Annotated in this window: 52 protein-coding genes, 3 tRNA genes and 1 other RNA gene (1 of these 56 running past the window's edge); 32 read left to right on the forward strand and 24 right to left on the reverse strand. The window is 67.5% G+C overall.

Annotated elements, in window-relative coordinates; all coding sequences use genetic code 11:
* The first annotated feature begins 159 nt into the window (after window positions 1–159).
* The 4 genes from Q9R02_RS00270 to Q9R02_RS00285 all read left to right on the forward strand — a co-directional run bounded on the left by Q9R02_RS00270 (window position 160) and on the right by Q9R02_RS00285 (window position 2,086).
* Window positions 160–579 (forward strand): DUF3052 domain-containing protein, encoded by a 420-nt coding sequence (locus Q9R02_RS00270; RefSeq protein ID WP_305994643.1) that lies wholly within the window; start codon window positions 160–162, stop codon window positions 577–579.
* Window positions 579–1,073 (forward strand): peroxiredoxin, encoded by a 495-nt coding sequence (locus tag Q9R02_RS00275; protein WP_305994644.1) that lies wholly within the window; start codon window positions 579–581, stop codon window positions 1,071–1,073. The genes Q9R02_RS00270 and Q9R02_RS00275 overlap by 1 nt, the downstream gene beginning before the upstream one ends.
* Window positions 1,070–1,975 carry an NAD-dependent protein deacetylase gene (locus Q9R02_RS00280; protein ID WP_305994645.1) on the forward strand — a complete coding sequence of 302 codons (906 nt, stop codon included), beginning with the start codon at window positions 1,070–1,072 and terminating at the stop codon, window positions 1,973–1,975. The genes Q9R02_RS00275 and Q9R02_RS00280 overlap by 4 nt, the downstream gene beginning before the upstream one ends.
* A gap of 38 nt (window positions 1,976–2,013) precedes the next feature.
* A tRNA-Val gene (locus Q9R02_RS00285) sits at window positions 2,014–2,086 on the forward strand.
* A 251-nt stretch (window positions 2,087–2,337) separates the two neighbouring features.
* Here Q9R02_RS00285 and Q9R02_RS00290 read toward each other — a convergent pair.
* Complete coding sequence (locus tag Q9R02_RS00290; protein WP_305994646.1) at window positions 2,338–3,072, reverse strand: hypothetical protein; 735 nt, start codon at window positions 3,070–3,072, stop codon at window positions 2,338–2,340.
* 1,153 nt (window positions 3,073–4,225) lie between these two features.
* On the opposite strand from Q9R02_RS00290, the gene Q9R02_RS00295 reads away from it, so the two are divergent.
* A complete protein-coding gene (locus Q9R02_RS00295) occupies window positions 4,226–5,365 on the forward strand; it encodes a VOC family protein (RefSeq protein WP_305994647.1) in 1,140 nt (379 codons plus the stop codon).
* Between the two features lie 624 nt (window positions 5,366–5,989).
* On the opposite strand, the gene Q9R02_RS00300 is transcribed toward Q9R02_RS00295, so the two are convergent.
* Window positions 5,990–7,534 (reverse strand): S53 family peptidase, encoded by a 1,545-nt coding sequence (locus Q9R02_RS00300; RefSeq protein ID WP_305994648.1) that lies wholly within the window; start codon window positions 7,532–7,534, stop codon window positions 5,990–5,992.
* 220 nt (window positions 7,535–7,754) lie between these two features.
* Here Q9R02_RS00300 and Q9R02_RS00305 point away from each other — a divergent pair, with 220 nt between their 5' ends.
* Together Q9R02_RS00305 and Q9R02_RS00310 are read left to right on the forward strand one after the other, a co-directional pair.
* On the forward strand, window positions 7,755–8,030 hold the full coding sequence (locus tag Q9R02_RS00305; RefSeq protein ID WP_305994649.1) for a hypothetical protein: 276 nt from the start codon (window positions 7,755–7,757) through the stop codon (window positions 8,028–8,030).
* A gap of 77 nt (window positions 8,031–8,107) precedes the next feature.
* On the forward strand, window positions 8,108–10,414 hold the full coding sequence (locus Q9R02_RS00310) for an FdhF/YdeP family oxidoreductase (protein ID WP_305994650.1): 2,307 nt from the start codon (window positions 8,108–8,110) through the stop codon (window positions 10,412–10,414).
* Between the two features lie 81 nt (window positions 10,415–10,495).
* On the opposite strand, the gene Q9R02_RS00315 is transcribed toward Q9R02_RS00310, so the two are convergent.
* Entirely contained in the window at window positions 10,496–11,152 is a 657-nt protein-coding gene (locus Q9R02_RS00315) for a GntR family transcriptional regulator (protein ID WP_305994651.1), read from the reverse strand.
* Window positions 11,153–11,262: 110 nt separating this feature from the next.
* Between Q9R02_RS00315 and glyA the strand changes: the two genes are divergently transcribed.
* The 9 genes from glyA (at window position 11,263) to Q9R02_RS00360 (ending at window position 21,752) form a co-directional block, all read left to right on the forward strand.
* Complete coding sequence (glyA, locus tag Q9R02_RS00320; RefSeq protein ID WP_305994652.1) at window positions 11,263–12,555, forward strand: serine hydroxymethyltransferase; 1,293 nt, start codon at window positions 11,263–11,265, stop codon at window positions 12,553–12,555.
* Window positions 12,555–13,772 (forward strand): sarcosine oxidase subunit beta family protein, encoded by a 1,218-nt coding sequence (locus Q9R02_RS00325; RefSeq protein WP_305994653.1) that lies wholly within the window; start codon window positions 12,555–12,557, stop codon window positions 13,770–13,772. Before glyA ends, Q9R02_RS00325 begins: the two co-directional genes overlap by 1 nt.
* A gap of 21 nt (window positions 13,773–13,793) precedes the next feature.
* Window positions 13,794–14,087, forward strand: coding sequence for a sarcosine oxidase subunit delta (locus Q9R02_RS00330; RefSeq protein WP_305994654.1), 294 nt, complete (start codon window positions 13,794–13,796; stop codon window positions 14,085–14,087).
* Window positions 14,084–17,080, forward strand: coding sequence for a 2Fe-2S iron-sulfur cluster-binding protein (locus Q9R02_RS00335; RefSeq protein WP_305994655.1), 2,997 nt, complete (start codon window positions 14,084–14,086; stop codon window positions 17,078–17,080). Before Q9R02_RS00330 ends, Q9R02_RS00335 begins: the two co-directional genes overlap by 4 nt.
* Window positions 17,073–17,732 (forward strand): sarcosine oxidase subunit gamma, encoded by a 660-nt coding sequence (locus Q9R02_RS00340; protein WP_305994656.1) that lies wholly within the window; start codon window positions 17,073–17,075, stop codon window positions 17,730–17,732. The genes Q9R02_RS00335 and Q9R02_RS00340 overlap by 8 nt, the downstream gene beginning before the upstream one ends.
* A 1-nt stretch (window position 17,733) precedes the next feature.
* On the forward strand, window positions 17,734–18,588 hold the full coding sequence (purU, locus tag Q9R02_RS00345; RefSeq protein WP_305994657.1) for a formyltetrahydrofolate deformylase: 855 nt from the start codon (window positions 17,734–17,736) through the stop codon (window positions 18,586–18,588).
* A 14-nt stretch (window positions 18,589–18,602) separates the two neighbouring features.
* Window positions 18,603–19,448 (forward strand): HAD family hydrolase, encoded by an 846-nt coding sequence (locus Q9R02_RS00350; protein WP_342006865.1) that lies wholly within the window; start codon window positions 18,603–18,605, stop codon window positions 19,446–19,448.
* A gap of 148 nt (window positions 19,449–19,596) precedes the next feature.
* Window positions 19,597–20,796, forward strand: a complete 1,200-nt coding sequence (locus tag Q9R02_RS00355) for a pyridoxal phosphate-dependent aminotransferase (protein WP_305994658.1) — start codon at window positions 19,597–19,599, stop codon at window positions 20,794–20,796.
* Window positions 20,793–21,752: a 2-hydroxyacid dehydrogenase gene (locus Q9R02_RS00360; protein ID WP_305994659.1), complete on the forward strand. Its 960-nt coding sequence runs from the start codon at window positions 20,793–20,795 to the stop codon at window positions 21,750–21,752. Before Q9R02_RS00355 ends, Q9R02_RS00360 begins: the two co-directional genes overlap by 4 nt.
* An 85-nt stretch (window positions 21,753–21,837) precedes the next feature.
* Here Q9R02_RS00360 and Q9R02_RS00365 read toward each other — a convergent pair whose 3' ends face one another.
* Both Q9R02_RS00365 and Q9R02_RS00370 read right to left on the reverse strand, forming a co-directional pair.
* Window positions 21,838–22,554 carry a CE1759 family FMN reductase gene (locus Q9R02_RS00365; protein WP_305994660.1) on the reverse strand — a complete coding sequence of 239 codons (717 nt, stop codon included), beginning with the start codon at window positions 22,552–22,554 and terminating at the stop codon, window positions 21,838–21,840.
* Window positions 22,555–22,609: 55 nt separating this feature from the next.
* A complete protein-coding gene (locus tag Q9R02_RS00370; RefSeq protein ID WP_305994661.1) occupies window positions 22,610–23,794 on the reverse strand; it encodes an LLM class flavin-dependent oxidoreductase in 1,185 nt (394 codons plus the stop codon).
* A gap of 205 nt (window positions 23,795–23,999) precedes the next feature.
* Between Q9R02_RS00370 and Q9R02_RS00375 the strand changes: the two genes are divergently transcribed.
* Window positions 24,000–24,260, forward strand: coding sequence for a GlsB/YeaQ/YmgE family stress response membrane protein (locus Q9R02_RS00375; protein WP_305994662.1), 261 nt, complete (start codon window positions 24,000–24,002; stop codon window positions 24,258–24,260).
* Between the two features lie 60 nt (window positions 24,261–24,320).
* Here the strand turns inward: Q9R02_RS00375 and Q9R02_RS00380 are convergent, their stop codons facing one another.
* Window positions 24,321–25,055, reverse strand: a complete 735-nt coding sequence (locus Q9R02_RS00380) for a FadR/GntR family transcriptional regulator (protein ID WP_305994663.1) — start codon at window positions 25,053–25,055, stop codon at window positions 24,321–24,323.
* 235 nt (window positions 25,056–25,290) lie between these two features.
* Between Q9R02_RS00380 and gnd the strand changes: the two genes are divergently transcribed.
* Window positions 25,291–26,727 carry an NADP-dependent phosphogluconate dehydrogenase gene (gene gnd / locus Q9R02_RS00385; RefSeq protein ID WP_305994664.1) on the forward strand — a complete coding sequence of 479 codons (1,437 nt, stop codon included), beginning with the start codon at window positions 25,291–25,293 and terminating at the stop codon, window positions 26,725–26,727.
* Between the two features lie 65 nt (window positions 26,728–26,792).
* On the opposite strand, the gene Q9R02_RS00390 is transcribed toward gnd, so the two are convergent.
* From Q9R02_RS00390 to msrA, 4 genes are all read right to left on the reverse strand, one after another.
* Window positions 26,793–28,403 carry a fibronectin type III domain-containing protein gene (locus Q9R02_RS00390; protein WP_305994665.1) on the reverse strand — a complete coding sequence of 537 codons (1,611 nt, stop codon included), beginning with the start codon at window positions 28,401–28,403 and terminating at the stop codon, window positions 26,793–26,795.
* Between the two features lie 96 nt (window positions 28,404–28,499).
* Entirely contained in the window at window positions 28,500–29,075 is a 576-nt protein-coding gene (gene epsC, locus Q9R02_RS00395; protein ID WP_305995300.1) for a serine O-acetyltransferase EpsC, read from the reverse strand.
* A 149-nt stretch (window positions 29,076–29,224) separates the two neighbouring features.
* The gene (cysK, locus tag Q9R02_RS00400) at window positions 29,225–30,160 is read right to left on the reverse strand and encodes a cysteine synthase A (protein WP_305994666.1); all 936 of its coding nucleotides are present in this window, start codon (window positions 30,158–30,160) and stop codon (window positions 29,225–29,227) included.
* 66 nt (window positions 30,161–30,226) lie between these two features.
* Window positions 30,227–30,751 carry a peptide-methionine (S)-S-oxide reductase MsrA gene (msrA, locus tag Q9R02_RS00405; protein ID WP_305994667.1) on the reverse strand — a complete coding sequence of 175 codons (525 nt, stop codon included), beginning with the start codon at window positions 30,749–30,751 and terminating at the stop codon, window positions 30,227–30,229.
* 99 nt (window positions 30,752–30,850) lie between these two features.
* Between msrA and Q9R02_RS00410 the strand changes: the two genes are divergently transcribed.
* Together Q9R02_RS00410 and Q9R02_RS00415 are read left to right on the forward strand one after the other, a co-directional pair.
* Complete coding sequence (locus Q9R02_RS00410) at window positions 30,851–31,831, forward strand: Nif3-like dinuclear metal center hexameric protein (RefSeq protein WP_305994668.1); 981 nt, start codon at window positions 30,851–30,853, stop codon at window positions 31,829–31,831.
* A gap of 51 nt (window positions 31,832–31,882) precedes the next feature.
* Entirely contained in the window at window positions 31,883–32,617 is a 735-nt protein-coding gene (locus Q9R02_RS00415) for a zinc ribbon domain-containing protein (RefSeq protein WP_305994669.1), read from the forward strand.
* A gap of 22 nt (window positions 32,618–32,639) precedes the next feature.
* Here Q9R02_RS00415 and Q9R02_RS00420 read toward each other — a convergent pair whose 3' ends face one another.
* Window positions 32,640–33,404 carry a YaaA family protein gene (locus Q9R02_RS00420; protein WP_305994670.1) on the reverse strand — a complete coding sequence of 255 codons (765 nt, stop codon included), beginning with the start codon at window positions 33,402–33,404 and terminating at the stop codon, window positions 32,640–32,642.
* Between the two features lie 56 nt (window positions 33,405–33,460).
* Here Q9R02_RS00420 and rnpB point away from each other — a divergent pair.
* From rnpB to Q9R02_RS00440, 4 genes are all read left to right on the forward strand, one after another.
* An RNA gene (rnpB, locus tag Q9R02_RS00425) (RNase P RNA component class A) lies at window positions 33,461–33,831 on the forward strand.
* A gap of 197 nt (window positions 33,832–34,028) precedes the next feature.
* Window positions 34,029–35,501 (forward strand): glyceraldehyde-3-phosphate dehydrogenase, encoded by a 1,473-nt coding sequence (locus tag Q9R02_RS00430; RefSeq protein WP_305994671.1) that lies wholly within the window; start codon window positions 34,029–34,031, stop codon window positions 35,499–35,501.
* Window positions 35,502–35,576: 75 nt separating this feature from the next.
* Window positions 35,577–35,768, forward strand: a complete 192-nt coding sequence (locus tag Q9R02_RS00435) for a hypothetical protein (RefSeq protein WP_305994672.1) — start codon at window positions 35,577–35,579, stop codon at window positions 35,766–35,768.
* A 160-nt stretch (window positions 35,769–35,928) separates the two neighbouring features.
* Window positions 35,929–36,732, forward strand: a complete 804-nt coding sequence (locus Q9R02_RS00440) for an HNH endonuclease family protein (protein WP_305994673.1) — start codon at window positions 35,929–35,931, stop codon at window positions 36,730–36,732.
* Window positions 36,733–36,754: 22 nt separating this feature from the next.
* Here the strand turns inward: Q9R02_RS00440 and Q9R02_RS00445 are convergent, their stop codons facing one another.
* From Q9R02_RS00445 to orn, 4 genes are all read right to left on the reverse strand, one after another.
* Entirely contained in the window at window positions 36,755–37,582 is an 828-nt protein-coding gene (locus tag Q9R02_RS00445; RefSeq protein WP_305994674.1) for an acyltransferase domain-containing protein, read from the reverse strand.
* Between the two features lie 4 nt (window positions 37,583–37,586).
* Entirely contained in the window at window positions 37,587–38,171 is a 585-nt protein-coding gene (gene def / locus Q9R02_RS00450; protein WP_305994675.1) for a peptide deformylase, read from the reverse strand.
* A 92-nt stretch (window positions 38,172–38,263) separates the two neighbouring features.
* Window positions 38,264–38,339, reverse strand: a tRNA-His gene (locus tag Q9R02_RS00455).
* Between the two features lie 129 nt (window positions 38,340–38,468).
* Complete coding sequence (gene orn, locus Q9R02_RS00460) at window positions 38,469–39,116, reverse strand: oligoribonuclease (protein WP_305994676.1); 648 nt, start codon at window positions 39,114–39,116, stop codon at window positions 38,469–38,471.
* A 173-nt stretch (window positions 39,117–39,289) separates the two neighbouring features.
* Between orn and mptB (Q9R02_RS00465) the strand changes: the two genes are divergently transcribed.
* Window positions 39,290–40,843 (forward strand): polyprenol phosphomannose-dependent alpha 1,6 mannosyltransferase MptB, encoded by a 1,554-nt coding sequence (gene mptB / locus Q9R02_RS00465; protein ID WP_305994677.1) that lies wholly within the window; start codon window positions 39,290–39,292, stop codon window positions 40,841–40,843.
* Window positions 40,844–40,923: 80 nt separating this feature from the next.
* On the opposite strand, the gene Q9R02_RS00470 is transcribed toward mptB (Q9R02_RS00465), so the two are convergent.
* Together Q9R02_RS00470 and Q9R02_RS00475 are read right to left on the reverse strand one after the other, a co-directional pair.
* A complete protein-coding gene (locus Q9R02_RS00470) occupies window positions 40,924–42,222 on the reverse strand; it encodes a glycosyltransferase 87 family protein (RefSeq protein WP_305994678.1) in 1,299 nt (432 codons plus the stop codon).
* Window positions 42,219–43,523: a glycosyltransferase 87 family protein gene (locus tag Q9R02_RS00475; RefSeq protein WP_305995301.1), complete on the reverse strand. Its 1,305-nt coding sequence runs from the start codon at window positions 43,521–43,523 to the stop codon at window positions 42,219–42,221. The genes Q9R02_RS00470 and Q9R02_RS00475 overlap by 4 nt, the downstream gene beginning before the upstream one ends.
* 245 nt (window positions 43,524–43,768) lie before the next feature.
* On the opposite strand from Q9R02_RS00475, the gene mptB (Q9R02_RS00480) reads away from it, so the two are divergent.
* Window positions 43,769–45,274, forward strand: a complete 1,506-nt coding sequence (mptB, locus tag Q9R02_RS00480; protein ID WP_305994679.1) for a polyprenol phosphomannose-dependent alpha 1,6 mannosyltransferase MptB — start codon at window positions 43,769–43,771, stop codon at window positions 45,272–45,274.
* 4 nt (window positions 45,275–45,278) lie between these two features.
* On the opposite strand, the gene Q9R02_RS00485 is transcribed toward mptB (Q9R02_RS00480), so the two are convergent.
* The 3 genes from Q9R02_RS00485 to Q9R02_RS00495 form a co-directional block, all read right to left on the reverse strand.
* Window positions 45,279–46,523 carry an MFS transporter gene (locus Q9R02_RS00485; RefSeq protein ID WP_305994680.1) on the reverse strand — a complete coding sequence of 415 codons (1,245 nt, stop codon included), beginning with the start codon at window positions 46,521–46,523 and terminating at the stop codon, window positions 45,279–45,281.
* A 38-nt stretch (window positions 46,524–46,561) separates the two neighbouring features.
* Window positions 46,562–47,482 carry an NADP-dependent oxidoreductase gene (locus Q9R02_RS00490; RefSeq protein ID WP_305994681.1) on the reverse strand — a complete coding sequence of 307 codons (921 nt, stop codon included), beginning with the start codon at window positions 47,480–47,482 and terminating at the stop codon, window positions 46,562–46,564.
* 126 nt (window positions 47,483–47,608) lie between these two features.
* Window positions 47,609–47,681: transfer RNA gene (locus Q9R02_RS00495), tRNA-Arg, on the reverse strand.
* 188 nt (window positions 47,682–47,869) lie between these two features.
* Between Q9R02_RS00495 and Q9R02_RS00500 the strand changes: the two genes are divergently transcribed.
* From Q9R02_RS00500 to ettA, 3 genes are all read left to right on the forward strand, one after another.
* Window positions 47,870–48,451 carry a single-stranded DNA-binding protein gene (locus Q9R02_RS00500; protein WP_305994682.1) on the forward strand — a complete coding sequence of 194 codons (582 nt, stop codon included), beginning with the start codon at window positions 47,870–47,872 and terminating at the stop codon, window positions 48,449–48,451.
* A 75-nt stretch (window positions 48,452–48,526) separates the two neighbouring features.
* Window positions 48,527–49,042, forward strand: a complete 516-nt coding sequence (locus Q9R02_RS00505) for a DUF6993 domain-containing protein (RefSeq protein ID WP_305994683.1) — start codon at window positions 48,527–48,529, stop codon at window positions 49,040–49,042.
* Between the two features lie 78 nt (window positions 49,043–49,120).
* Window positions 49,121–50,803, forward strand: coding sequence for an energy-dependent translational throttle protein EttA (gene ettA / locus Q9R02_RS00510; RefSeq protein WP_305994684.1), 1,683 nt, complete (start codon window positions 49,121–49,123; stop codon window positions 50,801–50,803).
* A 75-nt stretch (window positions 50,804–50,878) separates the two neighbouring features.
* On the opposite strand, the gene Q9R02_RS00515 is transcribed toward ettA, so the two are convergent.
* A complete protein-coding gene (locus Q9R02_RS00515; RefSeq protein ID WP_305994685.1) occupies window positions 50,879–51,817 on the reverse strand; it encodes an acyl-CoA thioesterase in 939 nt (312 codons plus the stop codon).
* A gap of 127 nt (window positions 51,818–51,944) precedes the next feature.
* On the opposite strand from Q9R02_RS00515, the gene Q9R02_RS00520 reads away from it, so the two are divergent.
* Window positions 51,945–52,427: an acyl-CoA thioesterase gene (locus Q9R02_RS00520; RefSeq protein ID WP_305994686.1), complete on the forward strand. Its 483-nt coding sequence runs from the start codon at window positions 51,945–51,947 to the stop codon at window positions 52,425–52,427.
* 77 nt (window positions 52,428–52,504) lie between these two features.
* On the forward strand, window positions 52,505–53,230 hold the full coding sequence (locus Q9R02_RS00525; protein ID WP_305994687.1) for a DUF8185 domain-containing protein: 726 nt from the start codon (window positions 52,505–52,507) through the stop codon (window positions 53,228–53,230).
* 24 nt (window positions 53,231–53,254) lie between these two features.
* On the opposite strand, the gene Q9R02_RS00530 is transcribed toward Q9R02_RS00525, so the two are convergent.
* Window positions 53,255–53,692, reverse strand: coding sequence for a globin (locus Q9R02_RS00530; RefSeq protein ID WP_305994688.1), 438 nt, complete (start codon window positions 53,690–53,692; stop codon window positions 53,255–53,257).
* Window positions 53,689–54,345 (reverse strand): mechanosensitive ion channel family protein, encoded by a 657-nt coding sequence (locus Q9R02_RS00535; RefSeq protein WP_305994689.1) that lies wholly within the window; start codon window positions 54,343–54,345, stop codon window positions 53,689–53,691. The genes Q9R02_RS00530 and Q9R02_RS00535 overlap by 4 nt, the downstream gene beginning before the upstream one ends.
* An 85-nt stretch (window positions 54,346–54,430) precedes the next feature.
* Here Q9R02_RS00535 and Q9R02_RS00540 point away from each other — a divergent pair, with 85 nt between their 5' ends.
* A complete protein-coding gene (locus Q9R02_RS00540; RefSeq protein ID WP_305994690.1) occupies window positions 54,431–55,414 on the forward strand; it encodes an NAD-dependent epimerase/dehydratase family protein in 984 nt (327 codons plus the stop codon).
* 42 nt (window positions 55,415–55,456) lie between these two features.
* On the opposite strand, the gene Q9R02_RS00545 is transcribed toward Q9R02_RS00540, so the two are convergent.
* On the reverse strand, window positions 55,457–55,734 hold the 3' portion of the coding sequence (locus tag Q9R02_RS00545) for an OsmC family protein (RefSeq protein WP_305994691.1). The gene runs 193 nt beyond the window's last position; the window shows 278 of its 471 coding nt (coding positions 194–471); its start codon lies off the right edge, out of view; its stop codon occupies window positions 55,457–55,459.

Consider the following 55,734-nt stretch of genomic DNA (forward strand, 5'->3'; position numbering starts at 1 on the left):
TTGGCATTCGGCGATCGTCGCAATCTGCCTGCTGGCTGGGGTGCGGTTTTCCCCTGCGAACAGGAATTCGTCGTCAACCCATGCGAAAGGGCGTCCCATGAAGCACAATGGGAGAACACGGACCGGGGAGAGTCACCGGGCCATCACGAGGAGGAACGAGTGAGCGAGGCCGACGCCGTCGCGGACGTCACCATTGCCAGCCGTCTGGGATTCAAAGACGGGGACCTGATCCAGGAGTTCGGCTACGACGAGGATGTCGATTTCGACCTCCGCGCGGACATCGAGGACATCATCGGCTCGGAGCTGCTGGACGAGGACGAACAGGAGGTCGTGGACGCCGTCATCCTCTGGTGGCGTGACGAGGACGGGGATCTGGTGGACGCGCTTGTCGATGTCCTCCCCGCGCTCGAGGGCGACGGAGTGGTCTGGATCCTGACCCCCAAGTCCGGGCGTGAGGGCTACGTCCCTCCCACGGACATCCAGCACGCGGCCCCCACCGCGGGGCTCCACAGCACCTCCACCATCTCGGCGGCCAAAGACTGGTCCGGTACCCGACTGGTGTTCAGGAAGAAGAAGTGATGTCGGAACAGCTGACGAATCCCCTTGGCCTGGTGTCTCCGGTGGTCGGCGAGGTCGCTCCCGACTTCACCCTGGTGAACCAGTTCGGCGAGGACGTGAGCCTGAGCGGCCTCCGCGGCCACCCCGTCGTCGTGGTCTTCTTCCCCTTCGCCTTCTCCGGCATCTGCACGGGCGAACTGTGTGAGATCCGGGACAACATCTCGCTCTTCGCCGGCCTCGATGCGAAGGTTCTGGCGGTGTCCGTGGACAGCAAGTTCGCGTTGCGGGCCTGGGCGGACCAGCAGGGGTACGACTTCGACCTCCTCGCGGACTTCTGGCCGCACGGCGAGGTCGCCCGGCAGTACGGGGTGTTCGACGAGGCGTCCGGCATGGCCGTGCGCGGCACGTTCATCCTCGATGAGGAGGGCGTGGTGCGTTACGCGGTGGTCAACCCCCGCGGCCAGGCGCGCGACTTCGAGGCTTATCGTGAGGCGCTCGGGGCGCTGACCGTATGAGTCCGCACGACGACGGCGGGCCGCTGGAAGCTGCGATCGAGCAGCTGAGGGGCCGCGCCGTCGTCGTGCTCACCGGGGCGGGCATCAGCACCGACTCCGGCATCCCCGCCTATCGCGGGCCGAATTCCCGGCCGTCGAATCCGATCACGGTGCAGGAGTACATGGGGTCTGCCGAGGCCCGGCAGCGGTACTGGGCGCGGAACCATCTTGGCTGGCGCCGGGTGAAGTGGGCGGCCCCGAACGACGGGCACTTGGCCCTGGCCGAGCTGGAGCGCGGAGGCGTGGTGCGGGCCGTGATCACGCAGAACGTGGACCGGCTGCACGAGGACTCCGGCAGTGAGAACGTGGTGGACCTGCACGGGCGGGTGGACCAGATCATCTGCACGGACTGCGGTGACCTGCTGAGACGGCGCACGCTCGAGGAGATGCTGACGGCGCTGAATCCGGGATTCGTGGAGCGGGCCGAGGCGATGGGCGTGGTGGAGGCACCGGACGCCGACGCGCAGATCGACGATTCGCTGGCGCGGGAGTTCCACGTGGCGCCGTGCCCGCGGTGCGGGGGAGTGCTGAAGCCGGACTTCGTGTTCTTCGGTGAGAACGTGCCGAAGCCGCGGCTGGCGCGGGCGCTGAAGCTCGTGGAGGAGACGGAGGCGCTGCTGGTGGCGGGGACGTCGCTGACCGTGATGAGCGGGCTGCGGTTCGTGCGTCAGGCGGCCAAGGCAGGGACGCCGGTGGTGCTGGTCAACCAGGGTCCGACGCGCGGGGACGAGCTTGCGACGGTCCGGCTGCACTCCGGGACGTCGCAGACGCTGAGGGCGTTCGCGGACGCGCTGCTGCCGGCCAGGCGGGCGCGGTACGAGCCCGGCGCCGATCGATTGGCCGCTGAGCAGGCGATCCGCTAAGGTTGATACCTGTCGGCCGCGGTGCGGCCGGCGATCCAGGGCCTTTAGCTCAGCTGGTAGAGCGCCACGTTTACACCGTGGATGTCATCGGTTCGATCCCGGTAGGGCCCACGTAGCTAGACTCCCTGAAACGCCCGCCATTGCTGGGAAGTAGGGCCACAACGGCCCCCAGCATGGCGGGTTTTTCTTTTCCTTTCACGCTGTCATGACGCTTTCGCGGTCCTGTGTTTAGGACACTTAGGGAAACTAGACCGCCCCGAAACCGCCCCCAACGCTGCAGAAACAGCGCTATTCCGGCCTCCACGCTGTACGGATAAGAACCGGAACCAAGCCTGGCCGTGTCGAACGAGTAAGGGCGATGCTTACCTCTGGATCATGCCCAGCATCATGGACGCAGTCGCTGCGATGCCGGTTCCTGCTGCGCTTGATGCGGCATCTGTCGTGAATCCGCTCAGCCAACGTAGAGCTGAACGGACCTTCGAATTCTTTGCCTCGTGTTCTGCGACTGCGTTGCGCAACACGTCCGCCAGACGTTCAAGTTCGGTGGCAGTTTCTGGTGTCTGATGTGAGGCCTCCATGTAGATGACTCGAACTAGGTCGAGGAGGCGGTCCTCGACCTCATCCCAGTGGTATTCGAAGCCCCCGTTTACGATCTGGTCTCCGGTGCCGATATGGGCGGGCCCATAGACAACATACGAGGGCGGAGCAGGAACGGCCGGTGTGTACTCGTGGTATGAGGTCGGTGTGAGGGCAACGGATGTAGGTAGGGCACTTTGAAGAATGACTTGGGTATTCCAGGCGAAGTCCGGGAACTCTGCCCACCCTCGATGCATCATGTACTCCAGCACCTTCAGCAGTCGGTCAGTCGGCCAGCCAAACGACCGCCAGAATCTCCATCCCACGCTGATTGGGCGGTCTGGGCCGGGCGAGCTCGCCCTGAGCTCGCTCAGGATTGCCACTGCCATCTCTTCTCTCTCGTCCTCAGCGAGCGAGAGATTTGCGAATTTGATGCGGCGTACTCGAATGAACCGTGCTGCGGCCACGCCAAGTGCGGCCAAGATAATCGCAGGTCCGTACGTCAGCGTCCACTCAACCATGGGCTCAGGCTAGCGGTTGAGGCCACATCCTCTTCCGAAGATTGACATTTGTGTCATTGATGCGTCTAGCCTTGTCATATGACCATGTGCGGTGTTTGCCATGTTGATGTCGATAAGAGTGCGGGTCCGCACGTCCATGACCCGAAGCCATGCAGTTCCTGCGGAAGGGTGCTTCCTGCGGCAAGCTATAGGTTGCACCCGAGTTCAGCTGATGGTCGCCGCCATCAGTGCGAGGACTGCATCTTGAGATCTGCAAATGCGAAGCGAGCGCAGCACGCGGAGAGCTGGGACCTGGCTCGTAAGTCAAGAGGTGCTCGCTTCATGGCCGCCGGATTCACTTGGATGATCAAGACATCAGACGGTCGGCTTCTGACCCCGGAACAAGCCGAGGAGGAACTCGATTGGCGAGATCAGGACGATCGGGACTTCTGGTGAACCCTTGGATGCCGGGGTGGCCGGTCTGGCGCGTGACCCGCACTGCGGATCGCATGGGATGCAGTTCCAGATATATGAGGCCATGACGTTCGTGGCAGTTGACCGAGCCTAGCTGCCGGCGGCGCCCGTATCTCCATATGACCGCCGCTGGTTCACCTGGTGAAGTTACGCATTGCCCGTCAACGACGTGTTCTGCCGCACACTGAGCTTATGGCGACTGATTCCAAGACAGTCAATGCACTTTTGACCGAGCTTCAACTCCTAGCTAGGGCTAAGCCCAACGCAGAAGATGACAAGGCCATGACGTTCCGCCTTCCTCCTGGTCTCAGCGGGCCTGACGGGAAGATGCTCGCCGTGTCCCAAGATGTCGTCGATGTGATGAAGCAAGTCGAAGAGGCACTGGCCAGCGATCTGTACTTCGAGTACATGGACAAGGCAGCTGAGGTCCTTCGCGACTTCATTGCTCGGGCCTGGGCTGATCGGAAGACCGATCAAGTTCCGCAGTTCATCGCAAAGCATTCGCGTGAACCGCGCGAGCTGGTCTGCTTTCTCCCGATCGAGTATTTGACCATCGATGCGCCCACCAGGTTGCTCGAGATCCAACTTCTCCCTGCAGCTGACTCGAGCATTCCCGACACCTTGTCCGCGTGCTTCGAACGCGCCCCCCGCCATTGGCTGTGTGGCCGCTATCCCTGTTACGGGTACGAACCGCGGGAAAATGGCTCAGCGGGCACGAGATCTCTTGGCGCATGTCCTCAGGGTCGCGCGCGTTGGCTTGAGAGACCGCTACGGGATAGGTGGCAGCCAGCTCAGGTTTCGAGCCGGCATCCCCTATGCGTTCAGTGACAATCTAGCCGGGTGGAAAGCGCGCAGCGATGTCTCCTACGACCTTGCTTTGGAGCCTGCCAGCCTTGACCACCTCGGTGACGGGCCGATCTGGACCATGCCATCGACACCTGTCTCTGATATTCAGAAGAAAGCAGATCTCGCCCTGCATTGGATGGAACGGGCTCAGTTCGCTGGTGAGCCGCTCGTTGCGCTGCTGTACCTTTTCTTCGCTCTTGAGGCTCTTCTCGGAGACAAATCTGAGGGGCTCAAAGCAGACATGTTGGCATTCCGTCAGCTGGTCTTGAGCCATGTCGTGACGGGCAGGTTCCGACATCCAAACACGACATGGTTCCTGTACGACCAGGTGCGTTCCGCAGCTGTTCACGGCGAAGATGCTCCACCAGTGGATCAGGAGACTGTCGACAAGTTCGAGTGGGCAGTCCGTGACACTCTCAACGAGTACCTGACCTTTGCGAGCGCTCAGAACGTCGGGCGGCGAGGAAGGCTCATCAAGAAGCTTACGTCCCATCCAGATGTCCCAGGGCTTGCGGAGTGGATCCGTACGAACGCGGGAAGCGACTGGGAGAAGTACCTCAAGAATGTGTTGCCCCCGTCGAAGGACTTGCTGGGGCCACCTCAGAGTGCCTCAGTCGCCACAATTACCGTGAAGACGGACAGGCCGAAGGAGGTGGCTAAGTTTTGGCGTGACTTTCTTGATTATCGTGTGGCGCCAAACCACAGTGACTCGGTGATGTTGGTAGGGGACGGTCCGACCTTGCTGATTCAACCCTCGGAGCAGCTGCTGGGGAAGGATGCCATTCATCTCGATATCCGGCCGGAGGACCAAGGTGTGTGCGTTGAGCGCGCTCTTGCCCTTGGGGCTCAAATGGCCGACATCGGCCAGACCGGTCAGGAGAGTTGGGTCGTGATGACAGACCCCGGCGGCAATCTTTTCTGCGTTTTGCAATCAGGCAGCGTTTATGAGGTATCGCTGATCAAGGACCCTGGGCGCGAGACCCTGCTGGACTGACCGGTCGAGCCGTCAACCGATGTCTGTCGTCACTTCACGCGGCTGCTCCTCCGAACGCGCAGGAACCGTGACTGCTAGTAGATCGCGACGGGACTTCCCATCGTAGAACGCCGTCCTCTAGATCGAACATGGCCACCTTGCGAGATGACGGCGTACCGGACGGCTTTGTCACCGATTCTGAGTCGTCGAGCGACTTGACTGAGAGTCAGGCCGGTCGTGTAGAGGCGGGCTGCTTCGGTGCGGATGCTGCGAGGAAGTTCTGGTCGACGGGCATCCAGAACGGCTCGCTTCGCGATTGCTCTGTCGGTTCCGCGATGGATTTTGAACCGTTTGGCCAGCACATCGATGGGGAGTCCTGCTGCGTACCCCTCGAGGAGGTCAGATCGATTCGAGGCACTCAAACGGGTTTGAGGAGTTCGCGAACTTCCTACGGCCGGGTCCCTCCGATCAGGTCTGCGAGGGGACTGGACGGGTGCCCGGCGCGCGGGGGATCCCTTGAGAATACGGGAAATCAGGGACTTCGCCGGCTTCCGGGGGTTTGAGAAGCACCCACGAAGGCCCACCATGAAAAGCCCCGTTCCCCGCGACCATCGTCCGGGGAAACGGGGCTTTCGCCGTGTCCGCCTATTTGCCGGCCGTGAGCTGCGCGAGCAGCGCCGTGCCGTTGGGGCTGCCGAGGCCGGTGCACGGGTCCCAGCCGGGGCCTGCACTGTAGCTGCCGTTGTTCCCCACGGTGATGTCCTGGAATCCGGCCTGCGCGCCGTACAGGGCCGGCTGGATGAGACCGAACCTCTTGCCGGTGGCCTGCGCCAGCCGGGCGATCAGGGCCGCCCACAGCGGAGCGACCGCACTGGTCCCCCCGATCACCATGTCCGTCCCATCGACCCTGACCTTGTACCCCGTCTGCGGGTCCGCTACCCCGCCCACATCCGGAACACCGCGGCCGGACGGCGTGGGTGTGACGGCCTGCCAGGACGGCACCGGGAACACATCGCTGTACCCGCCGCCCGTCGCCGAGCCGGGGCCGTCGTTCCAGACCGTCTCCGCGGTGATCACTCCCGTCGCCGGGTCCGCCTCGAGGCGCGTGCCTCCGCAACCCAGCGCATGCGGGCTCGACGCCGGGAAGTCCACATGGGCCTTGCCGTCGTTCACCCCGTCGCCGCTTCCACTGTCCCCGGCGGCCGCCGTCGTCGTGATGCCCAGGGCCGCCGCGTCCGCGAAGGCCTGATCCATCGCGTTCCTCGCCTGCGCCGTCCAAGCGTCCTCACTCTGGCCCCAGCTGATGCTGATGGCGACGGGCGACGCCTTGGTGGCGGCCACGATGGCGTCAAGGAATCCTGCATCGGTGTTGGGGGCGAAGTACACGTCGATGGTGGCCTTGGGAGCCAGCGCCCCGACCACCTCGATGTCCAGCAACACCTCGCCGTCCGCACCCTGTGGGTCCTTACCCGCGTGATTGGCGGCACCGTCCACGCCGATCGCCTTGACTGTGGGCGCAGGCATCCCGAGTTCCGCGAAGTACGCCTTCAGATCCTTCTTGGAGAAGCCTCCGCCGAGTTCGATGATGGCCACGGTCTGCCCGGACCCGTCCGTTCCCGCCGGGAAACTGTAGATCTTGCCGAGATCAGGCGGGCTGTAGCTGGTGTTCGCCGCAGCGTGAGGCATCATGCGGAAATGCGCCCGCGTCTGCGGGCGGTCATCGAGGCCGAGGACCGCCACTACGATCCCGTCCAGCTCGGCCGGGATGCGCAGTTCCCCGCTCCGGTGCCTGTGGCGGGTGAGTTCGCCGTCCGGGCCGGCACTTTCGACGTCGTCCAGCTCGGTCCCGAAGATGTGGGACAGCTGGGAGACCGTCCCGCCCAGCCGGATCCGGCGCGATCCCGGATCAGACTCCAGCACTTTGGCACCAAGCCGTTCGAAGGTCCCGGTGGCCAGCTGCATGTCGGCGTCCGAGGCACCATAGTTCGAACTCAGTTCCTCAGCCGTGAGATGTGCGCCTGATGATGGATCGGGGAGCGGGGCCTGTCGTCGCAGGATCACCACCACTTCGATCTCATGGCTGGGATCAGCCGGCCCATGGGTGGTGAGATCCGGGGCGGGAGCCCGGCCGGAGCCTTCCAACGGCACGCCGTGCGTCATCGGGTCGTATGACGCGTTCTGGGTGGGCATGAGGTCCTCCAAACATCGTTGAAGCCGTGACCGATCCTCAGAATCAGTATCGTCCTCGCCCTGGTGGCCGTAAAGGACGCACGGTCCCTGCTTGACGGATCACCCACTGGTGCATAACTTTCACTACAACTAATATATCAATTGAGTATCAAGAAGGTCCGTCGGAGAAATCCGGCCGGACGCCCGCCCGGACGGATGACTGAGCGCAAGGAGGCGCCTCGTGACGGAACTGCTGTCGATGCCGAAGGACGCCTTGACGGGGCCTTTCGTTCAAAGCATGAACGGCGTGGTCAAGAGCGCCGCGGGTCGTGGCCCCCGGGCCGATTGGTCCCGCCTGATCGGCCGGACGGTGGAGGTCTGGCGGCAGGGTGAACTGCTGGTGGTCGGCATCGTCGACCAGGCGACCCCCGACGACAGGACCGTCTGGATCGCCGCGGACGGGTGCCGCCGTCGTAAGCTCTACGACAAGAGCGACGGCTGCAGTGTCTGGGCCTGACACCGCTTCCATCAACCCGCAGGCCGGCCGCAGGGGCCGGTCACTGCACGGCTTTTCACAGTGAGGACACTGGTCACATGAAGTTCACCCGGCAGCCCGCCCCCGTCGCCGACATCGACGAGGACCTCCTGGAGGTCCACGAACCGAAGAAAGCCGCGGCCGGCGTCAAGGCCGTCATGGTGGCCCTCGAGCGCGCCGTGGCCCAGGCCGGCGTCCAGCGCACCACGCAGTCCCTCCTCCGGCTGAACCAGAAAGGCGGCTTCGACTGCCCCGGCTGCGCCTGGCCTGAGCCCGAAGGCAAGCGCAAGGCCGCCGAGTTCTGTGAGAACGGCGCGAAGGCCGTGGCCGAGGAGAACACCCTGCGTACCGTGGGCGCCGAATTCTGGGCGCAGCACTCCATCGAGGAGCTCTCCACCAAGACGGAGTACTGGCTGGGCAACCAGGGGCGCCTGAGCGAGCCCGTGGTCATCCGGCCGGGGGACACCCACTACTCGCCGATCTCCTGGACCGATGCCTTCGACCTCATCGGCGAGCATGTCCGCGCCAGCACCCCCGACCGCTGCGTCTTCTACACCTCGGGCCGGACCGCCAATGAGACCGCGTTCATGTACCAGCTCTTCGCACGCTCCATCGGCACCAACAACCTGCCGGACTGCTCCAACATGTGCCACGAGTCCTCCGGCTCGGCCCTGAACCCGACCATCGGGATCGGCAAGGGCACGGTCTCCCTGGACGACATCCACGACGCCGAGCTGATCTTCGTGGTCGGCCAGAACCCGGGCACCAATCACCCGCGCATGCTGTCCGCCCTCAAGGAATGCAAGGACAAGGGCGGCAAGGTGGTCGCCGCGAACCCGCTGCCTGAGGCTGGGCTGTTCAACTTCAGGGACCCGCAGACCGTCTCCGGCGTGGTGGGCAACGGCACGCCCCTGGCGGACGAGTTCCTCCAGATCAAGGTGGGCGGGGACCTCGCCCTGTTCCAGGCGCTGGGACACCTTTTGCTGGAGGAGGAGAAGCGCAACCCGGGCTCGGTGGTGGACCGCGAGTTCGTCGACGCCCGCACCGACGGGTTCCAGGCCTACTCCGAGGCCCGTGCCACCCTCGACTGGGACGAGACGGAGCGTGCCACCGGGCTGGACCGTGCGCAGATCGAGACCGTCGCCGGGATGCTGCTGCGCTCCAAGGCCACCATCTTCTGCTGGGCCCTCGGCATCACACAGCAGCCGCATTCCGTGGACACCATCCGGGAGATGGTCAACGTCCTGCTCATGCAGGGCAACTTCGGCAAGCCAGGCGCCGGGGCCTGCCCCGTCCGCGGTCACTCCAACGTCCAGGGTGACCGCACCATGGGCATCTGGGAGAAGCCGTCGGAGGGGCTGCTGGGCGCCCTGGACGCGGAGTTCGGCATCGAGTCGCCGCGGCATCACGGCTACGACGCGGTGGAGACGCTCGAGGCGTTCGAGCGGGACGAGGTGGACGTGTTCGTCTCCATGGGCGGCAACTTCTCCCTTGCGGCTTCGGACACCGAGGTGCTGGAGGCCGGCATGCAGCGTGTGGGCCTCACCGTCCACATCTCCACCAAGCCGAACCGTTCCCATGTGGTTCACGGCCGCACGTCGCTGATCCTGCCCACCCTGGGCCGCACGGACCGCGATGACAAGCATGCCGGTGGGAAGCAGTTCCTCTCCGTTGAGGACTCCATGTCCGTGGTGCACTCCACGCAGGGCCGGCTCAAGCCCGTCTCGGACCACCTGCTCTCAGAACCGGTCATCGTGGCGCGCATGGCGGAAGCCGCGCTGGGGGAGGAGCACCCCGTGGACTGGCGGGCCATGGCCGAGGACTATGACGTCATCCGCGATCACATCTCGCGCGTCATCCCGGGGTTCGAGGACTTCAACGCCCGGGTCCGGAACAAGAGCGGTTTCGTGCTGCCCAATCCTCCGCGCGACACCCGCAGCTTCGCCACGGACATCGGGCGCGGACGGTTCACCGTCAGCCCGCTGGAGTACCTCGAGGCGCCGGCCGGTCATCTGGTCCTGCAGACGCTGCGCAGCCACGACCAGTACAACACCACCTTTTACGGCCTCGATGACCGCTACCGGGGCATCTCCGACGGTCGCCGCGTGATCCTGATCCACCCGGAGGACCTTCAGGAGCACGGCTTCCAGGACCGCGAACTGGTGGATGTGGTGAGCGTCTTCGCCGGTACCGAGCGGCGGGCGGACAAGTTCCGCCTGGTCGCCTATCCCACGGCGAAGGGCTGCGCGGCCGCCTACTTCCCGGAGGCCAACGCCCTGGTCCACAAGGAGAATGTGGCGCGCGAATCCAACACCCCCGGCTTCAAGGCGATGTTCGTGCGCTTCGAAGCGCATCGCGAAGGCTGAGCAGGGACGGTACGACGACGGCGGCCGGCGAGCGTCACACGCTCGCCGGCCGTCGTCGTCGTCAGGGCGTCCAGGCCGGGGTCAGAGGACCTTGCGGATCTCCGTCTCGAAGTCCGTGACGTGGGCCAGCGCGAGCTCCGCGGCGCGGTCGCCGTCGCCGCGGACGATCGCCTCCAGCAGCTCCGCATGCTCGCTCACGTGGGAGGAGAAGCCGGGCAGCCGCTCGATCACCAGGCACCAGATCCGGGTGGAGAGGTTGTCGTAGCGGATGAGGACGTCCTCCAGGTGGGGGTTGCCCGCTGCGCGGTAGATCATCCGGTGCACCTCCATGTCCAGGCGCATGAGATCCCGCTGCCCGTCCCCGGAATCACCGAGGGAGCGCAGCTGCTCGATCATCTCCATCATGCCGAGGCGTAGTGTGGCAGTGGCGTTCTCCGCGGCTCGTCGGGCCGCCACTGGCTCCAGGACCAGGCGGATGTCCCAGATCGCCGCGAGCTCGGTGATGTCCACGCTGGTGGCGAAGGTGCCGCGACGAGGGTAGGAGACCAGCAGGTGGTCCGTCTCCAGGCGTTTGAGAGCCTCTCGCACCGGCGTGCGGCCCATGCCGAGCTCGGCTGCGAGCTGGCCGTCGTTGAGGGGCTCGCCCGGTCGGATGTCCAGCATGACCAGCCGGTCCTTGATCTGCTCATAGGCCTGGTCGGCGAGCGACCGCCCGGGGGCGGGTGCATGCACTGTCATGTCAGAACTCCTTCCATTGTTGAAGACTGTTGACATCTTCTCAGACTCTCGTGATACTCATCATAGCGAACTGATATATCAGTTAGATACTAGAACTTTGAGGAGAACGAATGACCGAGGTGCTGACCCGCTCGCTGGCGGAGACCGATCCCGATGTCAAGGCCGCCATCGACCGTGAACTCCTGCGCCAGCAAGGCACGCTGGAGATGATCGCCTCGGAGAACTTCGCACCGCTTGCGGTGATGGAGGCCCAGGGGTCCGTTCTCACCAACAAGTACGCTGAAGGGTACCCCGGGAAGCGCTACTACGGTGGCTGCGAGCATGTCGATGTCATCGAGCAGCTGGCTATCGACCGTGTCAAGGCCCTCTTCGGTGCCGAGGCGGCCAACGTCCAGCCGCACTCCGGCGCCCAGGCCAACGCCGCCGCGATGTTCGCCCTCCTGGAGACGGGGGACACCATCCTGGGCCTGTCCCTGGCCCACGGCGGCCACCTGACTCACGGGATGAAGATCAACTTCTCCGGCAAGCTCTACAACGTGGTCCCGTACGAGGTGAACCGGGAGAGCCTCCTGATCGACATGGCCGAGGTGGAGCGCCTGGCCCTGGAGCACCGTCCCAAGCTGATCGTGGCCGGCTGGTCCGCCTACTCCCGTCAGCTGGACTTCGCCGAGTTCCGCCGCATCGCCGACCTGGTGGGCGCCTACCTCATGGTGGACATGGCCCACTTCGCCGGCCTCGTGGCCGCGGGCCTGCACCCGAACCCGGTGCCGTACGCCGACGTCGTCACCACCACCACGCACAAGACCCTGGGCGGTCCCCGCGGCGGCGTCATCCTGAGCAAGGAATCCCTGGCCAAGAAGATCAACTCCGCCGTCTTCCCGGGCCAGCAGGGCGGCCCCCTGGAGCACGTGGTGGCCGCCAAGGCCGTCGCCTTCAAGCTCGCCTCCGAGCCCGCATTCCGCGACCGCCAGACCCGCACCCTCGAGGGTGCGCAGATCATCGCCAGCCGCCTCCTCGCCGCCGACGTCGCGGAGGCCGGTGTCTCGGTGGTCAACGGTGGCACCGATGTGCACCTGGTCCTGGTGGACCTGCGGAACTCCGAGCTGGACGGCCAGCAGGGCGAGGACCGCCTGCACCGTATCGGCATCACGGTCAACCGCAATGCCGTGCCGTTCGACCCGCGCCCGCCGATGGTCTCCTCCGGCCTGCGCATCGGCACCCCGGCCCTCTCCGCGCGTGGCTTCGGCGCCGCCGAGTTCACCGAGGTAGCCGATATCATCGCCTCCGCCCTGAAGCCGGACTTCAGCGAGGAGCTCGCCGACGAGCTCAGCGCCCGCGTTCGAGTCCTGGCGGACAAGCACCCCCTGTACCCGAACCTGAACGCCGAGAACGGAGCGCTCTGATGGCGGATCTGCTGCCTGAACACCCGGACTTCCTGTGGCGGAACCCGGACCCGAAGCCCTCCTACGACGCGATCATCGTCGGCGGCGGCGGGCACGGTCTGGCCACCGCCTACTACCTGGCCAAGCACCACGGGATGACGAACATCGCCATCCTGGAACGCGGCTGGCTCGCGGGCGGCAATATGGCCCGCAACACCACGATCATCCGCTCGAACTACCTCTGGGATGAGTCGGCGGCCATCTACGAGCACTCCCTCCGCCTTTGGGAGGCCCTGCCTGACGAACTGGAGTACGACTTCCTGTTCAGCCAGCGCGGCGTCATGAACCTGGCCCACACCCTGCAGGACGTGCGCGAATCGGTCCGCCGTGTCGGCGCGAACAAGCTCAACGGCGTGGACGCCGAGTGGCTGGACGCGGATCAGGTCAAGGAACTCTGCCCGATCATCAACACGAGCGAGGACATCCGGTACCCGGTCCTGGGCGCCACCTACCAGCCCCGTGCCGGCATCGCCAAGCACGACCACGTCGCCTGGGCCTTCGCCCGCAAGGCCGACGAGCTGGGCGTGGACATCATCCAGAACTGCGAGGTCACCGGCTTCCTCAAGGACGGCAACCGTGTGGTGGGCGTCCAGACCAATCGCGGCACCATCCACGCCGGCAAGGTGGCGCTGTGCGCCGCCGGCCACTCCTCGGTCCTGGCCAAGATGGCCGGCTTCGATCTGCCGATCCAGTCCCACCCGCTCCAGGCACTCGTCTCCGAGCTGCACGAGATCGTCCACCCCACCGTGGTCATGTCCAACCATGTCCACGTCTACGTCTCACAGGCCCACAAGGGCGAACTCGTGATGGGCGCCGGCATCGACTCGTACAACGGCTACGGCCAGCGCGGCGGCTTCCACGTCATCGAGGAGCAGATGGCCGCCGCCGTCGAGCTCTTCCCGGTCTTCTCCCGCGCCCACCTGCTGCGCACCTGGGGCGGCATCGTGGACGTCACGCTGGACGCCTCGCCGATCGTCGGCAAGTCGCCCGTGGAGAACCTCTACGTCAACTGCGGCTGGGGAACCGGCGGATTCAAGGGGACTCCGGGCGCCGGCTGGACCATGGCCCACACGATCGCCACGGACGAACCGCACGCACTCAACGCCCCGTTCGCCCTGGAGCGTTTCGAGACGGGCGCCCTCATCGACGAGCACGGCGCCGCAGCCGTCGCCCACTGACCCCACGAAAGGAGCCGAGCCATGCTGCTCATCACCTGCCCCAACTGCGGGCCGCGCGACGAGACCGAGTTCCATTACGGGGGCCAGGCGCACGTCCCGTACCCCGAGGACCCCCACGCCCTGAGCGATGCCGAATGGTCCCGGTACCTGTTCTACCGGGAGAACCCCAAGGGCCTGTTCGCCGAGCGCTGGGTGCACAACGGCGGCTGCCGCAAGTGGTTCAACGCCATCCGCGACACCGTGAGCTACGAATTCAAGACCATCTACACGGGGGAGTCCCCCCTCGAAGCCGGTGCGAAAGGAGACTCCCAGTGAGCCCCGCCGAGTCCGCCCAGCCGTTCCGCCTCTCCGCGGACCAGGCACCCCACGCCCGCATCAGCCGTGAGAACACCGTCCGCTTCACCGTTGACGGCACCGAGTACACCGGTCACCCCGGGGACACCGTCGCCTCCGCGCTGATCGCCAATGGCGTGGTGGAAGCCGCGCCGTCCCTGTACCTCTCCCGGCCCCGCGGAATCCTGGCCGCTGGCGTGGAGGAGCCCAACGCCCTGCTCAAGGTCAAGGACCGTGGCGCCGGCGGCGTGGACGAGTCCATGCTCCCGGCCACCCTGGTGGAGCTGACCGACGGCCTGGACGCCGAGTACCTCTCCGGCCTCGGCAAGCTGGACCCCCGCAAGGACGAGGCGTACTACGACAAGAAGCACGTCCACACGGATGTCCTGGTCATCGGCGCCGGCCCCGCCGGTCTCTCCGCCGCACGCCAGGCCGCCGCCACGGGCGCCCGGGTCATCCTGATCGACGACCAGCCGGAGCTGGGCGGTTCGCTGCTGTCGACTCCCGGCGAGACGGTCGACGGCGTCCCCGCGCTCGAGTGGATCGCCTCGGCCGCCGCGGAACTCGCCGCCGCCGAAGAAGTCACCGTGCTGACCCGCACCAACGCCTTCGGCTCCTACGACGCGAACTACGTGATCGCCCTGGAGTCCCGGACCGATCACCTCGGCACCGAGCGCGCCCGCGAACTCAACGCGCAGGGCATCTCCCGTCAGCGCCTCTGGCACATCCGTGCCGGCCAGGTGGTCCTCGCCACCGGCGCCCATGAGCGCCCTCTGGTGTTCGCGGACAACGACCGCCCCGGCATCATGCTGGCCTCCGCCGTGCGCAGCTACCTCAACCGCTACGGCGTGGTGCCCGGCAGCCGTGCCGTGGTGTTCACCACCAACGACTCGGCCTACGACACCGTCCGTGACCTCGCGGCCGCCGGCGTGCCGGTGCCCGCCGTCGTCGACGCCCGGGCTGAGAAGAGCGACGCCGCCCTGGCCGCCGAGGCCGCGGGCGTGCGGGTCATCGCCGGTGCGGCCGTGTGCGGCACCGAAGCGTCCGGCACGAACGGCCGGGTGAGCGCCGTCGTCGTCCGCGCACTCGACGCCGACGGCGCCCTGAGCGGCGACGCCGAGCGGATCGACGCCGATCTGCTGGCCGTCTCCGGCGGCTGGAGCCCCGTGGTCCACCTGTTCAGCCAACGCCAGGGCAAGCTGCGCTGGGATGAGGAGCTGGCCGGGTTCGTCCCGGCGAGCACCGTGAACGCCCAGCAGATCGTGGGTGCCGCCCGCGGCTCGTACGCTCTGGCGGACTGCGCCTCCGAGGGTGCCCGCGCCGGCGCCGTCGCGGCCTTCAACGCCGGCTTCGTGACCGAGGCGGGAGCCCACGCCTCCGCCCTGTCCAGCCACGCACCGGTCGCCTCCGCGCCGACCCGCCAGCTCTGGCTGGTCCCCGGCGCCGAGGGCGGCCCCGCGGAGTGGAAGACCCACTTCGTGGACCTGCAGCGTGACCAGAGCGTCGCCGACGTGCTGCGCGCCACCGGAGCCGGTATGCGCTCTGTGGAGCACATCAAGCGCTACACTTCCATCTCCACCGCCAACGACCAGGGCAAGACCTCCGGCGTCAACGCCATCGGTGTGATCGCCGCGGCGCTGAAGAACGCCCAGGGCGATGTTCCGGAGAACCTCGGCTCGATCGGCACCACCACCTTCCGCGCCCCGTACGCCCCCGTGGCGTTCGCCGCGATGGCGGGCCGCAAGCGCGGAGATCTCTTCGACCCCGATCGCGTCACGTCCATCCACCCGTGGCATGTGGCCCACGGCGCCGAGTTCGAGCTGGTGGGCCAGTGGCTGCGCCCCTGGTACTTCCCGCAGCCGGGCGAGTCGATGGACGACGCCGTGCTCCGGGAGTGCCGCGCGGTCCGCGAGTCCGTGGGCATCATGGACGCCACCACGCTCGGCAAGATCGAGATCTGGGGCGCCGACGCCGGCGAGTTCCTCAACCGCATCTACACCAACGCCTTCAAGAAGCTCGCCCCGGGCATGGGCCGCTACGGCGTCATGTGCGGGCCGGACGGCATGATGTTCGACGACGGTGTGACGCTCCGCCTGGACGAGGACCGCTACTTCATGACCACCACCACCGGCGGGGCCGCCAAGGTCCTGGACTGGCTGGAGGAGTGGCACCAGACGGAATGGCCCGGCCTGGACGTGAACTTCACCTCCGTCACCGAGCAGGTCACCACGGTGGCCGTCGTGGGCCCCAAGTCCCGCGCCGTCATCTCCAAGATGGCCCCGGAGCTGGACGTGGACAACGACGCGTTCCCGTTCATGGCCTGGCGGGAGACCACCCTGGCCTCCGGCATCCCGGCCCGCGTCTGCCGCATCTCCTTCTCGGGTGAGCTGGCGTTCGAGATCAACGTGGCCACCTGGTATGGCCTGCAGGTCTGGGAGGACGTCGCGGAGGCCGGCGCCGAGTTCGGCATCACCCCGTACGGCACCGAGACCATGCACGTGCTGCGCGCCGAGAAGGGCTACCCGATCGTCGGGCAGGACACGGACGGCACGGTGACCCCGCAGGACGCCGGCATGGAGTGGATCGTCTCCAAGGCGAAGGACTTCGTGGGCAAGCGCTCCTACTCCCGGATCGACACCGCGCGCACGGACCGTAAGCACATGGTGTCGCTGCTCCCCGTGGACCCGTCCTTCCGCCTCCCGGAAGGCACCCAGCTGGTGGAGCACGGCATCTCGCTCAACCCGGCCTACGGCCCGGTTCCGATGCTCGGCCACGTGACCTCGAGCTACCACTCGGCGGCCCTGGGGCGGTCCTTCGCCCTGGCGCTGATCAAGAACGGCCGGAACCGGATCGGTGAAAAGCTCACCGCCGTCGCGGGCGACCGGCTCGTGGACGTCCTGGTCGGTGAAACCGTCCTCTTTGACCCTGAAGGGAACCGTAGAGATGGCATTGAAGGGAAGCGCCGTGATGGCTGAGACGATCTCTGAAGAAACCCTGTCCCTCGCCGCGAGCCTGCGGCGCAGCCCGGCCGCCCGGCTCGCGAAGGCCTTCGCCGTCGCCGGTACCGAGGGCGAGCGGGGCGTCAGGCTGCGGGAGATCCCGTTCCTGACCCAGCTGGGGATCCGCGCTACGCCGGGCACGCCCGCGGCGGCGGCCGTGGAGGCGGCCCTGGGAGCCCCGCTCCCGGCGATCCACGGAAGCACGACGACGGGCGGCGGCTACAGCGTGCTGTGGATCGGCCCGGATGAGTTCCTGGCTGTGGGCGATGAGGGCTCTGCGGACCTGGACCGCGGCCCGGCGGAGACCGCCCGCGTGGCGGCCACCCTCGGTGAGGCGGGCTCCCGGCTGCCGGGCGCCGTCGTCGACCTCTCGGCGAACCGCACCACGTTCGAACTGAGCGGCCCGGCCGCCCGGCTGGTCCTGGAGAAGGGCGTCTCCTTCGATCTGCACCCGCGGTCCTTCCGCGCCGGTCAGGCGATCGTCACCGTCCTGGACCACGTCCCGGTGCTCGTGTGGAAGACCGAGGAGGAGACATTCCGTGTCCTGCCCCGCGCGTCCTTCGCCGATCACGTGGGCCGCTGGCTGCTGGATGCGATGCGCGAGTTCTCCGCGCCGGAGGTGCACTGAGATGACCGGGCCGGAGTTTGTCCTGACGCTCGACTGCGATTGGTCCACCGGGATCGTCGCCGCGGTTTCCGGGTTCCTCGCGGAACGCGGCTGCGACATCGAGGACATCAAGGAGTACGGTGACCGCCGTGGCGGGCACTTCTACATGCGCCTGCACTTCGAGTCGCGACCGGGCGACTCGGCGGAAGCGCTGTCCGAGGCGTTCGGCCCGGTGGCCGAGCCGTTCGGTATGACCTGGACGCTGCGGCCCGCCGCGGAGAAGACCAAGGTGCTGCTGATGGTTTCCAAGTTCGGGCACTGCCTCAACGATCTGCTCTTCCGCGCACGGATCGGCGAATTGCCGGTGGAGATCGTGGGCGTCGTGTCCAATCACGAGGACCACCGCGGGCTGGTCGAGTGGCACGGCATCCCGTACCACCACATCCCCGTGACCAAGGAGAACAAGCCGGAGGCCGAGGCGGAGCTGCTGTCCGTGGTGGACCGCTACGGCGCCGAGCTGGTGGTCCTGGCCCGCTACATGCAGGTGCTCTCCGACGCCCTGGCCACCCGGATGGCCGGACGGGTGATCAACATCCACCACTCCTTCCTGCCGTCGTTCAAGGGCGCCAAGCCGTACCACCAGGCCTGGGAGCGTGGAGTCAAGACGGTGGGCGCCACGGCGCACTACGTCAACGCCGAGCTGGACGAGGGCCCGATCATCGCCCAGCAGGTCATCGACGTGGACCACACGCACTCGCCGGAGGACCTGGTGGCCGTGGGCCGCGACGCCGAGTGCAAGGCGCTGTCCAATGCGGTGCGCTGGCACTGCGAGGGCCGCGTGGTGCTCAACGGGAACAGGACCGTGGTCCTGCGGTGACTAAGCTCATGGAGGTGAGCAGCAATCCCGCCGGAACCGGCAGCACGTCTTCGCACCTCCGTATGGTCGCCAGCGATATCGATGGCACCATCATGGGTCCGGGCGGGGTCATCTCCGCCCGGACCCGGGCCGCATTCCGTCAGACGCGCGACGCCGGCCTGGAGGTGGTGTTCGTGACGGGCCGGCCGATCCGCTGGCTCGGCCCGCTCGCCGATCAGCTCGACCACGCCGGCACGGTCATCTGCTCCAACGGGGCGGTGGTATGGGACATGAGCTCGGAACGGGTCATCAGCTCCGAGGCGTTCCGGCTCGAGGAGGCGCTTCACCTCCAGGACGTGATCCGGGCTCTGCACCCGGAGGCGGGGTTCTCCAGCGAGCTGGTGACGGGCCCTCACCGCGAGGCCGAGTTCATCCGGCTCCATCCCGGGCTTCCGGTGGAGGACCAGGTGGTCGGACCGCTGTCCTCGACGCTGGGACCGGATGCCGCCGTCGTCAAGCTGCTCGCCATCTCACCGGTGCTCAGCGCCGAAGAGTTCCACGCGCTCGTGGCCCCCGCGGTGAAGGGCCTGGCACACGTCACCTACTCGGACGTCAACCGGCTGGCACTGCTGGAGCTGGCCGTCCCGGGCATCACCAAGGCCCGGACGCTGGAGAACCATGCAGCCTCCTTGGGGATCGGCCCGTCCGACGTCATCGCCTTCGGCGACATGCCCAACGACGTCCAGATGCTCTCCTGGGCGGGGGAGGGCTACGCCATGACCGGGGGGCACCCCGAAGCGCTCGCGGCCGCCCGCTTCCGGGCACCGGCTTGCCAGGACGACGGCGTCGCCCAGGTCCTTGAGGGAATCCTCGCGGGCTAGGCCCCGCCGTTCCGGCCCGCGCATTCCCGGGGCTGCTTTCCATGACAGTGCATCCGTTCCGCGGAGAACTGTCGACTTTCTGATATATCAGTCATATACTTGAAGGGATCGCTCACGCATGACCATCTTGACGAGGAGTGAAAGCCGCATGCAGAATCTCGCGCACCGGCTCGAGCGTCTGGGCACGGAGACCGCGTTCAGTGTCGCGCAGGCCGCCGCCGCATGGAAGGCGCAGGGCAACACCGTGTTCCCCTTCCATCTGGGCGACATCAACATCCCCACCGCCCCGAACATCATCGAGGCGATGAACCGCGCCATCGCGGACGGGCACACCGGCTACTGCCCCGGCCCCGGCATCCCGCAGCTGCGGGAAGCACTGGCGGAGGACATCGGATCTCGCCGGGGCATCACCTTCGGCCCGGACAATGTGGTGGTCATGACCGGCGGCAAGCCCGTCATCACCAAGTTCCTGCAGGCCGTCATGAATCCGGGGGAGGAGGTGCTCTACCCGAATCCCGGCTTCCCCATCTACGAATCCCAGATCGAGTACCTCGGCGGGACGGCGGTCCCGTACCGCTATGTGCCCACCGAGTCCGGCTTCGCCATCGACCTGGACCAGATCCGGGCCTCGATCACCCCGAACACCACCGCGATCATCTACAACGATCTGCAGAACCCGATCTCCGCGGAGTCCACAGCGGCCGAGCGCGAGGCCGTGGCGAAGCTCGCCATCGAGCACGACCTCTGGGTCCTGTCCGACGAGGCCTACTTCGAGACCCGCTACGAGGGCGTGTCCAGTTCCATCGCGGCGCTGCCCGGCATGGCCGAGCGCACGGTCATCCTGTACACCTTCAGCAAGAAGTTCGCCATGACCGGCTCCCGGCTCGGCTGCGCGGTCGCGCCCCTGCAGATCGCCCAGGTGCTGAGCAAGCTGAACACCAACGACGAATCCTGCACCACCCACTACGTCCAGTGGGCCGGCATCGAGGCTCTCCGCGGCCCTCAGGATTCGGTCCAGAGCATGCTGGACGTGCTCAAGGGCCGTCGTGACGCTGCCTGCGAGCTGGTCAACGCCATCCCGGGATTCCAGGTCGCCGTGCCGCAGTCGACCTTCTACCTGTTCCCCGATGTCACGGAGGCCATGGAGCGCCTGGGTCACAGTGCGGTCGGTGACTTCGCCACCGCCGCGCTGCACAATACCGGTATGTCCTTCTGCACTCGTGAGCACTTCGGCCGGCGGCTGGCCGGCGAAGACCGTCAGTACATCCGCCTGGCCTACTCCGGCATCGAGACCGCGGATATCCGTCTCGGCCTCGGACGCCTGCGCGAGTGGATCGAGTCGGCATGAGCCGGGTCGTCGTCACGGGCAAAGTGCCCGAAGCAGCCCTGGAGAAGCTCCGCGCTGAGCACGAGGTGGACGCCTGGACGGAGTCCACGTCGATCGGCCGTGCGGAGTTGCTGCGCCGTGTGGCCGGCGCCGACGCGGTGGTGAGCCTGCTCACCGAACGCATCGACGACGAACTCCTCGCCGCGGCAGGCCCGCAGCTGAAGGTCGTGGCCAACGTCGCCGTCGGCTATGACAATGTGGACGTCCCCGCCTGCACGGCACGCGGCGTCGTCGCCACGAACACGCCCGGCGTCCTGACGGAAGCGACGGCGGACATCGCCTTCGGCCTCATCCTCATGGCCACACGCCGCCTCGGCGAGGGCGAGCGGCTCCTCCGCGCCAAGGAACCGTGGAAGTGGGGCATGTTCTTCCTGCTGGGCAGCAGCCTGCAGGGGAAGACCTTGGGGATCATCGGCATGGGCGGCATCGGCCAGGCGACGGCGCGCCGCGCCAAGGCCTTCGGGATGGACGTCGTCTACCAGTCGCGCAGTGAGATCGATCCGGCGATCGCCACCGAACTGGGCGCACGGCGCGTGGAACTCGACGAGCTGCTGGCCGTGTCGGACGTCGTCTCGGTCCACTGCCCGTACGGCCCCTCCACCCACCATCTCATCGGTGCGGAGCAGCTCGAGGCCATGAAGAGCACCGCGTACCTGGTGAACACGGCACGTGGGCCGATCGTGGATGAGGAGGCTCTTGCCACGGCCTTGCGCTCGGGTGTCATCGCCGGTGCCGGCCTGGACGTGTTCGAAAAGGAACCCGAGGTCAACTCGGGGCTCCTGACCCTGGAGAACGTGGTGATCGTCCCGCACCTGGGCTCCGCCACGGTGGAGACCCGCACCGCCATGGCCGTCCTGGCCGCGGAGAACGCGCTCGCTGTCCTGCGCGGCGACGAGGCGGTCACGCCGATCCGCTAGGCGCCCGGAAGACTGAAAAGGCCCTGTGGCCACGGAGATCCGTCTCCGTGGCCACAGGGCCTTCGTCGTGCCAGGGCCTGCCGCCTCAGCCGTGCTGGGGCTGTGACCTACCTCCCGTGGCCAGCCGCATCAGCTCGGATCCGAGATCGATGCCCAGCTCGGTGCCGCCTGCACTGCCGAATTCGTGCTGATAATTCTGCCAGGACTCCTCCTTGATCTTGTGGGAGAAGCCGCTTTCCATCAGCAGGAGCAGTTCCATGGCGGCCCTCTCGATCCGGGTGCCGAGGGACTTGGAGTTCCAGTCCTCGCTGGCGGCGAACACCGAGGTCGGAACGGTCAGGGTGCGCAGGCAGGCGAACAGGGACCGCATCTCGCCGTCGACCACCAGGGCGTGCCGGGAGGTGCCCGCGGTGGCCGCCAGGACCACCGGCTTGCCGATCAACAGGTCGTTGTCCAGCACGTGGAAGAACGAGCTGAACAGCCCGCTCGGCGCCGCCTTGTAGACGGGGGCGCTGGCGATGACGCCGTCGGCGGAGCCGAGGAGCTCGATCGCCCGCGTGAGCTTCGGCCCCATGAGCTGGGAGACGAGCGCGTTGGAGATCTCCGTGGTGAGCTGCCTCAGATCGATGGTGCTGATCAGCACCTTCTCCTCCCGGCTCTCGGCGAGCCGTGCGACCTTCTCCGAGATCCGGTCCGCCAGCATCCTGGTCGACGACGGGTCGCTGGTTCCTCCGCTGACCACCACGAGGTGGTACGGCCCGGACTCGTGCGGCCCGGCGTTCATTGCAGCCTGCGTGTTCATCGCTGTGCTCTCTCGGTTCTCTGCGGGTTCTTCAGGTTCTCTCCGGCGGCGGATGTCAGACCAGGTCGGGGTAGTTCGCCGAGCCCTCGCTGTCCTGATACGGGGAGCCGCCCGTGACGTTGTCGCCGCGGTTGGCGTTCGGGCGCGGCTGGCGGGCCGGCTTGTCGCCGTACTTGGCCTTGAGCAGCGACTCGTGAGTGGGTGCGTCGGCCGACTCGGGGTCCTTGCGGGCGGCCAGTTCCTTGCGCAGGGCAGGGATGACTTCCTCGCCCAGCAGGTCCAGCTGGTTCAGGACGGTCTTGAGAGGAAGGCCGGCGTGATCCATCAGGAACATCTGACGCTGGTAGTCGCCGAAGGTGTCGTGGAAGGTCAGGGTCTTCTCGATCATCTCCTGCGGGCTGCCCACGGTCAGCGGGGTCTGGGAACTGAAGTCCTCCAGCGACGGGCCGTGGCCATAGACGGGCGCGACGTCGAAGTAGGGACGGAACTCCTTGTAGGCGTCTTGCGACTTCTTGGCGATGTAGGCCTGGCCGCCCACGCCCACGATCGCCTGCTTCTTGGTGCCGTGGCCGTAGTGTTCAAAGCGCTCGCGGTAGAACTCGATCATGCGCTTGGAGTGTTCGGTGGGCCAGAAGATGTGGTTGGCGAAGAAGCCGTTGCCGTAGAAGGCGGCCTGCTCGGCGATCTCCGGGGTGCGGATGGAACCGTGCCACACGAACGGGGGGACGTCATCCAGCGGGCGCGGGGTGGACGTGAAGCCCTGCAGGGCGGAGCGGAAGCTGCCTTCCCAGTCGACGACGTCCTCGCGCCACAGGCGGTGCAGGAGGTTGTAGTTCTCCAGGGCCATGGGCAGGGACTTGCGGATGTCGGCGCCGAACCACGGGTAGACGGGCCCGGTGTTGCCGCGGCCCACCATGAGGTCCATGCGGCCCTTGGCCACGTGCTGGAGCATCGCGTACTCCTCGGCCAGGCGGACGGGATCGTTGGTGGTGATCAGCGTGGTGGCCGTGGAGACGATGAGCTTCTTGGTGGTCGCGGCGATCGCGGACAGCAGGGTGGTGGGAGAGGAGGAGAAGAACGGAGGGTTGTGGTGCTCGCCGATCGCGAACACGTCCATGCCCACTTCCTCGGTCTTCTGCGCGATCTTGATGATCGCATCGATCCGCTCGGCTTCACTAGGCGTCTCTCCCGAGACCGGGTCGCGAGTGATGTCGCTGACTGAGAAAACTCCGAACTGCATCATGACTCCTGTTCATCCCGCCACCGGCGGCCAATTAAATGCGTTTGCATCTAGTTGAAGAGCTTAGCGCATGGATCTATTCCCCGCATCCGGGTGTGAGGTGGGGAACACCCCGGCCCTTTCCTCCGCTCGTCGGGCGTTCCGCCTAGGCTGGAAGGAGCCCCATCGGGCTCAATACGGCAACTTTCCACAGAAAGGCAACGTCATGGGATTCATCGGTTGGATCGTGCTCGGATTGATCGCCGGAGCCATCGCGAAGGCGATCATGCCCGGGCGGCAAGGAGGAGGCTGGCTCTCCACCCTTCTCCTGGGTGTGGTGGGAGCCCTGATGGGCGGTTGGATCGGATCCGCCGTCTTCCACGTGGGCCTGAGCAGCTTCTGGTCGCTTTCCACGTGGATTCTCGCGATCGTGGGATCACTGCTGGTGCTCTTCCTCTGGGGTCTTGTCAGTAGGAAGCGCGGCTGACGCGGAACAGAGCGGAGGACCCGCCCCGGTGGGGCGGGTCCTCCGCTCTGAAGGCGCCGATTACGGCTTTACCGGTACGAACACCCGCGGCTGGCCCGCCCATTCCGGGGAGAGGTCCTCGATCGTCTCGTTGATCATCTTGGCCGAGGCGCGGCGGGCCGCCGTCGCCTTCCCGTCCAGGATCGCCCGCGCCACGTCCAGATGCCACTGCAGCGCCTCCTCCTTCGGGTGCGCCGGCATGAGCCCGTGTGTGGTGCGTCCCGCGAGAGTCTCGGCCACCTGCCCGATCAGGGTCGCGAACATCTCGTTCCCGGAGCCGGAGAGGACCAGGGCGTGGAAGCGTGTGTCGAGTTCCAGGAAGCGTTCCATCTTGCCCTGCCGTCCCACCCGGACCATCTCCTCGGCCACTTGCAGCAGCTCGCGGCGCATGGGGAACGGGGCGTTCTGCGCGGCCAGCTCACTGGCCACGGGCTCGACGGCGGAGCGCAGCTCCGCCAGTGCGCGCAGCTGGGCGCCCCGCGCGTCGCTGTCCATCCGCCAGCGGATGATGTTCGCGTCGAAAGGGTTCCACGCCTGAGGCGGCAGTACCCGGATCCCCACGCGCTTGATGCTCTCCACCATGCCGATGGACTGCAGGACGCGCACGGCCTCGCGCACCACGGAGCGGGACACCTTGAGTTCCGCCTCCAGGCTCTCGGCGAGCATGACATGCCCGGCGGGGAGGTCACCAGTGACGATGCGGCGTCCCAGGATCTCCAATGCCTGGTGGTGGAGGCTGGGCTGGCGGCTCGTCATCGTTGTCGGGATCCTTGTGCTGAAGTGGTCAAATGACAGTGCATCAAGCCTAGTATGTGAGGAGCCGCTTGGCCCTCTGTGACGGGCGGTCCTTCTCCGGGGTCCCGCCCCGGACCCGTCGGTCCACGGCGAAACATTCGTCACCTTGGCGGCGCCTCTTCCCTCGCAACCGCTGGGCCAGTAGGGTGGAACAGAGCCCATAAAATCAGATTACTAGCATTGACTTGGAGTGTAGATGCCTGCACATATCGGTGTCACCGGTCTCGCCGTCATGGGGGCCAACCTGGCCCGCAACCTCGCCCGCAACGGATTCACCGTCGCTCTGCACAACCGCTCCGTGGAGAAGACGGATGCTCTGCTGGCCGCTCACGGCGACGAGGGCGACTTCATCCGGACGGAGTCGCTGCAGGAGCTCGTGGACTCCCTCGAGAAGCCGCGCCGGGTGCTCATCATGGTCAAGGCCGGCGCTCCCGTGGACGCCGTCGTGGACCAGCTCGTCCCGCTGCTGGACGAAGGCGACATCGTGATCGATGCTGGCAACTCCCACTACTCGGACACCCGCCGCCGCGAGGCCGCCCTGGCCGGGAAGGGACTGCACTTCGTGGGCGTCGGTGTCTCCGGCGGTGAGGAGGGCGCGCTCAACGGCCCGTCCATCATGCCCGGCGGCTCCAAGGAGTCCTACGACGCCCTGGGCCCGCTGCTGGAGAAGATTTCGGCCCACGTCGACGGCCAGCCGTGCTGCGCCTGGATCGGCACCGACGGCGCCGGTCACTTCGTGAAGATGGTCCACAACGGCATCGAGTACGCGGACATGCAGGTCATTGGTGAGGCCTACGACCTCCTCCGCAGCGGTGCGGGGATCGAACCGGCCGAGCAGGCCGAGATCTTCCAGGAGTGGAACAAGGGCGAGCTGTCCTCCTTCCTCATCGAGATCTCGGCAGAGGTCCTCGGCCACGTGGATGCCAAGACCGGCAAGCCGTTCGTGGACGTCGTGGTGGACTCCGCCGGGCAGAAGGGCACCGGCCGCTGGACGGTCCAGTCCGCACTGGACCTCGGCTCCCCGGTCTCCGGCATCGCCGAATCCGTCTTCGCTCGCGGCATCTCCTCCCAGCGCGCCCAGCGTGCCATCGCGCAGGAGACCCTGGCCGGTCACGAGGCCGGGGTGGCCCTTCCGGAGAACTTCGTGGAGGACGTCCGTCAGGCCCTCTACGCCTCCAAGCTGGTCAGCTACGCCCAGGGCCTGGACATGCTCACCAGCGCCGCCAAGGAGTACGGCTGGGATCTGAAGCTGGATGAGATCGCCTCCCTGTGGCGCGCCGGCTGCATCATCCGCGCCGAACTGCTCAAGGACATCATGGCCGCCTACAAGGGCGATGCGAAGCCGGAGAACCTCCTGTTCGCCCCGGCGTTCGTTCAGTCCGTCGGTGCGGCCGTGCCGGCCTGGCGCCGCGTGGTCGCCACCGCCGTGCAGCTCGGCATCCCGGTGCCGGTGTTCTCCTCCTCGCTCGCCTACTACGACGGCCTGCGCCGCAAGCGCCTGCCTGCCGCTCTGATCCAGGGCCAGCGTGACCTCTTCGGGGCCCACACCTATGGCCGCGTGGACGAGGAAGGCACCTTCCACACGCAGTGGAGCGGCGACCGCAGCGAGGTCAACGCGGTGGACACCCACTGACGCATCCGCAATGACGACGGCGCCCCTCACCGGAAGGTGAGGGGCGCCGTCGTCGTTCAGCGGGCTCAGCCCTTCCGGGAGTCCGAACGCGGGCGCGTGAGCATGAACGTCTCGAACTCCTCGAGGCCGCAGCCCAGGCCGGTCACGTTGTAGTAGGTGACCTTCATGGTGGTGTCGCCGCCCTTCACGCCCGGGTCCACCTCGAACGAGCCGAAACCGTATGCGTGGGCGGTGTCGCGCACGGAGGACCAGTCGGTGTTGGCGTCCTGCACGTAGATGGGGGCGCGTTTGCCGTTGGCGCCCGGCGCCTGCACGCCCACGATCACCCGGCACTGCGGCGGGTTGTAGAACAGGCTGTTGGACGGGATGGACGTGCCGCCGCCGCCCAGGATCATGTGGACCGTGCCCTTGGTCGTATCCACCACCGAGGCGTTCGTGTCCGCGGTCACCGGCGTGAGCGTCTGGTTCTTCACTTGGCCCCGGATGGGGTGTGAACGCTCGTAGTGGTGCTCGTGGCCGCACACCACCAGGTCCACGCCGTACGTGTCGAACAGGGGCACGAACTCCTGCCGGATGCCCAGGTCCGCGCCGTTGAAGTTGTTGGCGGTGCTGATGACCACCTGGTGCATGCAGACCACGATCCAGTCGATGTCCTCGCTGGAACGGGCGTCCTTCAGCTCAGCTTCCAGCCAGGCCTTCTGGGCGCCGTCGGAGTAGCCGCGGACGTAGTGGTCGCCGCCGTCCTGGTAGGCGACGTCGTCGTTCGCGAGGGAGATCACGCGGACGGCTCCCACGGTGAAGCTGTACCAGAGACCGCGGGTCGTCTCGTTCTGGCCGGCGGCCGCCGGGACCTGGAAGTACGTCTGGTACGCCGCGTAGCCGATGGGGCCGTTGCCGAGCTCGTTCTCGTGGTTGCCCGCCGAAGGCATCCACGGGCGGTTGCGTGCGCTGCGGGAGTTGTTGGTCCAGAAGTCCCACCAGGTGCGGATGCGGTCGGTGGCCAGATTGGCGTAGCAGAGGTCGCCGTTGAACAGGTGGAACATCGGCTGGACGCGTTCCACGCCTCCGGTGGTGTCACCGGCGGCCGGAGCGCCCAGATTGTCGTTCTCCCAGATCTCCTTGATGCCGCTCATGCCGGTCTTTCGGCCAAGGGTGGGAGTGCCCTGGTCGCCGAAGCTCGTGAAGGTCACGCGGGCCCGGCCACGTGGACCTGTGGTGAAGGTGCCGAACTCGGGAGTGGCTCCGGCGTGGACCGCGGCGTACAGATAGCCGGTCTCCGCATTCAGCCCGCCCAGCGGCGCATGGTGGGTGTACACGGTGCGGCCGCTCTTGGCGTCCACGTAGCTCTTGGTGTGCGCGGGGAACACGCCGGTGAAGTTGCCGTGGCCGTCGCCCAAGAGAACCCGGGCCTCGGTGACGGGCTGAAGGGTGTGCCAGGAGACCACCATGTCGCGGGAGGCGTCCCGGCCGAACTGCAGGTGGAGCCCGTCCACCGGAGGGACGGCGGCCGGGTCCGTTGCCGAGAGCGAACCGGGGAGGTCCTTGGCGCTGCCTGGAGCGGCGTTCGCCGCCTGGGCGGGGGATGTAAGGGCTGTGCCGCTCACGATGGCCGCCAGGCCGGCTCCGATGAGAAGCCGGCGGCGGGTCACGGGGGAGTTCTCTGGGGAGCTGTTCATGCGGCCAGAGTCCCAGGCCCGGGTCTCGTGCCGGTCACGGCCCGGTGAATCCGCCGGGCACGGGAGGGAAACTCTCGGTGCCCGGCGCCACCGGCGTCAGATGTAGTAGTACTCCGCGGGGTCCACGGCGGGCTTGGTCTCCACCACGGCCACGCGGGGCCGCCACGTGGCGGGAATGCCGGTGACGATCGAGTTCGGTGGGGTGTCCTTGACGACGACGGCGTTGGCACCCACCGCGGAGTCGTCGCCGATCGTGATGGGGCCGAGGACCTTGGCGCCGGCGCCGATGGTCACGCGGTCACCGATGGTGGGGTGGCGCTTGACCTTCGCCAGGGAGCGGCCACCGAGGGTGACCCCGTGGTAGATCATCACGTCCTCGCCGATCTCCGCGGTCTCACCGATCACCACGCCCATGCCGTGGTCGATGAAGAAGCGCCGGCCGATCGTCGCGCCGGGATGGATCTCGATGCCGGTCAGAAGCCGGCCCAACTGGGACAGGGCACGGGCCGGGAACCGCAGGGACGGGTTCTGCCACATGCGGTGGGTCAGCCGGTGGATCCAGATGGCGTGCAGGCCGGAGTACACGAAGAAGTTCTCCGCGGAGCCACGGGCCGCCGGATCGTGGGAGCGGGCGTTCTCGAGGTCTTCTTTCAACCGGGTGTAGAAGCTCACGCTGTCCTTCTGGTCTGCGTACACGAGGGAAGCGTACGTGATCGGATGCTGTTGGGATAACGGTGCCGGCGGGCGGGGAATTCCCCGCAGAATGCGACTGCCCGGCGCCGGCCCCGAAGGGTCTGCGCCGGGCAGTCACCGGGGCCGTATCAGCCGCGGATGTCGTCGAAGAGGACGGTGGAGATGTAGCGCTCGCCGAAGTCGGGGACCACGGCCACGATCAGCTTGCCCTTGTTCTCCGGACGCTTGGCCAGCTCCAGAGCGCCCCATACGGCAGCACCGGACGAGATGCCGCCCAGGATGCCCTCCTGGGCGCCCAGGGCACGGGCGGTGGCCACCGAGTCCTCGAGGGTGGCGTCCAGGACCTCGTCGTAGACGGAGGTGTCCAGGACCTCGGGGACGAAGTTGGCGCCCAGGCCCTGGATCTTGTGCGGGCCGGCGGCGCCGCCGTTGAGAATCGGGGAGTCCTTGGGCTCCACGGCCACGACCTGGACGGACGGCTTGCGCTCCTTGAGTACCTGGCCCACGCCGGTCACGGTGCCACCGGTGCCGACGCCGCCCACGAAGATGTCCACCGCGCCGTCGGTGTCGGCCCAGATCTCCTCCGCCGTGGTGGTGCGGTGGATCTCCGGGTTGGCCGGGTTGGCGAACTGCTGGGCCCAGATGGCGTTCTCCGTGTTGGCCACGATCTCCTGGGCCTTCTCCACGGCGCCGCGCATGCCCTCGGATCCCGGGGTCAGGACGATCTCGGCGCCATAGGCACGCAGCATGACACGGCGTTCGGTGGACATGGTCTCCGGCATGGTCAGGATGACCTTGTAGCCACGGGCCGCGCCGACCAGGGCCAGGGCGATGCCGGTGTTGCCGGAGGTGCCCTCCACGATGGTGCCACCGGGCTTCAGCGCGCCCGCCTTCTCGGCCGCGTCGATGATGGCCACGCCGATGCGGTCCTTGACGCTGTTGGCCGGGTTGTAGAACTCCAGCTTCACGGCGACCGTGGCCTCCAGGCCCTCGGTCAGACGGTTCAGCCGGACCAGAGGGGTCCGGCCGATGAGCTGGGTGACGTCGTCGTAGATACGTGCCATGTGAACTGTTTGCCTATCTCCAAGCCGAATGGTTAAAACACAGCGTAATGAGCGCCCGGCGGAACGTCAGGATCTGAGCCATGCAGAGTAATATTTCCGGGCCTTGGCGAGCTTCGGATTGATGATCACCTGGCAGTAGCCCTGGTAGGAGTTGTTCGCGTAGTAGTCCTGGTGGATCGCCTCGGCTTCGTAGAAGCGGCTGGCCCGGGTCACCTCGGTGACGATGGGGGCGTCCCAGAGCTGCTGATTCCGCTCGATGGCGTCCTTGAACAGCATGGCCTCCTCCTCGTCCCGGTAGAACATCGCCGAACGGTACTGGGTGCCGACGTCGTACCCCTGGCGGTTCAGCGTGGTGGGGTCATGGAGGGCGAAGAACATGTCCAGGATGACCTCGGCCGGGATCTCCGACTCGTCGAAGGTGACCTCCACCGCCTCGGCGTGACCGGTGGTCCCGGAGCACACCTCGTAGTAGCCGGGGTCCGGGGTATGACCGCCCGTGTAGCCGGAAATGACTGACGTGACGCCGCGCGTCTGCTGGTACACCGCGTCGAGGCACCAGAAACAGCCGCCGGCCAGAAGAAAAGTTCTCACAGCATGCTCAATGATCCGGCCGGGGGAATTGTTCCCGCACCGGGCGCCGCCGCGTCATGGGAACCGGTGCCCTCCGCCCCGTGCGGTAGAACAGTGGGTATGGAGAACGAGACGCAGGGTCGCGGACCCGTCCCGGAGGACCCGCACGGGGAGCACACCGTCGATGCGGTGCCCGGCCGGCAGGCCCAGGACGACGACGGCGCATCGGTCGCCGGTGAGGAGCCGGCGTCGTCTCCCACGCTGGGTGACGTACTGCTGGCCGCCGAGGAGCTCTGGCCGGAGTCCCTCTCGGAGGAGTGGGACAAGGTGGGACTCGTGACCGGCCGCCTGGAGCAGCCGGTCCGGCGTGTCCGCTTCGCGGTGGATCCGACGCTGGAGGTCATCCAGGAGGCGGTGGAGCTCGGGGTGGACCTGCTGATCACGCACCATCCGCTGCTGCTGCGCGGAGTGAGCTCGGTGGCGGCCACCACGGCCAAGGGCCGTGCCATCCATCTCCTCATCGAACACGGCATCGCGCTGCTGACGGTGCACACCAACGGCGACTCCGCCGTGGGAGGCGTCTCCGACGTGATCGCGGACGCTCTGGAACTGGGGGAGCGCGAGCCGCTGACCGCGTCCCGCAACGGTCTGCCGGAGGAGGGCATCGGCCGCGTCGGCCTGCTGCCGGAGGTGGTGACGCTGTCTGATCTGGCTGCCAGGCTGTGCGGATTCCTTCCCGTGGTGGCCGGGGGAGTGCGCGTGGCCGGTGAGCGTGACGCACTGGTGCGCCGGGTGGCGATCTGCGGCGGTGCGGGCGACTCGCTGTTCGACGACGTCCGCGCTCGCCAGGCCGACGTCTACATCACCGCCGATCTGCGGCACCACCCGGCGTCGGAGGCCCGGGAGACGGCGCTCGGCGGACGGCCCTACCTCATCGACGTGTCCCACTTCGCCAGCGAATGGCTCTGGCTGCCCGCCGCCGCGCAGGCCCTGGACAATGTCCTGGAGGACCAGGGCTTCGAAGTGGAGATCGGCGTGAGCTCGGTGAACACGGATCCCTGGGACTTCATCCTTACGCCCCATGGTGACCGGACCGCGTAGCGGATACGCTCTAAGCACTGCGGAACCGCAGCAAACCCACGGGAGGTGTGCATGGCCAAGTCGCCGGTGGCGGAACAGTTCAAGCTCCTGGAGCTCCAGGCGTTCGACAGCAGGCTGAAGGCGCTCGCCACACGGCTGAAGCAGCTGGAGCAGGACCCCCGGCTGCCGCCTCTCACGGCCGGGGTCACCGAGGCCCGCGTGGCCGTCACGGAGGCCGCATTCGCGCGGGATGAGGTCAGGAAGTCGCTGACCGGTCTGGAGGACGAGGTGGCGGGCCTGGACGCGCGGATCGAGCGGGACAATGTGCGGCTCAACGCGGGCGGGCTGTCGAAGGACCTGGTGGCTCTCCAGAAGGACATCGAAGGCCTGGAGCGGCTCAAGGGCTCCAAAGAGGACACCGAGCTGGAACTCATGGAGCAGCTCGAAGAGGCCGAGACTCTGCTGACCGAGCGTCAGGAGACCCTGGCCGGTGCCGAGTCGGCGCTGGCCGAGGTGCAGGCCGAGCTCGGTGCTCTGGCCGCGGAGGCCGCGCAGGAACGGGCCGGCGTCGCCGGGGAGCGTGATGGATTCGCCGCGACCATCGAACCCGGCCTCGTGGCGCTGTACCAGAAGACGCTGGAGCGCCGCGGAGTCGGCGCGGCCCGGCTGTTCCACGGGCACAGTGAAGGCTCCGGCATGGACCTCAGCCCGGGCGACCTCGCCGAGGTCCGGGCCGCGGCCGAGGACGATGTGGTCTACTGCCCGGATTCCGGGGTGATCCTGGTCCGCAGCCCCGAATGGAACTGAGCCCCGTCCGGGGTTCCGCGGGCTATTCGTCCAGCACGATGTTGAGGGCGTGGGCCTTCCGGGCCGTGCCTTCCACGAGTTCCGTCCGGTAGCGCTCCGAGGCGGCCTTCAGCAGCTCCTGCGGTGTGCCGGGGGCCTTGCCGCGGCGTGTGAGCAGATGCCGGGCCAGTTCGCCGCGGGTGTGCTTGGCGAAGTGGCTGACCACGGTGCGTTTTCCGTCCCGCTCACGGAACACATTGACCGCCACGGTCTGAGTGGCCGGCGGCGTCCAGGCCGTGGCGTAGCCGCTGGACCGGCAGTCCACCAGAAGACGGCCCTCCGCCGTCTGTGCGAGCGCCTCGTTCAGCCGTGGCTTCCAGAACGTCGCCAGGCGCCCTGGCCCGTCCAGCGCGGTGCCGATGGACAAGCGGTAGGCGGGCACGGCGTCGTCGAACCGCAGGGCGCCCCAGAGCGCCGAGATGATGACGACGGCGTCGTCGGCCTTGCGCTTCTGCGCCGCCGTGAGGCTCGCGTATCCGAGCGCGTCGTAGAGGACGCCCGAGTAGACGCTGTGTGCGGGCGCGGCGGATTCGTGCCGCAGGCGCGTGTTGCGCGCCACCTCCTCATGCAGTGAGGCGCCGACACCGAGCAGCGCCAGGGCGTCCTCATGTGCACTCACGGTCCCCAGGGCCTCCAGCACCTCCGCGCGGGCCTCGTTGAGGGAGGGGAAGCTCAGATTCGCGAAGTCGACCGGAGCGCCGGAGGACGCGGCGGTCTTGCCTTCGGACGGGGGGAGGAGGATCAGCACCGTTCGATGGTAGCGAATCCGGACGGCGCTGCCTTGCGGCTAGAATGGACGGCGGACGGGCTGGCCGGGCGATCGCGTTGACGTAAGTCACCGAGGAAAGTCCGGGCTCCGCACAGCAGGGTGGTGGGTAACGCCCACTCGGGGTGACCCGCAGGCCAGTGCCACAGAGAACAGACCGCCCCGTGCGTGCACGGGGTAAGGGTGAAACGGTGGTGTAAGAGACCACCAGCTCCCCGGGTGACCGGGGAGGCTAGGTAAACCCCACCTGGAGCAAGGCCAGACAGGATGTGTTCGAGGGCTGCTCGCCCGAGCATCCGGGTAGGCCGCTTGAGGCCACTGGCAACAGTGGTCCTAGATGGATGATCGCCACTCCGCGCCGGGCAACGGGCGCGGATGACAGAACCCGGCTCACAGGCCAGCCCGTCCCTCCGACACCCCACGCATATGTGACTGACGTCACCGGACCGCCCCGGCCGCCATGGGCCCGGGGGCGATAGACTTGAGGGGAACGCCGATGTTCACCCGCCGGGCACGCGTTCGCCTAGGCGGTTTTTTTCTGCCTGAGACACCCCCGGTGGCGAGCTGCGCCCGACGACGCGCGCAGGTATACGAAAGGTTCCTTGAGTGAGTCAGAACTCCGAGTCCTTTGAGCAGTGGATGAGCCGTGAGGCCAAGGCCGAGGCGATGATCCCGATCATCGGCCGTCTGTACCGCGACAACAACGTGGTCACCAGCATCCATGGACGCAGCCTCATCAACAAGTCCACCATGCAGATCCTGAAGGCGCACCGCTTCGCGCGCCGTATCAGCCAGAACGAGCTGACCCTTGAGGACACCCTTCCGCTGCTGGAGACCCTGGACAGCCTCGAGCTCGGTGCCGCCGCAATCGATCTGGCGCTGCTGAGCGAGAAGTTCCAGGCCGAAGGCGCCGGCCGCACTCTGGAGGAGTTCCTGCGCGCCGAGCTGGCCGCCGTGGTCGGTGGTAAGGGCGCGGACAGCCGCACCAGCCAGGACGTGGTCCTGTACGGCTTCGGCCGCATCGGCCGTCTGCTGGCCCGCATCCTCGTGGAGAAGCACGGCGGCGGCCAGGGCCTGCGCCTGCGTGCCATCGTGGTCCGCAAGGGCGGCGACAAGGACCTCTCCAAGCGTGCCAGCCTGCTGCGCCGCGACTCCGTCCACGGCCCCTTCGAGGGCACCATCCAGGTGGACGAGGAAGCCCAGACCATCACCGTCAACGGTGTCCGCATCCAGGTGATCTACTCGGACAGCCCGTCCACCATCGACTACACGTCCTACGGCATCGACAACGCCCTGATCGTGGACAACACGGGCCGCTGGCGTGACGCCGAGGGCCTCTCCCAGCACCTGCAGAGCAAGGGTGCCGCCCGTGTGCTGCTCACCGCTCCGGGCAAGGGCGAGCTGAAGAACGTGGTCCACGGCATCAACCACGGTGTGATCGCCGATGAGGACACCATCGTGTCCGCCGCCAGCTGCACCACCAACGCCATCACCCCGGTCCTGAAGGCCATCAACGACAAGTACGGCGTGATCCACGGCCACGTCGAGACGGTCCACTCCTTCACCAACGACCAGAACCTGATCGACAACTTCCACAAGGGCGACCGTCGCGGCCGCTCCGCGGCGCTGAACATGGTTCTGACCGAGACGGGTGCCGCCAAGGCCGTCGCCAAGGCTCTCCCGGAGCTGGCCGGCAAGCTGACCGGCAACGCCATCCGCGTCCCCACCCCGGACGTGTCCATGGCCATCCTGAACCTCAACCTGGAGAAGGAAGCCACCAAGGACGAGGTCAACGAGTACCTGCGTGAGCTCTCGCTGCACTCGGCCCTGCGCAAGCAGATCGACTACATCGACTCGCCTGAGGTGGTCTCCACCGACTTCGTCGGCTCCCGCCGCACCGGGATCGTGGACGGCCTGGCCACGATCGCCACCGGCACCAATCTGGTGCTCTACGTCTGGTACGACAACGAGTTCGGCTACAGCTGCCAGGTGGTCCGCGTCATGGAGGAGATGGCGGGCGTGAACCCGCCGGCCTTCCCTGCCGCAGAGGTCCGCGTGGCCGAGAGCGCCAGCGCCTGAGCATAGCCTGAGAGGCCACGCCCCGCCGGGGCGTGGCCTCTCGCTTTTAAGGACCGGCGGGAGCACGATATGGGCATGGAACACGAAACAACTCTGGAACACGCACTGGACATCGCCACCGCCAACAGCAAGGAGGGCCATCGCCTCCTGGACCAGGCCAAGGACATGCTGGAGCACGGAGACGCCACCCCGGAGCGGGTGGCCCAGCTTCAGGAACTCTCCGACGCCGCAGACGCCGATCTGATCCGGGTCCGGAAGGAGCAGTGAGCGTCCTCAGACGCCCGGCGTGAGTTTGTCCACATCGCGGCACGCGCCAGGGAACGCTGCGGGAGGCGTCTCCTAAGCTGAACCGGAATCATCACCGGAAGAGCTGAGGAGGCGCCTCTCATGCGTCTGAGCAGGGTTTCATGAACCGGTCGTGGGTCTCATGAGTCAGACATGGGTGCAGTACAGACAACGACGGCGACGCTCGCGGATCGCCGCGGCCGCGCTGTCCTTTCTCACGGCGGCCCTGGTGGCGCTGCTCGGATGGTTCTTCCTCCGGGGGCAGTTCGGTCTTCCGGGCTCCGGCCAGGGGCCCAGCCAGGCCCGCGTGTACGACCCGGCCTGGATGAAACCCGTCCGTGCGCCGAGGGCTGTCCCCGCGGAAGGTGCCCTGGCACTTCTGGAGTCCCTTCCGGTGGCGCCGAAGGACGTGGCGGACCACTATCAGCGGACGGCGTTCGGCCAGGCATGGGCCGATGAGGACAGGAACGGCTGTGACACGCGCAACGACGTCCTCCGCCGGGACCTTGACGCCGTCACCTTCACCTCCGGCTCAGAGCGATCGCTCTGCCGGGTCGCCACCGGCGAACTCTGGGACCCGTACACCGGCAAGCGCATCGCATTCCGGCGGGGTGAGCGCAGCAGCCAGAATGTGCAGATCGATCACGTGGTGGCGCTCGGCGAGGCGTGGAAGAGCGGAGCAGCTAGGCTCAGCCCCGGCCTGCGGCAGACCCTCGCCAATGACCCTTTGAATCTCCTGGCCGTGGACGGTCCCGCCAATCAGCAGAAGAGCGCCCAGGATGCCTCCACCTGGCTGCCGGCGAACCGGGTGTTCCGGTGCCACTACGTGGCTCGCCAGATCTCCGTGAAGTACAGCTACGGGCTCAGCGTCGGACCCGAGGAGAAGGCGGCCATGCGCAGGGTGCTGGGCGGCTGCCCGGAACAGCAGAGCATTTCCGGGAGCTGACGCCGTGACCGCTGCGCGGGGCTCAGAGGACAGGAAGTGTCAGGTGACCGTGTCCCAGGCCCCATTCGCCGCCGTCGTCGAGGTGTTCCAGGACGGCACGTTGCAGCGAGCTGTCCCGGGGGAGCAGCTCCAGTCCGTCCAGGCCCCGCTTCCGGAACGTGAAGTACACGGCGTCCGTCGGTGAGGAACTCGTCCGCTCCAGGGTGAACCGCCGGGCGAAGCGCGCCATATTGCTTTCCGGCAGGCGGCGGGACAGCTCGGGGTCCAGGAGCCAGGAGATGCATTCGGCGCTGCGGACCGGCTTGCCGGGGAAGTGCCGGCCGAAGAAGGCGACGGCCTCCTCGAAGCTCGCGTCCACTGCCGCGGGGGAGAGCCCGCCGCCCTCGGGGATGTGAACAGACAGGATCCACTCGTCCGGTGCGGCCCAGCCCTCGTCCTCGTGGTGGGGGAGCAGATGGAACTGGAGCCGGCCCAGCTGGAACAGATTGCCGGCGTAGTGCAGGGACAGCCAGCCGAAGGTCTCAAGACCGAAACGGCCGAGCACCCGCCGGGTGATGTCCACGTTCCGGCCGAGGTCGGCCAGGGTGGCGGCCGAGATCTCCGCGGGGATGCCCAGGCCGTCCCAGTAGGCCAGGAGCTCCGGGGTGAAACGGAGGTACGCCTCCAGCCAGACGAACTCGTCCAGGCTGCCGGAGGGGGCGTAGCCGCCCGGGAACGCGCCCAGGCGGCCTCGCAGGACAGCCATGGCGTCCAGGACCTGCTCCCCGGCATCGCGGTCGAGCAGGGCGAGCGTTTCGTCCCGGTCCGTGTCCCGGATGTCCGTCAGACGGAGGATCTCGGAGGAGTCCACCTGCTCAGTCCTCCGTGTCGTGGCCGAAGGGGTCAGGGTCCACACCGGGCATCCAGGTCAGCCCCGGCACGCCCCATCCGTTGCGCTTGACCTGGCGCATGGCCTTCTTGGAGTACCGGTCGATCAGGCGGTTGACGTAGAGCAAGCCGTCCAGGTGGTCGTACTCGTGCTGCATCACACGGGCGAACCAGCCGGTGGCCTCGAAGGACAACGGTGCACCGAAGCCGTCGAAGCCTTCCACCCGGACCCAGTCGGCACGCTGCAGAGGATAGTGCTCACCCGGGAAGGAGAGGCAGCCCTCCACGTGCTCGTCCGGATCGGGGGCCGCGCCGGAGACCTTGGAGAGGGTCAGCCGGGGATTGACCAGGGCGCCGGTGGGCGGGACCCCGTCCTCATTGGCGTACTTGTAGATGAAGATGCGCTTGCCCACACCGATCTGAGGGGCGGCCAGGCCCACGCCGTTGGCCGCGTCATTGGTGTCGAACATGTCCTGGATGAGGGCCAGCAGCTCTTCGTCGAAGACGGTGACTTCCTCAGCCCGGTGGTGCAGCACCGGCTCTCCCCAGATGGTCACAGGACGGACTGCCATGGTTGGTTCCCCTCTTGACGGAGCGTGCAGTGATACAGCTAAGGCCGTATCGGAAACCGATACGGCCTTAGCCCCGGGACCAGGTCCCTGCTTGGGGTGAGTAACGGGGGTCGAACCCGCGACCTTCTGGACCACAACCAGACGCTCTGCCAACTGAGCTATACCCACCAAGCGCCATTCAGGACGGGTTTCCCGCGTCCTCTGGAAAGGCAACGTTGAATAGCTTAGCGGATCCGGACGGTCCTTTGCGCCACTTTGGCCACTTTCGCCGAAAAATCTTTGCCGCTGTGGCGCAGATTACATCGGCCTCGTCGCCTGGGCCGCCGTGGCCGCGCTCTCCGGGGCCGCGGTGATGGACGCGGCGACCTCGCGGGCCGTGGCCGTGTCCGGCCCTGGGGCCGGGACGAAGACGGCCTGACGGTAGTAGCGGAGCTCGTCGATGGAGTCGCGGATGTCGCCCAGGGCCCGGTGTCCGCCGTGCTTGGCCGGAGCCTGGAAGTAGGCCCGGGTGAACCAGCGGCGGGACAGTTCCTTGATGGTGCTCACATCGATGACCCGGTAGTGCAGGTGGTTCACCAGCTCCGGCATGTCACGGAGCAGGAACATCTTGTCCGTTCCCACGGAATTCCCGCCCAGCGGGGCGGCGCCGGCTCCCGGGACCCATTCCTTGATGTACGCCAGGACTCTCGCCTGAGCCTCCTCCATGGTCACGCCGTGGGGGAGTTCGTCCAGCAGCTTGGAATCGGTGTGCATCTGGCGGACGAAGTCGTTCATCTGTGCCAGCGCCTCATCGGACGGCTTGATGACCACGTCCACGCCGTCGCCCAGGATGTTCAGTTCGGAGTCGGTGACCAGGGCGGCGACTTCGATCAGGGCGTCGTTCTCCAGGTCCAGGCCCGTCATCTCGCAGTCGATCCAGACAATTCGCTCTTGTGTTTTTGCCACGCGCCAAGACTACCGGTCGGCGCGACGGAACCGGGGCAGTCATCTGCCGGGTCAAGCGGGTTCCCGACCGGGCGCTGATAAAATGACCACGCAAAAGTGGGCCCGGGCGAATCTCCCAGTGGCGCCGCTGGCAGCGGGCTGTGGGCGACGGAACGGACGGATGGGTGACTTCGATGACGGATGGACCGGATACGCGGGACGGTACCGCGACCGTGGCATCCCCCCTGGAACGGCTTCGCTGGCTGAGGGAGCCGTGGTCCGGACGTGCCTGGCCCGCCATCGTGGAAGGCGCCATCGGCTCGCTCCTCGTCTTCGCGGGATCCATCGGCATGGGATGGATCGCCCCGGCGTCCCCCATGCTGCGCCATCCCCTGGTCATCTTCCTGCGCACCGAGGGACAGGGCCTGACAGCCTCCACCCTGGCGCTGAGCGTCGGCGCCATGATCCTCATCCGCTCCTGGATCAGGCTGGGGCAGCGCCTCGGCGGCTGGCAGGAGGGGTCGCTCCGGACGGTGGTCTGGGCCATCGGGCTCTGGGCGCTGCCGTTGTTCTTCGCGGTGCCCATCTTCTCCCGGGACGTTTACGCCTACACGGGCCAGGGAAGGCTTGTGGCAGAAGGCCTGGACCCCTACTCGCAGGGCATCTCCTCGCTGAGCAACTGGTTCTCACTGGGCGCCGACCAGGCCTGGGCGGAGAACCGCACGCCGTACGGGCCGTACTTCCTGTGGCTCGCCCGCGCCGTCGTCGGCATCACGGGCGCCCAGCCCGACTACTCCGTGCTGCTCTTCCGCGTGGTGGCGCTCATCGGCGTCGGGCTCTGCGTGGTCTATGTGCCCAAGCTGCCGGCCCGGCACGGCATCAACCCGGGCCGGGCGCTCTGGCTTTCCGTGGCCAACCCGCTTTTCCTCATCAGCTTCGTGGCCAGCGCGCACAACGACGTGCTCATGATCGGCCTGGCTGTCGCCGCCTTCTACTTCGCCTCGGTGGGGAGGCACAAGACGGCGCTTCTTCTCATCACGGCGTCGATCGGCGTGAAGATCATCACCGTGGTCTTCCTGCCGTTCCTGGGCCTCATGTGGGCGGGGAAGGGTGCGAGCTGGCCCCGGAGGATCGTCTTCTGGGCACTGGCCGGTGCCGGCTCCTTTGCGATCCTGGCGGTCAGTGGCATCCCGTACGGGCTCGGGTTCGGCTGGCTCTTCGCCCTCACCGATCCGACGCCGGGGTACACCGGCTACGCGCCCTCCGGCTTCCTGGGGCAGCAGCTGGAGATGTTCTGCAACGCCTTCGGTCTGCCCGGTGGCGATATCGCCACGGGCTTTCGGAGTGTGCTCAAGCTGGGTTCCATGGCGCTGGCGGCGCTGCTGATCCTGCGCGGACGGCACGAATACCTGGTCCGCAGGGCCGGTCTGGCGATGGCCGCGATCGTGCTGCTCTCACCGATCATCCAGCCCTGGTACATCTTCTGGTTCGTCCCGCTCCTGGCGGCCACCGGCATCCGCAACGACTGGCAGGTGAAGTCGTTCTACGTGGTGGTCACGTTCTTCGTGGTCTTCGGTGCGCAGGACCAGCTGTCCGTGTACTCCTTCGTGCAGCTGGGTGTGCCGGTCTCCACCATCGCGTTCGCCGTGGCACTGGCCATGACCGCCTACCTGGCCTTCCTGGACGTCCACACGCGCAAGGCCCTGTTCGGGTCGCGGAGGTCCGTGGAGCACTGGGGCGTCATCTAGGCGCTCAGGGACGCCTGCGAGCGGAGAAGGAAAGGGACGGCGCCAGGCGGCGCCGTCCCTTTCCTTCGGTGAGCTGAGCCTCAGCCGGCGGGAACCGGGGCGTCGGCGGCCCGGGAGGCCGCCGAGCGGCCCAGGTCCAGGGTCCGCCTGACCGACCAGACCAGCAGGACCACCAGCAGGACGTTCCGCAGGGTGAGGACGCCGGCCATGATGGGGTTCGCATGGATGAGCGGCGTGTAGAAGAGCGGGTAGATCACGAAGGTGGTCATGGCGATCACCATGAGCAGCGCCCCGGGGACCTTCCAGCGCTCCCAGTCGTGGTTCAGGCCGGCGATGACCACGGGGGCCAGCCACACCATGAACTGCGGGGAACCCACCTTGTTGAACACGATGAACGCCGCGGTCATCAGCAGAGCGCCTTCCAGGAAAAGCTCTTCGCGCTCGGCGCCCTTGCGCAGCGCCCAGAGCAGGAGTCCGGCGCCGGCCAGGACCACGAGCAGGAACAGCGGCTGCATGAGCCAGGCCGCCACGGGGGCGCCCGGGCCGTAGACCTCCGAGGAGTTGATGGCCACGTTGTCGGCGATGCGGGAGCCGGCGATGCCGAAGACGCTCAGCCATACCCACGGGGTGGAGAACGTCGCCTCAAGCTGCATGCCACGCTCACCCTGCTGGGTCAGGAAGTCGGCGAGGTGGGACAGATTGCCCGTGGCCCAGGTCCCGATCACCACGGCCGCCGTCACGGCGATCCCCGTGGCCAGGACCTTCAGCCGGTCCCGGCTCGCGATCAGGACCGGGGCGATCACGGCGGCGGGCCATACCTTCATCCAGGTGGCCACGCTCAGGAGCGCGGTGGCCACCACGGGGCGCCGCGCCGCGGCCAGAAGGCCCACCAGCACCAGCGGCGCCACCACGCCCTCCACCCGGGCGAAGCTGAGGTAGCCGATGAACACCAGGAAGAACATCCACCACCAGGCCGGGGCCACTCCGCTGCGCTTCCGCGGTCCGGAGGTGAGAACCGCCAGGGCCCAGGCGTTGAGAGCTGTGATGATCAGGAACCAGCCGAGCAGATACAGCGGCGCCCCGAGCAGATTCGCCAGGCGGATGGGCAACTGGGCGAGCGCCGGGTAGACCCAGGGCGTGATCGGGACCATGCCGGGCCTGTCCGGGACCACGCCGGTGGCCCACTGGCGGTACTGTTCGGTGTCGCTGAAGGTCTGCCCGCTGAGGAAGAAGGACGCCATCCAGCCCAGGAAGTACAGGTGCACGACGGCGAAGCCCCACCAGACGCTGCCACGGGTACCGAACCAGGTGAGCAGGGGAGTGGGCAGAAGACGGTCGCGCAGGGCGGTGAGCCGGTCCAGCATGGTGCCCCGGCTCATGCGGCGGAGAGCGCCGAGGCGGACGCCTTGGCCTCCCGGCCCAGGGCGTAGAGGCGGTGCACGGAGATGACCAGGAGGCCCACCAGCAGCAAATTGCGCACCGTCAGGACGAGCGCCATCCAGGGGTTGTCATGGCTCAGGGCGTCGTAGAACAGCGGGTAGATCAGGAAGGTGGTCACGGCGATCAGGATCAGCATGACGGCCGGGGCGCGCCAGGCCTTGAAATCGTGCATCAGGCCCAGAGCCACGGCGGGAGCCAGCCACACCATGAACTGCGGGGATCCGACCTTGTTGAACACGATGAACGCGACCGTCAGGGCCAAGGTGCCGGCCAGGAGGAGTTCGGTACGGTCGATGCCGCCGCGCAGCTTGCCCTGATGCAGTGCCCAGAAGACCAAGGCCGCGACCACTGCGGCAGCCAGCAGCAGGAGCGGCTGCATCAGCGTGGACATGACGGTGGTGCCGGGGCCGTCCACCTGCATCGAGTTGATGTCCGTGTTCATGTACATGTGCGAATCGCCCACGTGCAGCACTGAGAGCCACAGCCAGGGCGTGGTGAACGTGGCCTCGAGCTGCATGCCACGGTCGCCCTGCTGGGTGAGGAAGTTCATCAGCTTGGGCAGGACCCCCAGCAGCGCCGCGCACACGCCCACGACGGCGGTCACGGCCACGCCGCCCAGGACCACCTTGACACGGTCCTTCACCACGGTGAAGAGTGCCAGGATCACAGCGGCCGGCCAGACCTTCATCCACGTGGCCACGGCCAGGATCGCCGAGGCGACGAACGGCCGGCGCACGCCGTACAGGAGCGCGATGAGGACGATCGGTGCGGTGAAGCCGTCCACCCGGGCGAAGCCGAGCCAGCCCATCAGGAAGATGAAGCAGAGCCACCACCACGCCGCGGTCATCGACTCCCGCTTGCGGCCCCAAGCGGTGAGCATGCCGAGAGCCACGCCATTGAGCACGGTGATCATGAGGACCCACATGAAGAAGAACAGCGCCGGCCCGAACACGTAGGCGATCGCCATGGGCGGCAGGGCCAGGATCGGGTACACCCACGGACTGGGCCCGCTGATGAGCTGCTCGTTGAAGCCTGCGGCCACCCAGCCGCGGTAGATGAACGTGTCGCTGAACGCCTCGTTACGGGTGGCCAGGATCAGGGCGAACACCAGGAACACCCCGTGGAGGACGGCGAATCCGGTCCACAGACCGGCCCGGCTGCAGAGCCACTCCTGGACGCGGCGCGGGATGATCCGGTTCCGGAGATCCGTGAGGGAGGAGAAGAAGGCGTCGGAGAAAATGGGAATGTCCTTGTCTGCCAGCGATCAGGTCCAGGCCGTGCACGAAGGGGCCGTCGACTGGGCGTGTGCGGTACTGCGGGAAAGTGCCCAGACGGTACATTTTATCTCAGCAGCCTCTTCCCAGCGGATCCGCAGTTTGCCCGGATACCGTCGGCCGGGGTGTCCAGGGGACGCCACAGCCGATAGCGGAAGCCTGGGCCGCACCACATCCGGGCCCAGGCAGTGGAAGGAACTGGTCAGTCAACATGAGCGCGCCGAAACCGGCAACCACCGGCGTAGAGGTGGCGTTGCGCCAGGGCCTGGTGGGCTCCCTGATGGCGACGGTGGGCTCCATAGGGATCGGCTGGCTGGCCGGCAGCAGTTTCCTGATCCGTACCTGGCCGTTCATCGTGGCCCGGACCACGCTCCCCGCTGTGATCGTCTGCACCGTGCTGGTGTGCGCCGGCATCGTCCTGCTCCTGCGGGCGTGGCTCCGCCTGGGGCAGAGGATCGGACAGTGGACCCCGGAGGCCCGCCCCGTGCTGAAGAAGGCACTCTGGTACTGGGTGACCCCGCTGGTGTTCGCGGTGCCCCTGTTCAGCCGGGACATGTACGCCTACATCGGTCAGGGCCGGCTCATGCTGGAAGGCCTGGACCCGTACACCAACGGCATCTCCTCCCTCAGCAACTATTTCAACCTCGGTCCGGACACCCTCTGGACGGAGGCGCCCACCCCGTACGGGCCGCTTTGGCTGTGGATCGAGTTCGGGGCCGTGGCCATCAGCGGCGGCGCCCCGGAGCCCGCGCTCCTGATCTTCCGGCTGTTCGGGGTGCTCGGGGTCCTCATGCTGTTCCGTTACGTCCCCAGGATCACGGCCCTGGTGGGCGTGAACTCCGAGCGCGCGCTGTGGCTGGTGGTGCTGAATCCGGTCCTGCTGATCAACTTCGTGGCGAGCGGGCACAATGACGCCCTCATGATGGGGCTGGTGACCGCCGGGCTCTACTATGCGGCGACCCGGCGGGGCATCCGCGGCGTGGTCCTGGTGACCGCCTCGATCGCGGTGAAGCCGATCACGCTGCTGGCGCTGCCGTTCGCAGGCCTGCTGTGGGCCGGCAGGGCGGCGGGCTGGCCGCGCCGCTTCCTCTACTGGGGCGCGACGGCGGTGCTTTCGCTCGGCCTGCTGGCATTGGTCGGCTACTTGAACGGGCTGGGCTTCGGCTGGCTCGGGGCGCTCTCGCCACCCGGGGAGTCGCTGTGGATCTGGTTCGCCCCGGTGGGCCTCCTGGGGGCGGGTGCCGGTTTCGCGGTGAATCTGTTCGGGGGACACGGCGCGGCCGTGTCGGACGTGGTCTTCACCGCCGGGAAGGTGCTGTCCATGCTGGTGGCGCTCTGGCTGGTGTTCCGCATCCCGAAGAACCCGGAACGCTTCACCCAGGGGATCCTGCGGCATGCGGCCTGGGCGTTCGCCGCCGTCGTGCTGATGGCGTCCGTGATCCAGCCCTGGTACATGGTGTGGCTGCTGGTCTTTTTCGGAGTCACCGGCATCGCGGACGGCCGGCAGCTCCGGCTGGTCTACTACCTGACCGCGTTCTTCGTGCTCATCGCCCTGACGGATCAGCTCAGTGTGTTCGTCTGGATCCCCATCGGGGTGGTTCGTGCGGTCGCGATCGCCGTCGGCGCCGCCCTGGTCCTGCACCTGGTGTACACGGACCGCAAGACCCACCGCCTGTTCCGCGCGCCGCGGTTCTGGAGGCGGAGGCGAGCGGGCTGAAGCCTCAGCCGGTCCGCTCGCCGGTGCGCTCCGCCGTCGTCGTCTCCGGGGCCGGCGGCTTTCGCGAGTCCGGGACCAGCGCCCAGGCGACAGTGGCTGCGGCAAGCAGCGCCGCCGTGATGGCGAACGCCCAGCCGAAGCCCGCGGCGTCCACCACAGCGCCCGCCGCGAGGGGCCCGAGCACGCCGCCCAGATCGCTCACCATCGAGTAGGCGGCCACCACATTGCCGCCGCGGCGCTGGGCCAGGACGTCGGCCAGGACGGCCTGCTGAGCCGGGTTGACCAGGGCGGATCCAGCACCGGCGGCCACCATGAGCAGCAGCGTCATCCACAACGCCGGCGCGGCTGGGATCAGGATGTAGGCCAGAGCGAGGACCGCCAGCCCGGTGATGAGCAACGGCTTGCGGCCCATGCTGTCGCCCCAGCGGCCGGCCGGGAAGATGAGTGCCGCGTTGCCTGCCGCATAGGCCGCCAGCACCCACGCCGCCGTCGCGGGCCCGCCGTGCAGCACGGCCACCACGAAGAGCGGCAGGACGGAGACGCGGACGCCGAAGGACGTCCAGCCGAACGCGAAGACGGACAGGAGCAGGGTGCGGTACTGCGGGACCCGCAGGGCGGTGCGGAACGCGACGGGCGGTGCGGCATCGGGAGACGTGGCGGTCTTCCCGGCGTGCCGGGAACGGCGCAGCGCGACGGCGACGACGGCGGCTGCCGCGAGCAGGGTGAAGAAGTAGAAGACGAACGGCGCGCGCAGCCCGAAGGAGGTCACGATCCCGCCGAACACGGGGCCGAGGAGGCCGCCGAGGAGGAAGCCCGCGGCGTTGAGGCTGGCGACCCTGGCCCGGGCGTCCGGCGGGCTCACCTTGATGAGCAGGGCCGTGGCCGCGATGGTGAACATGGCGGAGCCGATGCCGCCGGCACCGCGCAGGATGACGAACTGGGTGTAGTCGACGGCCAGTGCGGAGGCGCCGGTGGAGAGCGCGACGATCAGGATGCCCGTGATGTAGGTGCGGCGCTCGCCGAATCTCCCGATGACCCAGCCGGCCAGTGGGGCCGAGACCAGCCGCATGAGCGCGAAGGCGCTGACGATCGCGGAGGCGGCGAAGTTGGACACCCCGAATTCGAGGGCGAACTGGGGGATCACCGGGGCGACGACGCCGTAGCCGAGGGCGACGGTGAACCCGCCGGCCACCAGCGCCCAGACTTCGAACGGCAGGCGGGTCTTCCGCGCTTGGGGGGTGTTCAGCACCAGATGATCCTAGTCCCACCCGGTGTGAGGCTCATGCCTCAGGGAACGATGATCAGTTTGCCGCGGGTGTGACCGGATTGGCTGGCGCGGAACGCGTCCGCTACGCCGTCCAGAGGGAACGTCTGTGCGATCTCGACGTGGAGGAGGCCCTTCTCTGCGAGGTCCGCCAGACGAGCGGTCTGTGAGCCGTCGGGGCGGACCCAGAGGTGGTGGCCGCCGTGCTCCGTGACGGTGCCGTCCGCGATGGACGCATGGCTTCCGCCCTCCCGCAGGACAGCCAAGGTGGTCTCCAGCTGCCCTCCCACGAAATCGGCGACGGCGTCGACGGGTCCGCCGGCGAGGTCCATGACGCGGTGTGCAAGGCCTAGACCGTACTGCACTGGTGCGGCCCCGAGAGTCCGCAGGTAATCATGATTGGCCGCGGACGCGGTGCCGATCACGCGGGCTCCGCGGTTCACCGCGATCTGGACCGCCAGGGCACCCACGCCGCCGGCTGCGCCGTGCACCAGGAGGGTCTTCCCGCCCAGCTCGCCGAGTGAGTCGATGGTGCGCAGGGCTGTGCCGCCCGCCAGTGGCAGCCCACCGGCCTGCTCCCAGGACAGGGACGCCGGCTTCCGTGTGACGGCGTGGACCGGAACGGCAACCCGCTCAGCGAAGGTGCCAGCGCCCAGCACGTCCTTGCGGGCGTAGGCCATGACCTCGTCGCCGACGGCGAACTCCGGGGTATCGAAACCGACCCCGACGACGACGCCGGCGACGTCCCAGCCCGGGATCACTGGGAACTGGGCGTCGATGAGCCCGTCCAGGTATCCCGCCATGAGCTTCCAGTCGACGGGGTTGACGCCGGCCGCGCGGACCTCGATGAGGACGGAACCGGGGAAGACCTTCGGCTCAGGCACCTCCCGGACCGTGAGGCCGGAGAGGTCGTGGGAGTAATGGTCGTAGACGGCGGCACGCATGGGGTCTCCTCGCTCGGCGGTCTGATTACTCCGACCCTAACGGAGCGAGGCTGACCCTGCGAGTGAAGAAAGACACCCCCAGCCCGGAGACTGAGGGTGTCGGTGACGTACGGTGACGTCGCAGTGCGCCCCTGGAGGGAATCGAACCCCCGACCGTCGGATTAGAAGGCCGCTGCTCTATCCTCTGAGCTACAGGGGCCTGGACCGGGCGTTGCCCGGCGGCGCAACGAGTCTACCCCGAATCTGTGGACGGCGATCCGTGCTCCCGATCCACATGGACGCGGCTCCCAGCCCGCGAAGTCTCTTCCCGCGCGATTCTGAAGCCAGCGGTTCACCGGAGGAATGCTCCGGCGCTGAGCGGCTTCATCACGGGAGAAGGAGAAGACCATGGCAGACAGCATCACCATCCGGGGATTCGTCGCGGGAGACGTCCGGCCGGGCACCACCAACGGAGGCGTCAACACGGCGAGCTTCCGGATGGGTTCCACTGACCGGCACTATGACCGGGCCACGCAGCAGTGGGTTGACGGCGAGACCAACTGGTTCACGGTCCAGGCCTATCGCCAACTGGCCGGGAACATCGCCGGGAGCCTGAAGAAAGGGCAGCGTGTGGTGGTGATGGGCCGGCTCAAGCTGCGCCAGTGGGAGAACGACGGCAAGACCTACCACTCGGCACAGATCGAAGCGGAGAGCATCGGTCACGACCTGAGCTGGGGCACCGCCAATTATCAGCGGAACTCCAGTGCCCAGGCCCCCGCCCCCGCGGCGGTCCCCGCCCGGGATCCCTCGGATCCGATCGAGGTGGACGGGCAGAGGATCGACCCGCTGACCGGCGAATGCCTGGGCCTGGCGGGGTCCGGTGAGGGCACAGCTGGACGGGGCGAGGAGGCGGGCGCGGGCGAGTCCCCGGAGGGAGCGGAGTCCGGTGCGGGCGAGAGTTCCGAGGAGGACCTCACTGAGGCGGCGTGAGCGGACCTGCGGGCGCGGTCCGGCCGCGTATCACGCGGCCGGACCGGGATGCCGGGCATGGCAGAATAGCGCGTGATGCAGCCACGTACATTCAGCCGGCCCGGTGCCGCACACGCCCTCACCGTGGCCGGGAGAGCCCGTTCCACTCGCAGGCTCCTGGCCGCTGTTCCCCTGGTGGGCCTCGTCGTGGCGCTCGCGGCCTGCTCTGCATCGACAGGCCCTGTGACCGCGCCCGACAGCCCCAGCGCCACCGGAGCAGCCTCAGCCGTAGTGCCGTCCGCAGCGTCCCTGAGCGCCGAGGAGAAGTTCCGCCAGGCTATTCAGACCGCGGTGCAGAAGGGCACCGCAGGCGAGGGGCACCCCTCCGCTGAGGTCGTCCGCGCAGCGATCGCATCCGCCCTCCCGGCCGGCGCCGCGGTGGAAGTGGGACAGTCCGTCACCCCGACCGGCCAGGCCTCTGATTCCCTGGTGGGCGCGGCCGTCGTCGCACCGGGACGCTGCGCTTTCGTCTACCTCCGGGACGGAGTGGTCAGCTCGGCGCTCCTGCCGGCACTGGCCGACGGCAAGTGCTTCGTGGGGGATCAGAGCTGAGCCCGGAGTCCCTTCCTATAGGCCTGCACATCCGGTCCGAATAGGCGAACCGACGCGCCACACACTAGATTTAAGGCCATGGCGGAATTCATTTACACGATGACCAAGGCCCGCAAGGCCGTTGGTGACAAGGTCATTCTCGATGACGTCAGCATGTCGTTCTTCCCCGGTGCCAAGATCGGCGTCGTGGGCCCCAACGGTGCTGGTAAGTCGACCATCCTGAAGATCATGGCGGGTCTGGACACCCCGTCCAACGGTGAGGCCCGGCTGAGCCCCGGCTACTCCGTGGGCATCCTCCTGCAGGAGCCTCCCCTCAATGAGGAGAAGACCGTCCTGGGCAACGTCCAGGAAGGTGTGGCTGAGATCTACTCCAAGGTCCAGCGCTTCAACGAGATCTCCGAAGAGATGGCCAACCCCGACGCCGACTATGACGCGCTGCTCGAGGAGATGGGCAAGCTCCAGGAGGCCATCGACGCCGCCAACGCCTGGGACCTCGACTCCCAGCTGGAGCAGGCCATGGACGCCCTGCGCTGCCCTCCGGGCGACGCCGATGTGACCGTCCTCTCCGGTGGTGAGCGCCGCCGTGTGGCACTCTGCAAGCTCCTGCTGCAGAAGCCGGACCTCCTGCTCCTCGACGAGCCCACCAACCACCTCGACGCTGAGAGCGTGCTCTGGCTCGAGCAGCACCTGAGCAACTACGAAGGCGCAGTCCTGGCTGTCACCCACGACCGCTACTTCCTGGACCACGTCGCCCAGTGGATCTGTGAGGTCGACCGCGGCCGCCTGTATCCGTACGAGGGCAACTACTCCACCTACCTGGAGAAGAAGCGCGCCCGCCTGGAAGTCCAGGGCAAGAAGGACGCCAAGCAGGCCAAGCGTCTGGCGGAGGAACTCGACTGGGTCCGCTCCAACGCCAAGGGCCGCCAGACCAAGTCCAAGGCCCGTCTGGCCCGCTACGAGGAGATGGCCGCGGAAGCCGAGCGCACCCGCAAGCTGGACTTCGAAGAGATCCAGATCCCGCCGGGACCGCGCCTGGGCAGTCTGGTCATCGAGGCCGAGAAGCTGCGTAAGGGCTTCGATGACCGCGTCCTGATCGACGGCCTGACCTTCTCCCTGCCCCGCAACGGCATCGTCGGCGTCATCGGCCCCAACGGTGTCGGCAAGTCCACGCTGTTCAAGACCATCGTGGGCATGGAGCCCCTGGACGGCGGCGATCTGAAGATCGGCGAGACCGTCAAGATCTCCTACGTGGACCAGAGCCGTGGCGGCATCGACCCGGAGAAGACCCTCTTCCAGGTGGTCTCCGACGGCTTGGACTTCATCCAGGTCGGCCAGGTCGAGATGCCGTCCCGCGCCTATGTGGCCGCCTTCGGCTTCAAGGGCCCGGACCAGCAGAAGAAGGCCGGCGTGCTCTCCGGTGGTGAGCGCAACCGCCTCAACCTGGCGCTGACCCTCAAGCAGGGCGGCAACGTGCTGCTCCTCGACGAGCCCACCAACGACCTCGACGTCGAGACCCTGAGCAGCCTGGAGAACGCCCTGCTCGAGTTCCCCGGCTGCGCCGTGGTGGTCAGCCACGACCGCTGGTTCCTGGACCGAGTGGCCACCCACATCCTCGCCTATGAGGGCACCGAGGAGGACCCGGCCAACTGGTACTGGTTCGAGGGTAACTTCGAGTCCTACGAGGCCAACAAGATCGAGCGCCTGGGCGCCGATGCGGCCCGTCCGCACCGCGTGACGCACCGTCGCCTGACCCGCGACTGACACCGCTCGGGTCTGACGGAAAGGGCCGGTGACCGGGGGAATCCCGGTGACCGGCCCTTCGTCATGCCCGGAGGCTCAGAGCTCAGGGATGCGCACCATGCCCTCCTGGGCCACGGAGGCGACCAGCACGCCGTCGCGGCTGTAGATCCGCCCCTGTGCCAGTCCGCGGGAGTTCTGCGCGCTGGGCGAGTCCTGCACATAGAGAAGCCATTCGTCGGCCCGCACCGGACGGTGCCACCACATGGCGTGATCCAGGCTGGCCACGCTCATGCCGGGCCTGGTCCAGGCCAGCGAATGACGGCGGAGAATCGGTTCCAGGAGCGTGTAGTCGCTCGCATAAGCCAGAGCGGCGCGGTGCAGTGCCGGGTCAGCCGGCAGCCGGTCGAAGGTCTTCATCCAGACCGCGTTGGTGCTGCTGACCTGCGGATCCTCCGTGAGATAGAGAGGCCTGTCGATGTGGCGGATGTCGAAGGCCCGTTCATAGGCCCAGTACCGGGCCACCGGGTGGTCGATCCCTCCCAGCAGCTCCGCCGTGGTCGGCAGTGACTCGGGGTCCGGCAGGCCGGTGGGCGCCGGCTCATGGTGGTCCACACCGTCGTCGGGCGTCTGGAAGGACGCGATCATCGAGAGGATGGGCACCCCGCCCTGATACGCGTGGACCCGCCGCGCGGAGAACGAGCGCCCGTCACGGAGCCGCTGCACGCCGAAGGTGATGGGCTCATGGGAGTCCCCGGCCCGAAGGAAGTAACCGTGCATGGAGTGCACCGAACGCTCGGCATCCACGGTGCGTCCGGCCGCCATGAGCGACTGCGCCAGGACCTGGCCTCCGAAGACCCTGCTGCGTGGCTGATCGTGGACCCGGCCCACGAAAATGTCCTCATCAGTGCGGATCCCGTCGAAGTCGTCCAGTTCCAGGAGCTTCAGCAACTCCTCCGTGGCGCGCCGGCCCGACTCCTGGAGGTCGGGCCCTCCGCCGGGCGTGACGGAACCGGGATGCTGCTGCTGGCCACTCATGCAGCTGACTCTACTCAGTGCCGTGAACGGCCATCAAGCGGCGGCACGACGCCGGACAGCCGGCCGGGAAGCCCGCTGAACTGCGGGGATACGGCGGGCGAAGCGGCGATCTGAAAGAATGCCACCCATGAGTGCACGCGAGGGCCTGAGCTTCCCCGTCCAGATCCGCTTCGGCGACATCGACAGCTATGGCCACGTCAACAATGTCGTCTACCTTTCGTACCTCGAAGACGCCCGCGTTCAGCTCATCCACCGCGCCCTCGGCCAGGACGCCGGCGCCGGTGCGGTGGAGGAGGACACCTTCCACGATCTGGTGGGCGTGGAGAACTTCACGCTGGTCGCCCGCCACGAGATCGAATACGTCCGCCCGCTCCTGTTCACCACGGATCCGGTGAACGTGAACATCTGGGTGACGGGAATCGGCGGCTCGAGCTTCGAGTTCGGCTATGAGGTCGCCTCCGCTGACGGTTCCGAGGTCTACGCCCTGGCCGCATCCTCCATGGTCCTGGTCAGCCGCGCCAGCGGGCTTCCCGTCCGCCTGACCCGCGCTCAGCGGCACGCCCTGGAACGCTGGAGCGGCGAGCCGGTGCCCTTCCGCCGTCGTCGCTGACCGCCTTGCTCTTCGCGCATTGAGGCGTGTGACACAGCCGTCCGTGCGGCCGTCCGTGCCGGAGTAGAGTGCTTGGCGTGCACGCAGACACCCTCTCCCGCCCCCAGCAGCTCGACTTCAGCGATGCCCGCGACCTCGCGGACCTGAAGAACTTCGTCACCCGGGCCAAGTCCATCCAGGATTCGGGCCTCCGCCTTCAGGCCGCCGGTCCCGTCCTGCTCGCCTCGGTCTGTGTGCTGCGTCCGGCCGTGCTCGGCGAGGCGACCCCTACCGTCCTGGGGCTGCGCACCATCGCGCTGAACACTCCGGCGGAGCTGGATGTCACGGTGCCGCTGTCCGCTGTTCTGGACCGGGTGGCACGGGACCCGGAGGCGAGTCGTCTGGAGATCCCGCCGGCCACGGTGCGGGAGTCCTGGGCCGGCATCGGGGTGCCCCGCGGTCCATGGGAGCCGGTCGCTTCCATCGACCCGTCGGCTCTGCGCGCGGCCGCCGAGGAGGGCATCGCACGGGTGGCCGGCGTCCTGCCGGACAGCCCGGGCGCGCTGATCGTGAACAACGCCCGCGCGGCCGTCTGGGGCGAGACGTTCGACGGCGGCTGGACGCTGGAGCCGGGCGATACCGGCGAATCGGCGCGCGAGCTGCCGCTCGGCGCCGCATTCGCGGCGCACGCCCTGGGTTTCCTGCGCGAATCGCCGCTTCGCGCAGGCGAACCGGCGCGTCTGTTCCGGCATGGCACCTGGTGGCGGCTCAGCACCGCCGTCGGGCACGTCCTGGTGCGCCGCGCCGCGCGCCTGGGCGGCTGACACCGCCGGCCGGGTGAACCCGGCTCAGCCCGGCGTGTTGAGCAGCGAGTGAGCCGCGCGCTCCAGGTAGTCCCACAGCGTGGCCTCATGCAGCGGCGCCAACTGGAGCGCGTCCACGGCCTTGCGCATGTGCAGCAGCCAGCGGTCCCGAGCCTCGGGTGTGACCGCGAACGGCATGTGCCGCATCCGCAGCCGTGGGTGGCCTCGCTCCTCGCTGTAGGTGGTGGGCCCGCCCCAGTACTGCTCGAAGAACATGGTCAGCCGGTGCTTGGCGGGGCCCAGGTCCTCTTCCGGGTACATGGGCCGCAGCAGCTCGTCCTCGGCCACGCCGTCGTAGAACACGTTCACGAGCTTCACGAAGGTCTCGTGCCCGCCGATGAGGGCGTAGAAGCTGTCCGTGTAATCAGGCTGCGAGAAGGGGTCGTTGCGCATCAGCTGCGGACGGTCCTCCGGGGTGATCATGACTGCGCGCCTTCCTCGGTTTCCTCGGTCTCGGTGGCTTCCACGGGCGGGACGTACGTGCCCTGGGAGCGGTTGCCCACCCTCATGATCTCACCGTTGCGCAGGTACCAGATGGTGCCGTCCGTGGCCTCCACCTTGGTGATGCGCAGGCCCACGGCCTTGACCGTGCCCTCCACCTCGCTTGTGACGATGTGGTCGCCGATCCCGTACTGGTCCTCCAGGCTGATGAAGATCCCGGCGAGGTAGTCGCGGATGAGCTGCTGGGAACCGAAACCGATCGCGATGCCCACCACGCCCACGCTGGCCAGCAGGGGTGCGATGTTCACGCCCAGGGCCTGCAGCACGTAGAAGATGACGATCACGGTGATGACCACCGTCACCACGCTGTTCAGCAGGGAGCCGATGGTCCGGGCGCGCTGCTCCCGGCGCTGGCTCTCCAGAGCCTGAAGCGCCGGGGCCACCCAGCGGAAGTGGTCCTTCTTCAAGAAGCTCAGTCCCTTGGCGATGCGGCGGGAGACCCTCCTGATGACAAAGGTGGAGACCGCCCAGACGAGCACTCCGACGGCGATGACGGTGGCCACCTCCCAGAAGTTCACCGGTGCTCCTGTCACCACGATCGCCGCCTCTCCTGAGTTTCCTGCGCTGAGTGTCATCGGGTCCTTCCACGTGCCGGTCCTGCATTCTCCGCCCTGGGCTGAAGCCATGGCTCATCCCACCGTATCGTCCTAGCCTGGGCGCATGCGCACAGCCATCCTGGGAGGGACCGCATTCCTGTCCGCCGAGCTCGCCCGGCAGTCCGTGGACGCCGGCCATGAGACCCACGTCCTGGCACGCGGGAGCACCGCCTCGCCGCCACAAGGCGTCCACTGGCACCGTGCCGACCGGGAGGACGGCCCGGACGCGCTGGCAGCGCTGGAAGGCGAGTACGACGCCGTCGTGGACGTCACGAGGCAGCCGCACCATGCGGCCTGGGCGCTGGAGGCTCTGGCGGACCGGGCGGCGCACTGGACGCTGGTGTCCAGCTGTTCGGTCTATGCCCGGCACGACGTCCCCGGGGCGGATGAATCCGGGCAGCTGCTGGAGCCGCTCGCCCCGCTGCAGCCCGTGGCGTCCATGGAGGAGTACGGGCAGGCCAAGGTCCGCTGCGAGCTCGAAGTCCTGGAGAAGGCGGGCGAGCGGGCCCACGTGAGCCGTCCGGGGCTCCTGGTCGGCCCGGGCGATCCGAGCGACCGGTTCGGGTACTGGCCGGCCCGGCTGTCCTGCGGAGGACGGGTGTTGCTGCCCCGGGGCGAGACGTCCCGTGTGCAGTATCTGGACGTCCGTGACTACGCGGCGTTCCTCCTGAAGGCGGCGGAGGCAGGTGCCACGGGGATCATGAATGCGGCCGGCACGTCGAGGCCGTGGGCCGCCGAAGTGACGGAGTGGCTCCGCCTGTCCGGCTTCGACGGGGAGACCGTGACGGCGGAGGACTCTTGGCTGGCGGAGCAGGGTGTCGAGCCCTGGGCGGGGCCGGATTCCCTACCCGTATGGCTGCCCGCGGGCTACGAGGGATTCATGGCGCGGAGCACCGCCGCCGCGGAGACCGCCGGGCTGTGCCAGCGGCCGCTCTCCGAGACGTGGGCGGACACGCTGGAGTGGGAACAGGCTCAGGGGCTGGACCGGGAACGGAAGGCTGGGCTGAACTCCGGGACCGAGGAACGCCTGCTGGCGCACCTGGGCTGAATCCTCCTGGACTGAGCCTCACTTCCGAGCGGAGGTCCCGACTCAGAGCTGCGAGGACGGCCGGTGATGCACCGGGAAGTTCACACTGTTGGCGATGAAGCAGAGACGGTTGGCCTCGCGGTGCAATTCGTTCGCTGTCGCCAGCATGGACTCCTCCGCCACGGTGACCACAGGGTTCAGCATGACCTCTTCGAACTGGCCGCTGCCGTCCCGGTTCAGCCGCATGGTGCCGGTGGCCTGGTCCCGGTATCCGGTCACCACCACGCCGTTCATGACCGCCACATGCAGATAGGACAGCATGTGGCACTGCGCCAACGCGG

It is taken from the genome of Arthrobacter horti (genome assembly GCF_030731045.1).
GTDB lineage: Bacteria > Actinomycetota > Actinomycetes > Actinomycetales > Micrococcaceae > Arthrobacter_E > Arthrobacter_E nanjingensis.

Bases quoted from the DNA above. Each gene is read 5' to 3' on its own strand.
- Q9R02_RS00275 (WP_305994644.1), top strand. From the start codon at position 579: ATGTCGGAACAGCTGACGAATCCCCTTGGCCTGGTGTCTCCGGTGGTC.
- Q9R02_RS00280 (WP_305994645.1), top strand. From the start codon at position 1,070: ATGAGTCCGCACGACGACGGCGGGCCGCTGGAAGCTGCGATCGAGCAG.
- Q9R02_RS00290 (WP_305994646.1), bottom strand. From the start codon at position 3,072: ATGGTTGAGTGGACGCTGACGTACGGACCTGCGATTATCTTGGCCGCA.
- Q9R02_RS00295 (WP_305994647.1), top strand. From the start codon at position 4,226: ATGGCTCAGCGGGCACGAGATCTCTTGGCGCATGTCCTCAGGGTCGCG.
- Q9R02_RS00300 (WP_305994648.1), bottom strand. From the start codon at position 7,534: ATGCCCACCCAGAACGCGTCATACGACCCGATGACGCACGGCGTGCCG.
- Q9R02_RS00310 (WP_305994650.1), top strand. From the start codon at position 8,108: ATGAAGTTCACCCGGCAGCCCGCCCCCGTCGCCGACATCGACGAGGAC.
- Q9R02_RS00315 (WP_305994651.1), bottom strand. From the start codon at position 11,152: ATGACAGTGCATGCACCCGCCCCCGGGCGGTCGCTCGCCGACCAGGCC.
- glyA (WP_305994652.1), top strand. From the start codon at position 11,263: ATGACCGAGGTGCTGACCCGCTCGCTGGCGGAGACCGATCCCGATGTC.
- Q9R02_RS00325 (WP_305994653.1), top strand. From the start codon at position 12,555: ATGGCGGATCTGCTGCCTGAACACCCGGACTTCCTGTGGCGGAACCCG.
- Q9R02_RS00330 (WP_305994654.1), top strand. From the start codon at position 13,794: ATGCTGCTCATCACCTGCCCCAACTGCGGGCCGCGCGACGAGACCGAG.
- Q9R02_RS00340 (WP_305994656.1), top strand. From the start codon at position 17,073: ATGGCTGAGACGATCTCTGAAGAAACCCTGTCCCTCGCCGCGAGCCTG.
- purU (WP_305994657.1), top strand. From the start codon at position 17,734: ATGACCGGGCCGGAGTTTGTCCTGACGCTCGACTGCGATTGGTCCACC.
- Q9R02_RS00355 (WP_305994658.1), top strand. From the start codon at position 19,597: ATGCAGAATCTCGCGCACCGGCTCGAGCGTCTGGGCACGGAGACCGCG.
- Q9R02_RS00360 (WP_305994659.1), top strand. From the start codon at position 20,793: ATGAGCCGGGTCGTCGTCACGGGCAAAGTGCCCGAAGCAGCCCTGGAG.
- Q9R02_RS00365 (WP_305994660.1), bottom strand. From the start codon at position 22,554: ATGAACACGCAGGCTGCAATGAACGCCGGGCCGCACGAGTCCGGGCCG.
- Q9R02_RS00370 (WP_305994661.1), bottom strand. From the start codon at position 23,794: ATGCAGTTCGGAGTTTTCTCAGTCAGCGACATCACTCGCGACCCGGTC.
- Q9R02_RS00375 (WP_305994662.1), top strand. From the start codon at position 24,000: ATGGGATTCATCGGTTGGATCGTGCTCGGATTGATCGCCGGAGCCATC.
- Q9R02_RS00380 (WP_305994663.1), bottom strand. From the start codon at position 25,055: ATGACGAGCCGCCAGCCCAGCCTCCACCACCAGGCATTGGAGATCCTG.
- gnd (WP_305994664.1), top strand. From the start codon at position 25,291: ATGCCTGCACATATCGGTGTCACCGGTCTCGCCGTCATGGGGGCCAAC.
- Q9R02_RS00390 (WP_305994665.1), bottom strand. From the start codon at position 28,403: ATGAACAGCTCCCCAGAGAACTCCCCCGTGACCCGCCGCCGGCTTCTC.
- cysK (WP_305994666.1), bottom strand. From the start codon at position 30,160: ATGGCACGTATCTACGACGACGTCACCCAGCTCATCGGCCGGACCCCT.
- Q9R02_RS00410 (WP_305994668.1), top strand. From the start codon at position 30,851: ATGGAGAACGAGACGCAGGGTCGCGGACCCGTCCCGGAGGACCCGCAC.
- Q9R02_RS00415 (WP_305994669.1), top strand. From the start codon at position 31,883: ATGGCCAAGTCGCCGGTGGCGGAACAGTTCAAGCTCCTGGAGCTCCAG.
- Q9R02_RS00435 (WP_305994672.1), top strand. From the start codon at position 35,577: ATGGAACACGAAACAACTCTGGAACACGCACTGGACATCGCCACCGCC.
- Q9R02_RS00440 (WP_305994673.1), top strand. From the start codon at position 35,929: ATGAGTCAGACATGGGTGCAGTACAGACAACGACGGCGACGCTCGCGG.
- def (WP_305994675.1), bottom strand. From the start codon at position 38,171: ATGGCAGTCCGTCCTGTGACCATCTGGGGAGAGCCGGTGCTGCACCAC.
- mptB (WP_305994677.1), top strand. From the start codon at position 39,290: ATGACGGATGGACCGGATACGCGGGACGGTACCGCGACCGTGGCATCC.
- Q9R02_RS00470 (WP_305994678.1), bottom strand. From the start codon at position 42,222: ATGAGCCGGGGCACCATGCTGGACCGGCTCACCGCCCTGCGCGACCGT.
- mptB (WP_305994679.1), top strand. From the start codon at position 43,769: ATGAGCGCGCCGAAACCGGCAACCACCGGCGTAGAGGTGGCGTTGCGC.
- Q9R02_RS00490 (WP_305994681.1), bottom strand. From the start codon at position 47,482: ATGCGTGCCGCCGTCTACGACCATTACTCCCACGACCTCTCCGGCCTC.
- Q9R02_RS00500 (WP_305994682.1), top strand. From the start codon at position 47,870: ATGGCAGACAGCATCACCATCCGGGGATTCGTCGCGGGAGACGTCCGG.
- Q9R02_RS00505 (WP_305994683.1), top strand. From the start codon at position 48,527: ATGCAGCCACGTACATTCAGCCGGCCCGGTGCCGCACACGCCCTCACC.
- ettA (WP_305994684.1), top strand. From the start codon at position 49,121: ATGGCGGAATTCATTTACACGATGACCAAGGCCCGCAAGGCCGTTGGT.
- Q9R02_RS00515 (WP_305994685.1), bottom strand. From the start codon at position 51,817: ATGAGTGGCCAGCAGCAGCATCCCGGTTCCGTCACGCCCGGCGGAGGG.
- Q9R02_RS00520 (WP_305994686.1), top strand. From the start codon at position 51,945: ATGAGTGCACGCGAGGGCCTGAGCTTCCCCGTCCAGATCCGCTTCGGC.
- Q9R02_RS00530 (WP_305994688.1), bottom strand. From the start codon at position 53,692: ATGATCACCCCGGAGGACCGTCCGCAGCTGATGCGCAACGACCCCTTC.
- Q9R02_RS00535 (WP_305994689.1), bottom strand. From the start codon at position 54,345: ATGACACTCAGCGCAGGAAACTCAGGAGAGGCGGCGATCGTGGTGACA.
- Q9R02_RS00540 (WP_305994690.1), top strand. From the start codon at position 54,431: ATGCGCACAGCCATCCTGGGAGGGACCGCATTCCTGTCCGCCGAGCTC.